Raw genomic sequence first — 57671 nt, forward strand, 5'->3', positions numbered from 1 at the left:
CTGGAGCTCCTGTACCACAGTCGGGTGGCATTGATCTCTCCTCCGATCAGGACAATGAGACTGCTGATATTGAGCCAGATCAGTAAAGCGATCACGGCACCGATGCTTCCGTAGAGACGGGAAAAGGCACCGTAGTTGTTTACATAGAAGGAAAAAATCAGGGAAATAATAATCCATCCCAGGGTTGTAAAGATGGCTCCCGGGTAGACATCTTTGAAACCGAGGGGGTAATTAGGTCCAATACGGAACAAGAGGGTGAAAATAAAAAATAGTACCAACAGGGGAATGCCATAGCGTAAGTACTCCCAAAGGGATAAAAAAGCCCGGGTAAAGCCCAAGTATTCCGAGATCGCCAAACCTACTAAGCGACCAAAAACCAGAAAAAACAGGGAGAAAATAATGATGAAGGCCAGGCCAAAGGTAAAAACGACCCCCATGGCCCGCAGACGAAAAAACGACCGGTTTTCCGAAACCTGATAGGCCTTGTTCAGGCCCTTAATTAAGGCGGAAGTGCCCTTGGAAGCGGCCCAAATAGTGGCTAGGGAACTGACGGAAAGCAAAGGGGCATTCAATCCGTTTCGTATTTCATCGAGAATTTCCAAGGTCAGCTGAAAGACTTCATCGGGGAGTATATAAGCCAGTTGACTGATGGTTTGTCCCTCGGTTAAGGGGGTGAAATTCAGCAAAACGATCAGTACGATTAGAAAGGGAAAAAAGGACAGGATTAAGTAATAGCTCAGTTGGGCTCCTAAAGCCTTCAGCTCATTTTTTTTAAACTGCTGTTTTAGATGCAGCACCAGTGACTTCCATTTGTTCAGCTTCTTGTTATCAATATTCATCGGTCTCATCCTTTAGATAGGTTCGGATGTATTTTTCCACATCAAATTTTCTTTTCGCCCCCCGGTAATTCATATAGCGGATTTTTCCAAATACCGGACGTTCGGTCCAGGCCCGGTCGTGAACCCCGCCGATACTCCAGGCAATGCCGGTATAACCGTTGGGATCCCGTCCATCGATACTATAGCCGTCATTAAGTTTGGTGGCGATTTCCATGGCCTCCTCCGGGCTTGGGGTCCACTGGTAAATCTTTTTGCACCAGTACATTCGAAGATAACTGTGGATTTTCCCGGTTGTTAACAGTTCCCATTGGGCGGCATTCCAAAGGGGATCGTGGGTTTTGCCGTAAAGAAAATCCGAATAGTTGTATAAAAATTCCCTGGGATCATCCCGATGGGCATCCAAGGTTTTTTTCGCCCAATCGGGAAAGCCTCGTACATTGTCATAATTCCGGTTATAATAGCAAAAATTATCCGACAGTTCCTTTCGCACGAAAATTTGTTCTACAAAGTCGGAGGTAAGAGAAGAAGAAAATTGACTTTCCTCTAAGGCCAAAAGCACCCGTTGGGAGGAGAGCTGCCCGAAATGCAGGTAGGGTGAAAGACCGGATAGTGCTTCTTTGGTGGGATCGTTGCTATTAGCGCCGTAGTTTTTCAGGCGATGGTTGATAAAGTCCCTTAACTGGTCCTTAGCCGCCGTCGGCCCGGAAGGGTAAGTGATTTTAAGATAAGGATTTTTCTTTATTGTTAAATGATCCAACAGGCTATCCCAGGGAATAGGGGGAAGGACCTTTTTATAGGAGTAGGGATGTTTTTTTATTTCCGGAACTTCCCGTAAAAACTCCTCTAACCGTTTATGAAGTTTGGGGCGCAGGGTGTAGGCAGCGTATTCTTTCTTCGGGGAAGCGGTGGTTACGGGTACAATGTTATGCCCATCCACGATATCCAGGGGAAGGGTGATTTTTTCCGCTATGGATTCCTGTAGATTACTTTTGCTTTTCAAGGGGTCGAAATCCGTGACCAGGTGAGAAATATCCTGGGATTTGATAAAGGATAAAAGTTCTTCCAAAGGGTCCCCTTGTAAAAGCAGGAAGGGAATATTTAACTTCGTAAGGTTTAGGGCCACCTCCCGAAGGCCCCGAAGCATAAAATCGTAATGGGAAGCGTTGGCTCCCAAATAATCATCCATTAAAGTAAAAACCACAATCAAGGGTCGTTTTTTCTCCAGGGCCACCTCCTGGGCATGGGTAAGGGGCCAATGATCTTCGCTTCGCTGTTCCCGGCTCATCCAGTAAAGAACCGGTCCCCGGGCACCCTCAGCGCTTTTTCCCTGATAATGTTTGATAATTCTTCTTCGGTCCATGATTGTCCTCCTTCTTTAGCGATATAATTGCTGTTCATATATACCCTCAGAGGGGGGAAGGATAAACAGTGAAATAACAGGGAAGTTCCATTATTTCTATGGAGGATAAAAACAGAGTTTAAAAGTCGTTTAAGGATGTAAGGGAAAGTAGAAGAAGTGGGAGAACTTGTGTAAAGCTCTTGGTATCGGGTATAATTAAGAAAGAAAATTTAAAGGAGGGAAAGCAATGGAAATATCTCAAGACTTTCAAGAAATGCTGGTTCAATACGGTATCCGGGTTTTAATCGGTCTGGTAATTTTACTGATCGGTTTGGCACTGATCAAAACGTTACAAAAGATTCTGGATAAAAGCCTGAAAGCCAGTAAATTAAATGAATCCCTACACGGATTTATCAAGTCCCTAACGACCTTTGGTCTAAACATTGTACTGTTCATTACGGTCCTGAGCTTTTTAGGGATCCCCATGACCACCTTTGTAGCCATTCTAGGAGCCGCCGGTCTCGCCATCGGTTTCGCCCTTAGGGACAGCCTGGGAAATATTGCCGGGGGCATTATTATTCTTACCGCACGCCCCTTTAATGTAGGGGACTTTATCAGCGCCCAGGGTGAAATGGGTACGGTTAAAGAAATTTTAATCCTACACACCCGATTGTCCACCCCGGATAATAAAAAGGTGGTAATTCCCAATGGACCCTTGGCTAACGGAAATATTACAAACTTCAGCGCCGAAGACCTGAGAAGAGTGGACTTAACCTACGGTGTGGGTTATGATGATGATATTCGTCAAGTCAAAGCCATTTTAACGGAACTTGTAGAGGGACACGAGCTTACCCTAAAGGAACCGGAGCCCATGATTCGGGTGATCGAACACGGAGACAGTTCCGTAAACTTTACGGTCCGAGCCTGGTGTAACAAAGATGATTATTGGTCTATCTACTATGATCTTCAGGAAGCGGTGAAAATCCGGTTCGATGAAGAAAATATCAGCATTCCCTATCCTCAAATGGATGTCCACATGAATGCTTTGGAAAAATAATAAAAAAAAAAGAGCATAAGGTACACTTAACACAGAAAGTTTTTAATAAGGAAGCAGAATCGATGATGGAAATCCGGGGAGAAGGGAAGGGTTACGGTGGAAGAGCGACAGATTTATGTTTATGAAAAAGCCCTTGGGGAAATATTATCCCGGGATCTGTACATTCATGAAAACATGCTGTTTATGAAAAAGGGAACGATCATTAACCGGTATCACTTACAAAAGCTTCAAAAGCAAGGGATACAAAAACTTTGGACCTATAGCGATGAACAGGAAGTAAATATCCATCGCAAAGAATTAAAAGAACAGGTTCAAAGGGAATATCGAAGCAACAGCGCCTCTATTAAAAAAATTATGCAAAATATTGCCGGGGGAAAAGCCTTGGATTTTAAGAAAGTGGAAGAAATCTCCCTGGGGTTACTGGAGGGGATAGACCGGTACTCCTATTTGGTGGACTGTATGAATGAGCTTCGCAGAGCCGATGAATACACCTATAACCATAGTATTAACGTATCGATTTATTCTATGCTTCTGGGAAAATGGTCTGGGCTTACCAATGAGGATCTGGAAAATGTGGTCCAGGCGGGACTGCTACATGATATCGGAAAAGCAAGAGTTCCTGATCAGATTCTTAATAAGAAGGGAAAGCTCACGGATAAGGAGTTTGCGGTAATGAAGGAGCATGCTCAATTAGGGTATGAGATCATAGAGTTTAACAAAAACATTCCCGAAGAGGTAAAAAAACCGGTACTCTCCCATCATGAACGAATGGACGGTTCCGGGTATCCTAAAAAAGTCAAAGATTTGGATTTATATACCCGGATAATTGCCATCGCCGATGTGTATGATGCATTAACCTCTCAGCGGGTTTACAAAAAGAAAAAAAACCCCTTTGAAACCATTAAGGAGTTGAAAGAGTTTGGTTACAGCCACTTTGATACAAAACTTTTAATGGTTTTTACGGAAAATATTACGGATTATTACATCGGTTCCAAGGTAAGAATGGATAGTGGCAAGATCGGAAAAATTGTTTCTGTGATGAAGGGAAATCGGCCGATTATAGAAATGGAAGATTGCTATGTTCAATTAAATTCCACGGATTACCAACAAATTCGAGAGATGATTTCCTGATTAGTTTAAGGCAATGAGGGTATATCAATAATGAGGAAAGAAAAAAAAAATAGGATGAAGGAGGTTTTTTTTTGAAAAACGCACTGAATATTTTACAATTTGCAATGGATATGGAATTGCAGGGGCAAAACTTTTACGCAAGCTTCAGTGACAAAGTGGATAATCCTGTGGCAAGGAAAATGTTCCAGTCCTTAGCCAAGGAAGAAAAAAGACATTACGATATTCTGAAAAAAGAGTACGACAGTATTGAAGTCAATCAGGAATGGTCCGGTATGGAAGACCTGGAAGCATATAAAGGGGAAAACATTTTTGAAGTTCGTAAGGAAGCGGAGGATATTTCCCCCGAGGAGTTGAAAACCTCTACTTCGGATATCTCCATTCTCAGAATGGCGTATCTGATTGAAAATGATTTTGCGGAGTTTTATAAAAAAGCCATAGAGAACACCGAGGATCCTAAAGGAAAGAAAATGTTGGAAACTTTATACGAATGGGAAAATGAGCACCGAAAAGTGTTTTACGAGGAATACCAAAAGGCTATGAAGGATAACTGGTTTGATCAAGGATTTTCTCCCTTCTAAATAGTACTGTCCCCAAAAAACCGAGGCGGGGTGAACCCGCCTCGGTTTTTTATGAGGAAACTTCTTTATTAGGATTATTCTTTTAGCATTTTTAAAGATGCGTCAATGAAAGCGTGAAGGTCCTTCGGGGTGCGGCTGGTAATCAGGTTCCTGTCCACCACAACTTCCCGGTCCACATAGTTGGCTCCCGCATTTTTCACATCCACGATGATGGATTTATAGCAAGTAAGGGTTCTGCCCTTTAAAACCTCTGCGGTTACCAGTAACTGGGGACCGTGACAAATGGTAAACAACGGTTTTCCCAGGGTAAAGTAATTCCGAAGGAAGTCCACAATTTTGTCGTCGGACCGCAGGACATCGGGGGAAAATCCGCCGGGAATCAGGAGGGCGTCAAAGTCTTCGGGGGATACATTCTCCGGTACTTCATCGATGGTTACCGGATTTTCCCGATTCTTATCCACCACTTTCTCCCCTTTTTCCTTTCCGATGTGAACCAGTTCATAACCCGCATCCCGGTAAGCTTGTGCCGGTTGGCTGTATTCCGATTCCTCATAAAGTTTTCCGATCAACACGCCAATTTTTTTCATAGTACTGCCTCCTTTAATAGTATTTTAAAATGTCTTTTCGGTTATTCGAAACCCGAAGCATATGTATTAATGGATACCCGAAATCTAAAAAACTAATCAAACAGCGGGAAGTCTGTCGGGGGTTTCCCATGAAAAAGCTTTTAAAAATCCTCCTGTTGTTATATGATTTTATACTATAAGGTAGTATACAGGAAATCTTGTCAGGAAAGAGACAACGGGAAAATGACAGGACAAGATTAACCGAAAAATAAAAAAACAAAAGGAAAGGAGCAGGATGAAATGATCAAAGGCTACAGCTATCAAACCTTGATGGGGTCCTTAACCCTCTTAGAAGAAGAGGGGTACCTGGTGGAGATTCGCTTTGGAAAAGATGGAGAAACTAAGGAGGAGTATAAAATTGAAGAGACACCGGTGATAGAAAAAACATTTTGGCAGTTAGAAGAATATTTTCAAGGGAGGCGGCAGGCTTTTGATGTACCACTGCGCCCCCGGGGCACCGAGTTTCAACGGCAAGTATGGGCGGCGCTACTGGATATTCCCTATGGGGAAACCTGGAGTTATAAGGATTTGGCAATGAAAATCCAACGGCGGAAAGCCTTTCGGGCCGTAGGAATGGCCAATAACAAGAATCCTCTTCCGATTATTATTCCCTGCCATCGGGTCATCGGCAGTGACGGAAAGCTGGTAGGTTATGGCGGGGGACTGAAGGTAAAGGAAAAACTGCTGGACTTGGAAAAGTCCGTGATTCATTGAAAAAGTTAATGGGCTTTAATCACTCTATGAAAAATCTCCATAAATGGCGAAACCCGAGGGTAAAGATGATATACTGAAGTAAACAAATTTGACTAAAGGAGCAATAGCCTATGAGTACTGAAATTCCCTATGTAATCACCTTTGATTCCACCCACGCCGCCATGGAAGCGGAAAAGCGCCTGCTCAATAAAGGGGTGAAGATTCATGTGATTCCCACACCGAGACAAATCACGGCAAACTGTGGTTTATCTGTGAAAATCATGGAGATCACCCGGGAGGAACTGGAGGATCTATTAAGGGAGCTGCAAATCGAGAAGAAAAATCTTTACCGCATGGAAAGTTTTCATAAAATTGAACAGGTCGGCTAAACCGGCGAGAAATAATAAAGGGAGGAAAACTATGGCCCATAAATTCGATCCGAAAAACAAAGGAAAGCTTCAATCCGAGGAAAGAAAAGAGAATCTGCCCCCGGAAAAAATCTTAGAAAAAGCAGGATTAGGGCAAGGGGAAACCTTGATCGATGTCGGCTGCGGCGTCGGATACTTCAGCATCCCCGGAGCAAAGAAAGTAGGGGCCAAGGGCAAGGTTTATGCCCTTGATACTTCGTCAGAAATGACAGCATTTTTAACATCGGAGATAAAGAAGGCTTGCATTGAGAATATTGAGGTCCTAAAATCCCAAGAGTACGGTTTTCCCGTGGAAGACTCCCAAGGGGATATGCTGCTAATGTCTATGGTTCTTCATGAAGTGGAGGATAAGAAGCGGTTTTTACAGGAGGCCCGGCGAACCTTGAAAAACCGGGGACGAATTCTTATTATTGAATGGGAAAAAAAAGAGACGGAACAAGGTCCGCCTCTCAAACATCGCCTGGACTTCCAGGAGACGAAGCATTATTTAACTGAAGCGGGATTCAAGGATCCCGAAGTCGTGAGGATGCAAGAGGTGGCCGAGACCTTCTATATTGTTACCGCCAGGGCTTAATCTTCGGCATTCTTTTCTTCCAGTTCCCGGTGAAGAAAGCTTAGAAAATCCGCCCACTCTTCGATGATCTTATAGGTGGGTTTGCCATGTCCGTGGCCCGCTTTTTTTTCCAGTCGGAAAATCACCGGATGGGAAGCCTCGGGATTTTTCTCTTTCGCCTGTTGCAATGTGGCGGCGAATTTCATGGCGTGGGCGGGCACCACCCGGTTATCCCCCTCCGCCGAGGAAATTAAAATCGGAGGATATTCCCGGTTTTCTTCAACATTGTGCAGGGGAGAATACTGATATAAGAATTTAAAGTGCTCTGGATTATCCGCCGTACCATATTCCGGAACCCAGTAGCGGCCGATGGTAAACTTGTGATATCGAAGCATATCAATAACCGGAACGGAGGAAATTACGGCGCCAAAGAGATCCGGCCGTTGGATCATCGAGGCGGCCACCAGTAATCCACCGTTGCTGCGACCGTAGATCCCCAGCTTTTCCGGAGCGGTGTAGCCTTGATTGACCAGCCACTCTCCAGCGGCGATAAAGTCCTCGTATACCCGTTGTTTATTGGAAAGCATACCGGATTGATGCCAATCGTCTCCGTATTCTCCGCCCCCCCGTAGATTGGCTACTACGTAAAGGCCCCCCTCTTGGAGCCAGGGAAGGATTCCAGGGTTGTACTGGGGGGTTAAGGAGATATTAAAGCCACCGTAGCCGTAGAGCAAGGTTTTATGAGGCTCATCCAGGGAAAGATCTTTTCTGCCGGTAATAAATAGAGGAATTTCCGTGCCGTCCTTAGAAGGAATAAAAACCTGGCGGGTTTCATATTCCTCAGGGTCAAAGAGGACTTTTGAGCGGCAGATTTCCGAAAGATCCTCCACTTCAAAACTGTACTTATAAATCACCGTGGGGGATAAAAAATCCGTGGTGCCGATATACATTTCCCGATGATTTCTTTTTCCGCTGAGACCGATGACACTGGAAAGTTTGGGAATATCGATGGTTCCTTTGTATTCGCCCTGGATGTTATAGGTCACCATCTCATGGCAACAGTCCGTAAGGAGAGTCAGGACAAAATGCTGATGCACCATGCGGGCATCTTGAATAACCCCGGTGCCTTCGGGAATAATCTCTTGAATTCCTCCGTTGGTACCGTTAATGGAAACTTGAATGACCCGTTTCTTCCCCGCATCCAAATCCGTTAAAAAGAAAAAGTCCGTACCGTTATTGGAGAGGTAGCGTACTTCCGCCTCTCCCTCTTCAAAAACCCGGCGGAAACCTTTGGCAGGATCCTCCAGATCCATTACATAGAAGCCGTTTTTCGGCGAGGTTCCCCGTCGAAGGGTAAGACATAAGAAGCGATAATCATCGGTAATCAAGGGCTGAAAGCCCAGTTCTTTATCTTTCGGGTTTTCATAGATTAAGGGATCTTCCTCTTGGGAGGTTCCCAGTAAGTGATAATACACCTTTGGATGATTCCCTTCGTCTTCCGGTGCCTGGGTGGAAGGGTCGGGGAAACGGGTATAATAAAAGCCTTTGGAATCTCCGTCCCAGGCAATGGTGGTAAATTTCACCCAGGAAATCCTGTCGGAAAATTCCTGAAGGGTATCGCTGTCGATGATTCGAAATTCCTGCCAGTCACTTCCCTGTTTGGAACGGCCGTAGGCTACATAGCGTCCGTCTTTACTGATGAAGTAGTTGCTGAGTGCAACGGTTTGGTCTTCGCTGAAGCGGTTGGGATCGATTAAGACTTTGGTCTCAGGATCCCGATCCTTTTTTACATAGAGCTTCGGCTGATTTTCGTTTTCCGAGGTTTTAAGGAAATACAAGGAGCTTTGCACCCGTTCCGGCACATAGTATTTGGTGTATTGGAAGTGGTTTCGCAGCTGGAATTTGTAGTCTTCCCTTTTTTGAATTTTAGAGAAATACTCCGCCGATTGATACTCCTGGTCCTTCAGCCACTCCCGGGTCTCTTTCCGGTTGGGATCCTCTAGATAGCGGTAGGGGTCCGGTACTTTCTTTCCGTGGATCATCTCTTCGGTTTCGTAGTCATTGGACGTTGTCATAAGCGCTCACTCCAGTTTAAAGTTTTAAAATTCTTAGAATCAATCTTTGGTAAAATTCTTTCCATCAAGCCAGGCAAAAAGGTCCTTGGACAAATCTTCATAGGTGAACTCTGACATTTTTCCCCGGTAGTTTTTCAAAGACTTGCGGTACAGAGGATCATAATAATCCAAGATTAAGGTCTCAATTATTTGTTTATAATCCCTGTTTTCCAGAGTCCGGATGAGGATTTCCACCTTTTCCTTTCCGAGGATTCTTTTCAAACGCTGAAATTTACCTGCAAGGTCCTCCCGGGAGAGTTCATGGTCCCCAACGTAGTCCTGATAGATGGTGTCAATACGGTTTTTTAAGGAAGTATTTACCAGCACATGATGGCTGGAGGTGACCAAGCCATGATAGAGCTCCTCGGGAACCGTAACCTTGCCGATTCGTCGGCTTTCCATTTCCACAAAGCAGTGGCTTTCGGTAATGGATGAAAGTTCGGAATAGATCCTGGACTCAAAGTATTTTTGGGAGGGGGTTTTGCCGGAATACATAATTTCTCCGAAAACAGAACCGCTGTTTTGAGCCAAACCTTCAAGATCCAGAACCGGAAGGTTTTTTTCCTGTAGCAGGTTTAAAATTCGGGTTTTACCAACGCCGGTGTAACCGTGAAGCACAACAAAGTTTAGGCGTTTCCCAAAGGCCGAAAGCTCCCGGCGAACAAAATTCCGATAGCTCTTGTAGCCTCCTTCCAGCTTTACCGCGGGATAACCCAGGGAATCAAGATGCTTGACCAGCAAACCGCTTCGCATACCTCCCCGGTAACAATAAAAGATCACTTCCCGGCCACTGTTGGAAAAAACACGGATTTTTTGCTGCAAAGCCTCCAATTTTTCCTGACCGTAGACCAGGGCCAGGTTTTTTGCCCGGTCCGGATCCTTTTTGTAAAGCGTCCCCACTACATGGCGTTCCTCGTTGGTAAGAATGGGAAAATTCTGGGCCCCGGGAATATGGTCCTCCTCAAATTCTTTGGGAGTGCGTAGGTCAATCATCAGTTCCCGCTTTTCTGGTAATACTTTTTCTATGGTTACGGTTTTCATTTTACACCTGCTTTACCTTGGTTTCTTAAGAACTTACTTTCTTAAGATATAGTATTATTGTACCGCAGTTGTAACAAAAGTCAAAATTGAAAGAGGAAATTCGAAGACAAATTTTTAATTTTTCCGTATATATTCATATAACCGAAAAAAATCGGGAGGGAGGAATACACGTGAAAAAAGTTTATGCAGGGAAATGGACCTTAGCCATTACCTTTATTTTGCTTGGAAGCAGTATCCTATGGAATATGTACGGCGCACCGAAAATTGCCATTGGGGATTTTTATCCCCTGGTGTTTATCTTCCTCGGATTGGAACTGATTCTTAAGGCCTTGATCCGAAAGGAAAGGAAGGTATCCCTGGAAGGAGGAACGGTGATTCTTCTGGTGGTGATTATGATAGTTGTCAATGTTTTACCCTTTTCCTTTCTCGGTCCCCGGTCCCGGGATCTTTTTTCCGAAGAACATCCTGTGGGCGAGTTTTTGCGGGAGCTCTCCCAGGGCAATATGGTGATCAACTTTGAGGGCATCGGAAGATTTAATACCACCTACGAAATACGGGAGACTTTTCCGGTAGCGGGGATTGACGGGATAAAACTGGAAAATGCTTTCGGTGATGTGTCGATGGAGTCCCGGGAGGGAGAAGAAATAGAAGTAATCATTGAAGTGCAGTCCAATAATGAGGATCAGGACTATGTAAAAGGATTGGAGGAGGACCTCTTTTTCGCAGAGATGGAGCCTGAAGGGTGGATGGTGTGGACCTCGAATAACCGTCGGTACCTGGAGGAGGACAAAGTAAACAGTCTTCGAATGAATTACCGGATTTACCTTCCGGAAGATAATTTCCTGTCTTTTCTGGAAATCAACAATGAATTCGGAGATGTAACGGTTCAGGGAGTGGAAGGGGGCGTCACCATAAACAACCGTCACGGAGATGTGAAGGTCGCTAACAACAGTGAGACCCTGGAAGTGAAAAACAGTTTTGGAGACGTAACTCTGGGCTCTTTAAGGGGCAGAGGGGAAATAGAAAACCGCCATGGGGACGTGACACTGGAAAATGAAGAGGCGGTTGTAAGGGAGCTGCTTATCGAAAACGAATTCGGAGACGTGGATTTACGATTTTCCCCAGAACAGAAGGGAAGCTTCGATTTACAGACGACTTTCGGAGAAATCACCCATAACCTTGAAGGGGTAGAGGGAGGCTTCGAAGACTCCGGTTTAAACGAAAGAATTTTCTATGGAGAAGTTGAAGGGGAAGAGGGTGCAATCGTTGTCTCGAACCGTCATGGGGATATTCAAATCGAAAGAAGCACTGACTAGAGGCCTCTCATAATAATCAACCGTCGGTTCAGCAAAAGATTTAAGGGGCGAGGAAAATTCCAAGGAAAAGGGGAAAGGATGTATCCCCTTTTTTTCTTATGTTATAATGGAGATTACTACTAAATAGATGGTGATAAAATGGATATGAATGACTACTTGAATAAAAAATTCTCCATTGTCTGTAACCCCCAGCAAAAACAGGCGATGGAACATGTGAAAGGACCGGCCATAGTGCTGGCCGTGGCCGGTTCAGGGAAGACCACCACCTTGGTGTCAAGGACGGCAAATCTGATTCTAAATCACGGCATAAACCCTGAGGAGATCTATACCATGACTTTCTCCAAGGCCTCCGCCCGGGATATGGAGCAGCGGTTTCGGGAACTGTTTGGAAAAGAGATTCAAGGCCGTCCGAATTTCTCCACGATTCACAGCTTCGCCTTTCGAATCGTGAAATTTGTGTTTCAGCAAAAAAAACGACGGCTTTCCATCCTGGAAGAGGAGAGTAAAAATCCAAAGGAAAAAACAAAAACCGCGGTGCTGGGAGCTCTTTTTCAGAAATACAACGGGGAATATCCCACGGAGGAAAAAATTGAGAATCTGGTGACCAAATTGAGTTTTGTTAAGAATCGAATGATCCCCTATGATCAACTAAAAGATCATGAAACTGTGGGGGATATCCCAAACTTCGAAAAAATCTATAAGGACTATGAAACCTATAAAAAACAGCGGGAGGTAATCGATTACGACGATATGTTGGTTCTGGCCCTGAAAATCCTACAAAACAGTATGGATCTTCTTCAGCGTTGCCGAAGAATTTACCCCTTTATTCAGGTGGATGAATTTCAGGATACCAGCCCCCTGCAGTTTGAAATTATTAAAACCCTGGCTTTCCCTAAAAACAACCTGTTTGTGGTGGGGGATGACGATCAGGGGATATATTCCTGGCGGGGAACGGATCCGAAAATCATGCTGGACTTCCCTGAAATCTATAGGGAAGCCAAGGTTTATTTTATGGAAGAAAACTTTCGAAGCACTCCGGAATTGGTGGCCCTGGCCAACGGTCTGATTGAAAAAAATAAGGAACGGTACCATAAAAAAAGCTTTACGAAAAACCCTTCGGATCCGGGAATCATCCAAAAGGTGTACCGGGATGAAAAGGGTCAGCTCGAAGGCATTCTACAGGAACTTCGGGGGGAGAAAAATCCTGAAAGTGCAGCCATTCTTTTTCGAAACAACGTGTCGGCGATTCCTCTGATCAAGGCATTACATAAAGAGGGGATGCCCTTTTATATTCGGGACTACCGGAATAAATTTTTTAACCACTGGGTAATCCAGGATTTAAAAGCTTTTATGGCGGTGGCCGTGGATCCCGGGGATCTGACAGCCTTTAACCGGATCTATTATAAAAACGATGCCTATTTATCGAAAAAAATGATGCTTTATACGGAAGAAGTCCTGAGAAAACGGAAAAACATGACCAACATCTTCGATGCCATGCTGACCTATCCGGGAATTAAGCGTTATCAGAGTCAGCGGATCGAAAAAATCCAGAGGGGGTTAAAGGCCCTTGGAAGGAAAAAGGGGGAAGAGATTGTCACCTTTATCGAAGAGGACCTGGGGTACGGACAATTCCTGGAACGAAAATCCGACCACAGCGGAGCCTCCATGGAAAACGGCAAGGGGATTTTGGATACCGTGCGTGCACTTTGCGAAGATTTGGAAAGCATCACGGATTTCGAAGAAATTATAGAAGGGTTCAAAGAGGTTTTGGAACAGGGAAAAAGAAACTTCGGAAAAGGGGTGACCCTGACCACGGTTCACTCGGCGAAAGGTCTGGAATTTCCCAAGGTATATGTAATGGATTTAATGGACGAGGTATTCCCCAGTGCAGGCAGTCTGAAAAAGTCCGATGAACAGGGGGAAAATGCTTTGTTGGAAGAGGAGCGGCGGCTTTTTTATGTGGCCCTTACCCGGGCAAAATCAAGGCTGAATTTACTGACTATGGAAAAACGGTACGGTGCTCCGGTAAAACCCTCCCGTTTTCTACAGGAAATCAAAGGGGATATTCGGAATCGAAGCTGGAAAAATCAATGGAAGGACCGTCTATTTCAAAGAGATGAAAAAGAGTCCGATAAAAGCAATGGAAACCCTTTAAAGACCGTAAACCGGGAGATCTTTCATGAAAAATTCGGAAAGGGAAGGATCATAAAAATCCACGATGAAGACCGGATTACCGTGCGATTTCAACAGGGTGGAGAGAAGATCCTGCATCTTCAGTATTTAATGGATAAGGACTTGGTTCGCTTTTAACCGACGGCGGAGCAAAGGGATGAAAAGCAGTCCTTCAACGGATAAGTAATTTATATGAAAGGAAGAGTATTATGGAGAACGCGTTTCCGAAATCAAATACCATGAGGTTGCAAAAAAATAACGGTGTAATGTTTTATGTATTCCCCCAACTGGAAAGGCTGGGTTTTGTAGACCACGGTTTCAGCACCCGCTTCGGCGGGGTAAGCGAGGGATATCATCGATCCATGAATCTCAACTTTTCCAATGGAGATGATGAAATAAAAGTTATGGAAAACTTTCGGAATTTTGCCGGAGCCCTGGGAGTGGATGTGAAATCCATGGTGCTTTCGGACCAGGACCACGGGACATGCCTCCGGGAAATTGAAGAGAAGGATCAGGGAAAGGGGTTAATAAAGGAAAAGGATTATCAGGGGATTGACGGACTTCTAACGAAGGTGCCGAGGACTGCCCTGGTAACCCAACACGCTGATTGTATCCCCTTGTTTTTTGCAGATTCCAAGCATCAGGCCGTGGCCATGGTCCATTCAGGCTGGCGGGGAACCTGGGGAGAAATGGCGAAAAAAACCGTGGAAGGGATGAAAACCGCCTTCGGTACCAAGGCAGAGGATTTATACGTTGGCATCGGCCCTTCCATAGGACCTTGCTGTTTTGAAGTGGAACAGGATGTGCTGGTAAAACTCCAAGAGGTACCAAGCTGGAAAGATCAGGACGTGGTGTTTCAGGGAAATGAAAAATACCGGGTGGATCTATGGCAGCTGAATAAACGGATGCTTCAGGACGCCGGAGTACAGGAAAGCCGTATTTTTGTAACGGATTTGTGCACAAAGTGCCATCCCCAGGTGTTTTTCAGTCACCGGATCCATGGAAATCAGCGGGGGAGCCTGGGGGGAATGATTGCGGTTAAACAGGAAAAAATATAAATTTATTAACATTGCTTCGGTGAATCCCATGAAAAACAGGGTAATAATGGTGGTAGGAGGGGATCAATGTGAAAAAGAATCGAGAAGCCGTAGAAGAGTTGAAAAAAATTCTGGAGGAAACGGAAAATCTTGTGTTTTTCGGAGGAGCGGGAACTTCTACGGAAAGCAGCATTCCTGATTTCCGAAGTAAAGACGAGGGACTTTATTCCCGAGGGGGAAAACAGGATTATCCTCCGGAAATCATCTTGAGCCATTCGTTCTTTCTGAAGCATCCGAAAATCTTTTATCAGTATTACTGGGACAACCTGGTTCATGAAAAGGCGAAACCCAACAGGGGACACTATGCTCTAGCGGCCCTGGAAGAGCAGGGAAAGCTGAAGGCGGTGATCACTCAAAATGTGGACGGGCTTCATCAGAAAGCGGGGAGTCGTAAGGTCTATGAGCTTCATGGAAGCATTCACCGGAATTACTGTATGGAATGCCACGAAGAGTATTCCTTTGAAGAGTTATTAAAAAACCGGGGAAAGGTGCCGGCCTGTAATAAATGTCAGGGAATTATTCGGCCCGCCGTGACCCTGTATGAAGAACCCTTGAATTTATCGGTGATTGAAGGAGCCATCGCCGCCATTGAGCAGGCAGAGGTTTTGATCGTAGGAGGAACCTCCCTGGTGGTATATCCTGCAGCGGGATTTCTGGAATATTTTCAAGGAAAAAAACTGATCATCATCAATCGGGAAAAAACCCCCCGGGATCATCGGGCGGATTTAGTAATTCAGGGCTCTATCGGAGAAATATTAGCCGAAGCCGTAGGAATAGAGGAATGAATATGATCCTCCTTTAACTTCAAATTAACGTCAATGAAATTCCGGTTTTGAAAGTATTACTGACTATCAAGGAATGCGTCTCTATGAGAAATCCATCGATTGAATCTTTTTTACCTGGGTATATACCCAGTAGTGTTAAATAAGATAATATTTAAGGAAAGGGGCGTTTACTATTGGATTATAATCTATTAATTGGAGGCTCTGCGGGACAGGGAATTGATACCCTGGGAGCACTCTTTGAAAAAGTGCTGCAACGAAGTTCTTACTATCTGTTTTCGAATAAAGACTACATGTCTCGAATTCGAGGGGGGCATAATTTCAATCAAATCCGCTTCGGAACGAAACCGCTTTACAGTCATAAAAATGCACTGGACGTTATTGTGGCCTTTGATGAAACCACGGTAACAGAGCATCTTCCCAGACTGAAAAAGGGAGGAAAAGTGTTGTTGGATCAGTCTCTTAAGGAAAAAGTAGAGATTCCGGAGGACCAGGGGATTTACCTACCTTTAAAAGAAAGGGCAAAGGATGTGGGAAATCCAAAGGTTTTCAGTGTGGTATTTCTGGGAGGTTTGATTAAAGCTCTGGATCTGGACTTGAAAATCGGGAAAAAAGTTTTGGAAAAAGCCTTTCAGGAAAAACTGCTGAAGGTCAATCATGAAGCTTTGATCAAAGGTTATGAAATGGATTTGGAATCCTGGAATTTAGAAAAACCGGAAAATACGGAGCAGCGAATTATGGTAAATAGCAATCAAGGAATTGCGCTGGGAGCCCTTGCGGCCGGGGTAACCTTTTACAGTGCTTATCCCATGACGCCCTCCACCAGTATTATGAGTTTTTTAGCCGCTAATCAGAAGAAGGCGAAAATCGTCGTGGAACAGGCGGAGGATGAAATCGCTGCCATTAATATGGCGATCGGTGCTTCCTACGGGGGTATTCGGGCAATGACGGGAACTTCCGGAGGAGGATTCTCACTAATGACGGAAGCCCTGGGTCTAGCGGCGATTACGGAAACCCCATTGGTAGTGGCCAACGTTCAACGGCCGGGTCCTGCCACGGGCTTTCCCACCCGTACAGAACAAAGTGACTTAAGCTTTATATTAACCGCGTCCCATGGTGAAATACCGAGGATGGTTACTTCCATGAGAACCGCGGAGGAAGCCTTTTACAAAACCGCCAATGCCTTTAATATTTCAGAGAAATATCAAACCCTGGTGGTTCTTATGAATGATCAGTACCTGGCGGATGCCAATCAAACGATCCAACCCTATGATTTTAGCAAGGTGAGTATCGAGCGCCACATCGCTGATGAAAAAGACCTCCCCGAAGGAGATTATCAGCGTTATCGCTTAACGAAGGATGGCATTTCTCCCAGGATCATTCCCGGTAAGATCCCCGGTAAAACCGTATTGGCCGATAGCGATGAACATAATGAAAATGGGAACATCACGGAATCTGGTGAAATGCGTATCAAGATGATGGATAAGCGGATGAGTAAAATGCAAGCCTTGGAAAAAGAAGTGGAAGAGCCCTGGTTTATAGGTGAGGGTCAACCGGAAACTCTATTAGTAGGATGGGGATCCACCTACGGAACCCTTCGGGAGACCGTGGAGACCCTGAAAGAGGGAGGGCACTCCATCGGCGCCTTAAGTTTCGGGGACGTGTATCCCCTGCCGAAAAAGATGCTGGAAGAAAAGGCTCAAGGGGCAAAAAAAGTGATTAACGTGGAGCAAAATTACACAGGACAACTGGCAAAACTCATTCGCCAGGAAACCGGTATTACCTGTGAACACTCGGTCTTAAAGTTTGATGGACGACAAATCGCCTTGGAAGAAATGATCGAATCCGTAAAGGAGGTATTATAATGGATCAGCAAAATATTTTTGACTGCAGTGAAGAAAAAGCCTGGTGCCCCGGTTGCGGAAACCACGGACTGCTGGAAGGGATTAAGCAGGCCCTGCAGGACTTGGGAAAAGAACCCCACGAGGTGGTGGTAGCCTCGGGGATCGGACAGGCGGCAAAGCTCCCCCATTACATTAATGCCAACGGATTTAACGGACTACACGGTCGATCGATTCCTCCGGCTCTGGGCATAAAAATTGCCAATCCGGAACTTACGGTGATCATCCATTCCGGGGACGGGGATTCCTACGGAGAGGGCGGGAACCACTTTTTGCATAATGTGAGAAGAAATGTGGATATCAGTCACTTCGTTCATGATAATCAAATCTATGGATTGACGAAGGGACAAGCCTCCCCGACGACTCGTCCGGGACAGGTTACGGGAATCCAAACCGAAGGGGTTCATCTGCAACCCTTTAATCCTATTGCCGCGGCTATCAGCCTTGGTTGTGGATTTGTGGCAAGGACTTTTATGGGGGATAAGGAGCATATGGTGGAAACCATGAAAGCCGCCATTAACCATCGGGGTTATGCCTTAGTGGATATCTTCCAACCCTGCGTGGTATTCAACAAAGTCAATACCTTTAAATGGTACAAAGACCATGTTTATAAGTTGGAGGAGGATTACGATCCCACGGATAAAATAGCGGCCTTCCAAAAGTCTCAAGAGTTTGATGAGGGTATTCCTATCGGTATCATTTACAAGGAAGAAAAGCCTGCATTTTTAGATGGGGTAGACTACCTTAAGAATGAAAAACCCTTAGTGGACCGGGATCTGGATCCCCAAAATGCCGAGAAGTTTATGGACGGATTCTATTAACCTTTGAAGAACCTTAATAGCCGGACAAACCAAATTAAAATCATAAAAAAGATGAAGAACGTAAATACCGCAAGTAAAATAAGCAATAAAAAGGTCGAAAACCGGTTAAGGTTTTCGACCTTTTTATTGCTCTTCTTACTTGCTTAAGTTGTGAGCCAATAAATCCCAAGGGCTATTTTCTGTTATGGGGTCTTTTTCCCTTAGGTTCCTTGTGGGATTTCTTCGAAGAAGCATCTCCGGGGACTAAGGCCTTGGGATGAGAGCCGATTAAATCCGAACGATTTCCACGAATCAGAGCTTTTTTAACCAGGCTGCGATTTTTCGGGTTTTGGAACTGAATCAGCGCCCGCTGCATGGCTTTTTCCTCGGAGGACCGGGGAACGTAGACCCTTTCCATGGTTCTTGGATCCAGTCCGGTGTAGTACATGCAAGTGGAAAGGGTTCCCGGGGTGGGATAAAAATCCTGAACCTGTTCCGGCATATAGCCCATATCCCGAATGTATTCCGCCAACTGGATGGCATCCCGAAGCTCTGAACCGGGGTGACTGGAGATGAAATAGGGAACCAGGAACTGATTTTTATCGAAGGCCTGATTATAACGGAAATACTCCCGGGCAAACCCATCGTAGACCTTTTTTGAAGGTTTACCCATCTTATTCAGTACCCGGGAGGAAACATGCTCCGGGGCGACCTTTAACTGTCCGCTGACATGGTGCTGAACCAGTTCTTTAAAGAAGGTCTTATTTTGATCCGCCATTAAATAGTCGTACCGGATTCCTGATCGGATAAAGACTTTTTTCACCCCCGGCAGGGATCGAAGCTCTCGTAGGGTATGGACGTAGTCCTGATGGTCCACCTTCAGTTGTGAGCAGGGCCCGGGAAACAAGCACTGCTTATCCTTGCAAACTCCATGTTTTTCCTGTTTATCACAGGCGGGATTCTGAAAATTTGCCGTGGGACCGCCCACGTCATGAATGTAGCCTTTAAAATCGGGGTCCTTCAAAAAGGCTGCGGCCTCCTCCATGACGCTTTCGTGACTTCTAGAGCGGACTTTCCGTCCCTGATGAAAGGTCAAAGCGCAAAAGCTGCACCCGCCGAAACAACCGCGGTTGCTGGTGATACTGTACTGTACCTCTTCAATGGCAGGGACCCCTCCTAAGGCATCATAATTCTTATGGGCCTTTCGGGTAAAGGGCAGTCGGTAAATTCGATCCAGGGCCTCTTTATCCATGGGCTCCGCCGGAAGATTCTGCACAACATACTGATTGCCATAGGGCTCTACCAATATCTCGCCGTTGAGGTTATCTGTATTTCGGTACTGAAGCATAAAGCTTTTGGCATAAGCCTTTTTATTCTCCGTGATCTCCTCAAAGCTGGGAAGCAACTTATAGTCCGGTAGATCCTCCAAGGTTCCGGTTTTAAATACGGTCCCCGGAATGTACTGAAGATATTCCACGGGAATACCTGCTTCTAGACCTTCGGCAATTTCCACTATGGGCTTTTCCCCCATGCCGTACACGATCAGATCTGCTTTGGAATCCAATAGAATCGAACGTCGGACCTTATTCTCCCAATAGTCGTAATGGGCCAGGCGACGAAGACTGGCTTCAATGCCGCCGAGAATAATGGGGGTGTCTTTAAAAAGGGATTTCAGACGGTTGGTATAGACGGTGGACGCTCGGTCGGGACGCAAGAATGGCTTCCCTCCAGGGCTGTAAACATCCTTGCGACGCCGTTTTTTTCCCACGGAGTAATGATTCACCATGGAGTCCACATTGCCCCCGGTGACTAAAAATCCGTACTTCGGCTTACCGAGATGTAAAAAATCCCCGTCCTTTTTCCAGTCGGGCTGAGCAATGATTCCCACCCGGTATCCCTTTGCCTCCAACAATCGGCTGATAATAGCAGAACCGAAGGAGGGATGGTCGATATAAGCATCTCCGGTAACCAAAATAAAATCCGGGCTGTCCCAGCCTCGTTGGGAAAGGTCTTCCCTTGTTAGGGGTAAAAATTCTTCATTCATGTTCATGCCTCCAGTGTATTAGGTACAATATAATTCCGACAGTACTCAAGAAATATCAAGGCTGTTATAACTTCGTACTAATAATTTAGCACTGCTAATTAGTAGTTATATAGTAGGAGGGATATTATTAGGGATATCCCTGATTTTTGATAAATGTTTACAGGTTTTTCGATACTATTGATAATCTTTTGCAATACATCATTGTATCACAAATGGGAGGAAAAAGAAATTCCCGGATTTTACTGATTCTATGGGATAATTATTGTATAATGGAGGGAAGATGAAAACAGAGGTGACAAAATGATTCGAATTAGCAACATCAAAATCAATATTGAAAAAAAACAGGATTTGGAGAAAGAAATTCTTCGCTATTTAAAAATATCAAAAGAGGATTTACTCAGCTATACCATTGAGAAAAAATCCATTGATGCCAGAAAAAATACCATCAGTTTTATCTACCGGGTTTCGGTAGCGGTGAAAAATGAAAAAAAGGTACTCCAGGGAAAAAATCTTAAAAACCTGGAGTGGATAAAGAATCCGGAAAAAAAGAGGGTGGTTCCTAAAAAATCCCCCAAGACTTTTCGAAAGGCCCCGATTGTGGTGGGTTCCGGCCCGGCTGGACTGTTAGCCGCCCTTACCTTAGCAAAAAGCGGGGCTCGGCCAATTCTGCTGGAACGGGGAAGGCCTGTGGAGGAACGAAGCAGGGAGGTATATGACTTCTGGGAAAAAGGCATATTAAAAGTAAACTCCAATGTACAGTTTGGAGAAGGGGGGGCCGGTACGTTTTCCGACGGGAAATTGACCACTCAAATTAAAGACCCCCGCTGTCAAACCGTATTAAAGACTCTGATCGATGCCGGGGCACCTCTAGAGATCGCTTATTTAAATAAGCCCCACGTGGGTACCGATATCCTGGAGGTGGTGGTGAAAAATCTACGGGAACGGATAAATGCCCTGGGAGGAAAAGTCCTCTTTAGTCATCAGGTAACGGATTTAATTATTGAAAAGGAACGGATCCGGGGAGTTGTGGTAAATGAACAGGAGGAAATATTATCGGATCATGTAATCTTAGCCTTAGGCCACAGCGCCCGGGATACCTTTTTAATGCTTCATGAAAAGGGCGTGGACTTAGAGCAGAAGCCCTTTTCCCTAGGTCTTCGAATTGAGCATCTTCAGGAAAAAATCGATAAAGTGCAGTACGGAAAATATTATAATCACCCGAGGCTCAAGGCCGGGGATTACAAACTGTCCTATCGGGGGAAAAACGGCCGGGGGCTTTATACCTTTTGTATGTGCCCTGGAGGAGAGGTAATCGGAGCCTCCTCGGAGAAAAACCGCCTGGTGACCAACGGGATGAGCCGCTACAAAAGAGACGAACGGAATGCCAATAGCGCCCTATTGGTAAGTGTATACCCGAAGGATTTTGAAAGCGACCACCCCTTAGCCGGGGTGGCGTATCAGCGAAAATGGGAAGAAAAAGCCTTCTGCCTTGGAGGGGGCAACTACCATGCACCGGTGCAACGGGTGGAAGACTTTTTAAAGGGACGAAAAACCAAGGAATTAGGAGAGGTCATTCCCTCCTATAAACCCGGTTATACTTTTGAAGATCTGGAAGCAACCCTACCTTCCTATGTAACGGAAACCATGAAGGAGGGGCTGCCTCAGCTGGACCGTAAACTCAAAGGTTTCGGCTATGGAGACGCGATTTTAACCGGCGTGGAAACCAGAAGCTCTTCGCCGATACGAATTCTTCGAAAGGAGAATTACGAAAGTCGGATAGAGGGTCTTTATCCCGCGGGGGAAGGGGCCGGCTACGCCGGAGGTATAATCTCCGCTGCGGTGGACGGACTGAAAATTGCGGAGGACCTCATTCTGAAATTACAGGAGTCATAAAGGGATTTGAAAATTCCCGGGAGGATTTCGACTGTAAAAATGGACATCCAAAGACAAATTGAAATATAAACAGAAATAGGTTGGTGAGGATATGGCGAAGAAAAAAGTATATGGTGTAAAAAACGGAAAAGTCCCCGGGATCTACAAAACCTGGCAAGAATGTGAAAAACAGATAAAAGGGTATTCCGGAGCCGAGTACAAGGGTTTTTCCACGGAGGAGGAAGCAAAAATTTATGTGTACGGTACCGGGGTAAAAGCCCTGAGGGAGGAGGAAAATAAAAATGCAAAAAAATCCACGGAAGAACAGGAAAAATCCTCTTCGATGTCGAATAATACTATAAAGGACCCAAATATTCTAAAGGCCTATGTGGATGGAAGTTATAATCAAGGAACAAAGGAATACAGCTGTGGAGTGGTATTGCTTTTAAACGGAAAAGAGCTGTTGTTCTCTAAAAAAGGGAATGCCCCCCATTTGGCCTCTATGCGAAACGTGGCGGGGGAACTATTAGGGGCCCAATATGCCATGGCCTTCGCTTTGAAAAATCAAGGGAAGTTTAAAGAGTTATGGATTTATCATGATTACACCGGCATCGAAAAATGGTGTACGGGAGAGTGGAAAACGAAACAGGCGGGAACCGAAGCCTATAAAAAGTATTATCAGGAAAAAATCCGGGGAAAGGTCGACGTTCGTTTTAAGAAAGTTAGAGCCCATTCTGGAGACCATTACAACGATAAAGCCGATGAATTGGCAAAGAAAGCGCTGGATTTATAAACCGTCGAGACTACAGAAAGAAGAGGGTGATGAATTTGAAGGAACATATTAAAATTGATGCATCCGTTGCCAGTCATAAAGGGAATATCCATAGCAAAAATGAAGAGAAGTTTTATTTAAACGGACAGTATATGGATCTGAATCAACAAAAAGATTCTACGGTTAAAGCCTCCAACCATAGTTACAAACAAAGCGTATACGGGATTGCCGCCGGCACAATCCGGGGAGCCTTAGGAGAACAGGCGGCTTTTATCGCTGTAGAAGCCCTAAGTCGTTATCATCTGTATCTGGAAGAAAACGTACCCTCCTCCTTTGCTGTCAAAAAACAACGGCTAATCGAGTATTTAAAAACTGCGGAGGAAAAAATCAGGGAACTATGGGAAGAAAAGGATGGGGAGGCTTTTGGGGCTACCATGGTGGGACTGATTATCGACGGAAATCAAGCCTTCGGTTTTTCCCTGGGGGAAGAGGGCTTTTATATGGTGGAAAAAGAAGCCGTTAGAAAAGTTTCCTTGGAATATGTAAAAGAACAGCACTTCATCGGTTCTAAGGTACCGGTGGAAAAAACCCTCAGGGTAACCGATGAATTTGTATTGGAACAGGGAGACCGATTGTTGCTGACTTCTAGGGACACTTATCTCCGGGATATGGAAGAGCAGTTTATTAACCTCGTAACCTCTCTTTCTACAAAGGACAGCGTTAAGGCTTTTATTAAGGAATTACTAAACCGAAAGGAACGGGAGAACCTGACTGCCCTGCTGGTTTATGTTGAAACCCTGGAGGGTTTTGTATCTCAAGAAACTGAAGAAACCCTTGTCGGAGGCAGGTTTGTAATGGAAAAAGAAGAAAACATTGAAAACAGGGATCGAAAGGATTTTTCTGATAAGGAAGATTCATCGGAAACCCGGGAGGCATTTAAAGAAGAAGAGGATAATAAGGATCTCCAAGAGGATTCGGAGCGTAAACGGATCTTTGAGCAGCGCTATCGGGAAAGTCAGATGCTCTTTAATAAAAAAGTGCAGCATAGAGATTTGGACTTCACACCGGAGGAAAAAGAAGGGATAGAGAAGGATTTAAGGGAAGAAGACTTTGAGCAGGGGTCTTTTACTCCCGGGGCTTTGTCGGAAGACTTTTCAGAAATCTCCCGGGAAGAGCATGAGGAAGAAGAGGATGAAGCACCCTGGAGAACCCGCTCTAAATTTCTTTTGGTGGCCCTTCTCGGGGTGGGGGTAATCCTAATGGCCTTTGCCTTCGGAACCATTCGAAACCTGGAACAGCGAATCCTGAATCCTGCGGCTGAAAATCAAAGGGAAGAGGAAATCGAAGAGAACGTCGGTGAAGTCACCGAAGGGGAAGAAGTCGATGAAGTAGAAGAAGCTGATGAAGTGGCTGAAGAGTCCGGTGAAGAAACCGAAAACGGAGAGGAGGTCTCGGAAGAAGAGGCTCAGGAAGAGGAAGACCTTCAGGAAACGGAAGCACCGGTAAACGATGGGGAAGAAGGGGAGGGTGAGCCCCCGGAACCATCGCCCGCGGAAGAGCCCGAAGAACAAGTATCCAATGATACCTATGAAGTGCAAAGCGGGGATACCCTGTTTTCCATCAGTCGGTCCTTTTACGGGGATGCAAGTAAAGTGGAGGAAATTATCAGCCTGAATAATATCGAGGATATTAATAATATCCAAGTGGGGGATGTACTGGAACTTCCCCCCGGCGAGTAGGAAAGTCACGGGAAGTAAAAAAGGAACCCCCCTCTTATTACCGAAGAATCGGTATAAGAGGGGGGTTTTAAGGTTATATAATGAACAGAAATTATAGGTGAAAGGCTTAGCCCCCACCTACGGGAGGGAAAACCGACAGCATGTCCCCGTCTTGAAGCTCCTGGTCCAGAGTGCCGTCAAGGCCGTTGACTAAAAGTATGGCCACATCCTCCTCATTGATGTTTAGGGCCTCTAAGACCTCCTTGGGAGTTACCGCGGAGGAGAACTCTTTGGTTACCAGTTTTCCCCGGCCTTCCCGAAGGGTGGCGAAGAGTTTGATTTGTATTTCCATTTGTCTACCTCCTTCAAGACCGGATTAGATGTTTAAACTCTTCATTTTGTCTTCCGTGGGCACACCATTTTCGTCCCAGCCCCGGAGTTCATAGTACTCAGGAAGCATTTGGTCCAGTAAGCTTCTTTTATCCTTCGCCGGTCCGTCGGGGATGGCTTCCTTAAGAAGTCGCTTCGGTAAAGTGTCGTCTTCCTTTTTCAAGCCGGATTTCATGTTAAACATTCGCTCGATGTTCCAAATCCGGTCTCCGGATTCCAAAATGGATTCGTCGCTGTGGTTTGTTCCCACGGCAGCATTATACATAGCTGCATATTCCCCGGCACCTAAGGCAAAGGAAGTGAACAGGCAAAGACCTAAGGAATCAATGGAGGCGGTTAAATCCTGGTAGGTTTTTACCCATAGGGGTTTGCCTTCAATAGAGAATTTGTCCAGTTTTTCGGGAAGTCCCAGGATTTCGGGAGAAATCAGATAGGCCCGTACATGACAGCCTCCCCGGTTGGATGTGGCATAGGCCAGTCCCTGACCTTGGATTCCTCGAGGATCGTAGGCGGGAAGTTCCTGCTTTTTCACACTCATGGAGACTTCCGGGGCTCCGAAATGTTCGCCTAATCGGTAAGAACCTTCCGCTAATTTATCCCCTAAACCTTCCCGAAGACCCATGCGTTTCGTCCATTCGATAATGGCGTCATCGTTGCCGAATTCTAAAGGCACCCCGTTAAGGTCCTGGTCGGTAATCAGTCCTTTTTGATACAGCTCCATGGCGGCGGCAATGGTGGTAGAGGCGGAAATGGTATCCATACCCATTTCATTACACCAGTAATTGGCTTTGATGATATTTCCCATGTTGGAAAGACCGCAGTCCGCTCCGTACCCCCAGATGGTTTCATATTCCGGTCCGCCGGCTTCTAAATCGTCCACTTTACAGTGACGACCGCAGGCAATGGGACATCCGTAACAGCCGGTACGTTTAACTAAATATTTCTCTGCCAGGGTTTCTCCACTGATTTCCTCTGCTTTATCAAAGGTGGCCAGTTGGAAATTGTTTGTAGGAAAAACTCCGTTTTCATTAATGATGTTTACCAGCACCGCGGTTCCGTAAGTGGGGAGTCCTTCGCCGGTAACGCCGTTTTCTTTGATTTTTTTGTTTGCATCGGATACAACTTGCTTTAATTGCTCCCGGTCATGAACCTCCGGCTTACTAGAGCCTTTTACGGTGATGGCCTTCACGTTTTTCGAGCCCATGACTGCCCCTACACCGGAGCGACCCGCTGCCCGGTCCATATCATTCATTACCGAGGCGATTCGGGAAAGTTTTTCTCCCGCCGGTCCGATGTTCAGGACTTTTGCTTTATCTCCCACGTCCTTCGCCAACAGATCCATGGTCTTAGAGGTGGTCTGCCCCCAAAGATGCTCCGCATCCCGGATCTCCACGACATCGTCCTTAATATCGATGTATACCGGTTTATCCGCTTTCCCTTCAAGAATGATCATGTCATAGCCGCTGAATTTTAAGTCGGCTCCCCAGCGTCCCCCGGAGTTGGAGGAAGCGATGGTGTCTGTAAGGGGGGATTTTGTAATAACCATGTAACGTCCCCCGGTGGGAGTAGGGGTTCCGCTTAAGGGGCCTGTAGCAACGATCAGTTTGTTGTCCTTGCTAAAGGCATCCACCTTGGGATCCACTTCTTCGTAGAAGTATTTTGTTGCCAGACCCCGGCCTCCGATATAATCCTTGGCCCAGTCCATATTAAGATCTTCTTTCACAACTTTTCTTTCATCGAGATTAATACGTAAAATTTTACCGCAATAACCTTTCATTTAAATTCCTCCTTTTATCCTTTTATAAGTACAGAACAAAAAATCCGCATCTTAACTTTATAATATGCAAGGAGCGTGCCAAATAATAGCAAAATTCAAACAATTCCATTTTGGGGAAAAGCCCTGTTTTTAGGGAACTGGAGGCCGGTAAAGAGAGGGACTGTCAAAGAATAAGGAAAGAGGAAGAACAAAAGCAAAAACTGTTCTGAAATGGAGCGAAAATCTCCGGAGGAACCGTTCGCAAATAGAACACTGCTCGATTATGGAGCGAATATTTATATCTTAAGAAAAGTAAGAAGGGAGGAAAAAATTTTCGCTCCCATTTCAAATCAAATAACGAATGTAAGTCGGAGAGTTAACGGGAAATCCCGTATTTATCCATCTTTCGATACAGGGTATTTCTCCCCAGTCCTAGCGCCTTGGCAGCGGCGGTGATATTGTGATTGAAGTAATTTAAAGCCTGTAGAATATGATCCTTTTCAACAATCTCCAGGGGTTTCACCGGTGGGCTGGGGTTTGCGGCGGAAGAGGGCTCCTCTTTGGCAACCTCAAAACCTGGGGAAATACCACTGTTCTCCTGGGCGTAGGGCGCCGTGCTTTGAGCATTCACCAGTTGTTCCACCATGTTTTCCAGCTCCCGTATATTTCCCGGCCAATGGTAGTGAAGCATTTCCTCCAATTGATCCTTGGAAAGGGTAAAGGGTTCTTTTTGAAGTTTTAAGGATTTGGTCGTCATGAAATAATCGATGAATAAGGGAATATCGTCCTTTCTTTCCCGTAGAGGAGCCAGGGATAAGGGTAGGACGTTGATCCGATAATAAAGATCCTTTCGAAAATTTCCCTTTTCCACTTCCTCTCTTAAATCCTTATTGGTGGCGGCGATGATGCGGACGTCCACTGGAATTTTTTTTGAGCCGCCGATCCGGTAAAACTCCCGGTCTTCTAAAACCCGAAGAAGGTTGGTTTGCATAAACAGGGGCATTTCTCCGATTTCATCTAAAAACAGGGAGCCTCTGTGGGCCAGTTCAAACTTTCCTTTATTGCCGCCTTTTTTTGCACCGGTGAAGGCCCCCTCTTCGTAGCCGAAGAGTTCGGATTCGATCAGATCCTTGGGGATCGCCCCGCAGTTTAGAGGAATAAAGGGTTGATCCTGGCGATCACTGGCCCGGTGCAAGGACTGGGCAAAAACCTCTTTCCCGGTCCCGCTTTCGCCGGAAATTAAAACCGTGGAAGGACTGTTGGCAATCTGTTTAGCATACTCCAGGGTATTCAAAAACTTTTTATTACGACCGATGATCTTATCAAAGGTATACATCTTGTGATGGGGTTTTGATTGGTCCAATTGAGAAACCCTGGGGACTTCGGTAAAAATACAGATCATTCCGTTACGGTTTTCCCGGGCATCGAAGATGGGATGGAGTTCCAAATCGATTTCCAGACTTTTATGGTGGTGCTGGATATAGGTTCGGGACTTTAATGGATACCGTTGATGAGAAAAGGCGGATTTGACCTTTGGCCAGTCTACGAAAAATTCCTTGGCAGGCACACCGATCAAAGCATCCTGAGAGGCTCCAATGATTTTTTGACCCTTTCGGTTAATGCTTTTGATATAACCCCGGGGACTGAGGGTTAATATTCCTTTGGGAATGGAGTCGATGATGGTGCCTGCATACTGTCTTGACCAAAGAAGCTTATCCTTGGCCTGTTGATGTTTTAAAGCCAATTCGATGGATTGTACAGCCGCCACCACCATTCCCAGGGTGTGGGCGTGAACCAGGTTGCTGTAGCCCGTGAGGTTCAAGGTGCCGATAATGTTTCCCTTAGGGTCCTGAATCGGAGCCGCAGAGCAGGTCCATCGGTGATAAACCTTAACAAAATGTTCTTCCCCGGATATCTGCACCGGTTTTTTTTCCCACAGGGCAGTGCCCATGGCATTGGTGCCGATGTGTTCCTCGGACATGTATGCCCCGGGGACCATATCCAGTTCAAAGGCTACCTCTAACACGTTTTCATCCCCCATAATATTAAGAATACAGCCCTGGACATCGGTAAGAATACCAAAAAAACCGGAGCCTTTGACGAAGTTGTAAAGATTGTTGATGATCGGCTCTGACAAAGCAATCAATTCCCTGTTTTCCTGCAGGACCTTTTCTAAACCCTCCTCTTTTAGGATTTTCGAGCTGAAGGTCTGCTGGGTGTGGATTCCATAGGCCTTGCTCCGATCATGGGACTGTAAAATTACGTCTTTTTTCATATTCAAAACCTCCGTAGGTACATTCTCTTTTCTTCTATTTTATAGGATTGGGAGAATAAAATCCAAGGAAAACCATTAATTCTCTGAAATATTTTGAAATTCCCGAAAAAGGAGGGATTCTCCCGTGAAAGAGGAATTTGACAAAACCGATATAATAAGTGTATTATGAATCAAGGTTCAATTAAACTCCGTTTATGGTATCGATTTAAACCGGGACGTGAGAAAATCCTGTGACAGAGGGGAATAAGGATGATGACGCATAGTGAATTACTGGGAAAGGAAAATATAAAAACCTTATTAATAAAAATGTCCGCCCCCGCCATGGTGGGGATGGCGGTCCAGTCCATGTACAGTTTGGTGGACGCGATTTTTGTGGGAAGAGCTGTGGGCACTGTGGGGTTGGCTGGGCTGCAAATCGCTTTTCCTATACAGATTCTTGTAATGTCCATCGCCCAAACCGTGGGGGTGGGAGGCGCTTCGATTATTTCCCGAAGTCTGGGAAAAGGGGATAAGGATCATGGGGAAAAAACCGTGGGGAATATTTTTTTCCTGTTGATTTCTTTGAGTCTTTTGATCTCTGTATTCGGGCTGTTGTTTACCACCCCGATTTTAAAGCTCTTCGGAGCCACGGAGGCTTCTCTTCCTTATGCTCTGGAATACATTCAGGTGATTTTACTGGGGTCTGTGATTTTTGTCTTTGCCATGGGAAGCAACAACATTGTACGGGCAGAGGGAAATGCTAAGGTTGCCATGATTACAATGATCATTTCTGCGGGGCTCAATATTATTTTAGATCCGATATTTATTTTCGGATTTAATATGGGAATTCGTGGTGCGGCTCTGGCTACGGTATTGGCCCAATCTTTTGCAGCGATTTACCTGTTATATTATTTCATTCGGGGAAAGAGCAGCCTGAAGGTAAGAAAAGCTTATTTTAGACCGGACATGAAAATTATACGGGAGATCTTTTTAATCGGGGCTTCCACATTTGCCCGAATGGCAGCGGGGACCTTGATGAGTATAATTCTAAACCATTCCCTGGCTCATTATGGAGATGACACCTCCTTGGCGGTGTTTGTGGCCATCAATAAATTATTAACCTTTACTTTAATGCCGTTATTAGGTATAGTACAAGGTATGCAACCGATAGTAGGATACAACTACGGGGCGAAGGAATATCCCCGGGTACATGAGACCCTAAAGCTTGCAATTATAGGAACAACAGGGATTGCTACCTTGGCCTATATTATTTTAATGACCATACCCGGTTATATGATTGGCTTGTTTAATGACGATCCGGAATTAATTGCTCAAGGGGTTCGGGCGATTCGTATAAACATTTTTGTACTTCCGGTGATTGGATATCAAATTGTGGGGGCGGGAATGTTTCAGTCCATCGGGAAAGCACGACCGGCAATTATTCTGTCTCTTGCGAGACAAGTGCTTATTTTGATTCCCCTAGCCTTGATACTCCCTTTATTTATGGGAACCGACGGGATTTGGTTGGCCTTTCCCATATCGGATTTACTATCCACTCTGATTACCCATTATTTAATGCGAACCCAAATGCGAAGCTTCCGGCTGATCCGGTAAAGAAGTTTTCTATTGAAATTCGTAAAAAACTGAATTTTACCATTTTAATTTCTATTGAAATGGTTTAAAATTATATAGTAGAAAAGAAAAGGAGGAATATCATGGAACAATATTCTGGAATACTGTTGATGTTGGGTTTTCTTGCGATTTTTTATTTTTTAATTATCAGACCCCAACAAAAGAAAGAAAAGAAAGTTAAGGAAATGCGGAGCAGTTTAAAGGTTGGAGACGAAGTTTCCACCATCGGTGGGATTCATGGAAAAATTCTAACCGTTAAAGAAGATATTGTTGTGATCGAAGTAGGATCCGACAAAGTGAAACTGACCATGGCTAAATGGGCCATCGGTAATGTATTAAACGAAAGATAAAGAACTCAAAAAAACCCCCTAATCCAAGAGATTGGGGGGTTTTTTTACGATATTCAATACATAAACAATATTCAATTCAATAGATAAAACTTTTTTATTTGGGTTCTAAGAGTCTAAAGACTTGATGATTTCTAAGGCTTTATCGTAATCGGGATGATTGGAGTTTTCCTCCACATGCTCCACATATTGTACTACATTGTCCTTATCAATGATCACAGTCCCCCGGTTTAACAGACGCAGTTCTTTGATCAGAAAACCGTAGTTTACTCCGAAGGAAGCGTCTTTATGATCCGATAGGGTTATGGCGGTGTCAATATCTTTGTTGGCGCAGTAGCGACCCAGAGCAAAGGGAAGATCCATGGTGATTGTAACGGTTACGGTGTTTTTTAATTTTTTAGCCTCGTCATTAAAACGAATTCCCTGTAGCTCACAAACTCCGGTATCGACGGAGGTCATAATGCTGATCAGTTTATGTTTTCCCTCCATGTCCTTAAGTCCGAAAGGCTTAAGGTCTTTTGTAAGAGCGGTGAAATCCGGGGCCTTGCTTCCGACTGTTAACTCTTCGCCTACAAGAGACATAGGATTCCCGTTCACCGTGATTTTTCGATTTGACATAATTCATTCCTCCTTAGAATTTGATAATCATTTTCATTAATACCCGAAGAAAACTTTTTTAATCAGCTTCGAATCCATGAATTATCACTTATAAGCCGATAGAAATGTATTTCGTTTCCAGGAAGGGTTCAATACCGTAGTGGCCGCCCTCTCGATCAATCCCGCTTTCTTTAAAACCTCCGAAGGGAGCCTGGGCCGTCGAGGGGGCTCCGTCATTAAGGCCGATGATACCGTATTCCAGGGCTTCGGATACTCTTAGGGCTCGGGATAAATCCTGAGTGTAAACGTAGGCCGCCAGACCGTAGTCACTGTCATTGGCCATGGTCAGAAGCTCCTCTTCCTCTCGGAAGGGGATGATGGGAATTACCGGTCCGAAGGTTTCTTCCCGGTAAATTTTCATATCGGGTCCAATGCCGGAAAGTATGGTAGGAGGATAGAAATAGCCGCCTTCACCATTGGGTTTTTTAGCGGGAATATCTCCCCTGTATTCCAGAGCGGCCCCTTTGGAAAGGGCATCGGTCACATGGTCCGAAACCTTTTCATAGGCTCTTTGATCGATCAAAGGACCCAGGTCCGTATCCGAGGTTAATCCGTTTCCCTGACGGAAACTCTTCAACTGAATTTTCAGCCCTTCAATAAACTCGGCCTGAATCCCCTGTTGGACATAAAACCGATTGGAAGAAATGCAGGCCTGGCCGCAGTTTCTAAATTTGGATGCCAAGGCTCCTTGAATACTATCAAAAAGCTTTCCGTCGTCGAAAAGGATGAAAGGGGCATGGCCTCCCAACTCCAAGGAAATTCGTTTAACGGTATCCGCTGCTCCCCGATATAGTTCTTTTCCCACTTCAGTGGAACCGGTAAAGGTAATCTTTTTAATCTTTTTGTGGTCTAAAAAGACGTTGCCGATGGAGGCGGCATCACCGGTTACAAGGTTTACCACTCCTTTGGGAAACCCCGCCTTCTCCACAAGTTCCATGATTTTAATGGCACTGATGGGGGTTTGACTAGCGGGTTTAATGATTACGGTACAGCCGGCGGCTAGAGCCGGGGCGATTTTTCGTGTAATCATAGCAAAGGGGAAATTCCATGGAGTAATGGCGGCCACCACCCCCACCGGTTGTTTTAGTACCATAATACGTTTGTTTTTATGGGAGGCGGGGATCATCTCACCGGTTACCCTTTTGGCTTCTTCGCTGTACCACTGAACAAAACTTGCTCCGTATCGGACTTCGCCGATCCCTTCTTTTAAAGGCTTTCCCTGTTCTAAGGTAATGGTTCGGCCCAGTTCTTCCACGTTTTCCAAGATAAGATCATACAACCGTCGAAGATGGTTGGAACGGGTTTCGGCAGTTTCCTTGGACCAGAACCGAAAAGCAGTTTCCGCATCATCTACTGCGCCTCTTACCTGCTCCGGGGAAGCCTTCGGGACCATGGCTAGGACCTCCCCCGTTGCAGGATTGTTGACCGAAAAGGATCCTGCGTCTCCCTCGGTCCAATTTCCGTTGATATAGTTTTTCAGATGTTTCATTATCCATGCACCTCACTTTAAAATTGGTAAAAAAGAATCTACTTTAGTACTTGTTTTGACTATATACCCAAAGTGATGGATGACAAAAAGGATTTTCTTTAATATAATGAAAGCAGAATTAGAAAAAAGGAGGAAATGGGTAATGGAACAGGTAAAAAAAGCTTTTGGAATCCTGAGAGGAAATTGGGTGCTGGCACTTCCCGTTTATTTAACCCGGTTAATTCCCGCGTTGTTAAGCATCTACATATTTACTGAAATTTCTACGGAATTAATCAGTATACTCTCCGTTGAAGAAATCGGCGAAACACAACATGTACTGGAGAACTATGAACAGGTGACCCGGGAGTTCTTTCAGGCAAATAGAGAGTATATATTGGCCAGTATAATTGTGGCGGCTCTGGGACTTCTGATGAATTTTATTGCGGTGCCCGCCACCTTTGGAATGATTAAAGAAAGTTTGGAAGAGGGAGAAAAACCGGATTTTTCAAGGGTATTTCCCAATGTGGGGAGATACTTTGGTAAATACTTAATGTATCGTATCGGAAAGCTGGCCCTTTGGATTTTCATATTTTTACTCGGTTTTATAGTCTTTGCTTTGGTAGCCTTTATAGGTTCGAGGGTGGATGAAGGTATGGCCGTGCTTTTGGTTATGCTTTTAGGGCTGGCCTTTATCCTTATGGCAGCGGTACTGCACCTGATTTTAAAACTGTGGTTTCCTGCCATGGTATTAGGAGAGTTAGGGGTGTTTGACGGTTTAAGAGAAGCTTTTCGAAAAAGCAAAGTGTGTTTTTGGCCGCTTTTTGCAGGTTTTTTGGGAATTCGAATGGCAGCGTGGATTGTCAATATGTTTGTGAATATGGTCATCGGAGACCTGGGTTACTTAAGTCCTTTCCTGGACAATATCATTCCTACATTGGCCACGGTGACCTTGCTCATCTTTTATATGTTAATTTACCGAGAGACTGAAAAGGAACTGGTTAATATAGAGGAAAGCGGGTAAGTAATGTTATATAAGTTTTTACTAAGGAGGAGAGGTCGATGTTAGCCAAGGATATTATGACAAAGGAAGTAATTTCGGTTAAAAGCCAGGACTTAGTGGAAGATGTAATCAAAATTTTGATGGATAAAAATATCAGCGGGGTTCCCGTTGTGGATGATGAGGAGCATGTAATCGGCATTGTTACGGAAGGAGATTTGATATACCGCAGTAAGAAACTTAGAATACCCACGTTTTTCAGCATATTGGACGGCTACGTTTTTTTAGAGAGCACCAAAACCATCGAGAAGCAGCTTAAAAAGATGGTAGCTTACCGAGTGGAGGATGTAATGACCACAGAGGTCATTACCGTTGAGGAAGATCAAACCGTAGAAGAAGTGGCGACCATCATGACAAAAGAAAAAATCAACCGGGTACCTGTAATCAAGGATAATCGATTGGTGGGGATCATCAGTCGAAGAGATATTATCCGATCCTATTCCGCTTAAATATAGAACTTATAAAACTTTTCCCCTTAAGGGTTTATCCTTAAGGGGGTTTTTATGGAGTAAAATGGATGAAAATCCTTGTTATTTAATTATCCAAATCGATTGACAAACATTTGACGAAGCTTTAGAATAGAAGGAGTACTTATAAATAATCTATTATGGATGTAGGAGGGCTATAAATGACAAGAAAGATGATAGGTTTTGTTTTGTTCATTTTAACCGGTACAGCCTTGATTGTTCTTTCGATTATGGAAACATCGGATCCGATTAATATTGGATTGTTGCTGATCATTGGGGCGTTTTTCGGTGTAGGACTAACGGATCATTACAAAGACTTAAAAAAATAAAGGAGGGCTGGATATGTTTGATAAAAAGAAAGCAACTACATTTATCTGTGCCTTTCTTGGCACGGTAATTACTTGGTACATTCAACATGAAATGGGCTATTCGGCAATCATCGCCAATGGAATAGTCGGAGTGTTGGCAGGGATTTTATTGACTGCACCCTTAGCTGGAGCAACTTATACCGCATCCTTCGTAGGGATGTCAGGAATTGCTGTACTCCCAAGCATTGGTGCCGCTGCTCTGGCCGGTGCGGTGGTGGGAATCGTAATTATCTTAACGGCGGAGATTTATGCGGGAATCGGTGGAAAAGGTGGGACCACCGCAGCATTTTCGGTACAGGTAAGTCGCTTTATTATGAGCATTTTCGGATAGGAGGAACAATAATGGATAATCTGGCAATTATAATTACAGCAATTTTAGCAGGAATAGCAACTTATACAATCAGTGTGAAATTAGAGAAAGGTGCGGTTTTCGGTTCCGCTATAGTGGTACTGTTATCGGGACTGTTTTTGCCTCATTTTTTCGAGATGGGGACTACCCTGGCAGTGATGGCCACAACATCTTCCTACGCCGGAATGGTGGCAGCGAAAAACGTACCAAACCTTAAAGAAATGGCCGCGGTGGGATTTATCGCCGGAGTGCTATTTATCTTGGTGGAGGTTCCCTTTGCAGGAGTGGGTGGAAAGCTTGGAACCATCGCTGCTATATCCTGTTTAGGCTGGATCGGGTTAAAAAAAACATTGGTGATGGTATTAGCGAAAAAAGAAAAACAACAGGAGTCCACCGTCAGTTATATGAAATAAGTCTCTTGTGGTAAATAATTAATTGACACAATGATAAATGGTGAAAATCGAAGTTAACAACAGAGCATAAAGTCTAAGCTATCTGACATAAAAGCACCCCTTTGTAACCACTTTCTTATAGAACAGAAGGTTTGTTATAAAGGGGTTTGTTGTATTAAAATACTTCGAAGAAAATGAAGTCTGAAGAATTTTTCTTGATTTCACGGATTTCATGTTGAAATCTAAAAGTAATAGGAGTACAATAGAATATGACATGAATCGAAACCCTTGAATTTCTTAAAAGAGAAGGGTTTTATAATAATCTCATAGAACAGACTAAGAGGTGTGTACATTGAAAAATCGTATAAAAACTTACAGCTATTATTTTGTTTTGCTTTTTTTATTTTGGATTATTTTATCGCAGCAGTTTACTTTGGAAATTGCACTGATCGGTGCAGGGGCCGTAGGGCTGATTATGCTGTATTCCAAAAGTTTATTGTTTTCACCCAAGGAGACGACCCTTTTTAGCCCGGGGAAAATAGTGCTTTTTGTAAAATTTATTTTCGTTATGCTGATCGAAATATTAAAGTCCAACTGGCAGGTGGCCAAAATTGTCCTTTCTCCTTCCTTACCGATTTCTCCCTCCTTTGTAAAGGTGAAAAAAACCTTTGAAAAGGATTTTGATAAAGTGATCTTTGGGAATTCCGTAACCTTAACCCCGGGGACCTTGACCGTAGATATCGACGAGGAAGGATTTCTTGTGCACGCATTAACCAAGGAAGCGGCGGAGGGGCTGGAAGGCAGTATTATCGAAGAATTTGTACGAAAACTGGAGGCGGAGTAAAGATGATGGAGACTGTTTTTTTAGGTTTTATTATATTTTTAGGGGTCACCATGTTTGTCTGTCTGTACCGAGCCTATGCAGGCCCCACAGCGGCGGATCGTGTGGTGGCAATTGACGTGATTTCTACTAAAATTGCGGTGCTCATTGCGTTTTTAGCGATACAAACCGGACAGGAAAGCTTTATTGATGTGGCTCTGGTCTATGCCATGATGGGATTTATTGCAACCATTGCGGTGTCCAAATACTTAGAAAAAGGAAAGCTTTATTAAGGAGAGGTAGAAATGATCATAAACGCCATTATATTAATATTGATAGGAAGCAGCGCCTTCTTTTTTGGCGTAGGAACCTTAGGACTTATACGAATGCCCGATACCTATACAAGAATGCATGCCAGCACCAAATGTGATACTTTGGGAGCGGGTCTTGCCCTATTAGCCCTTGCGGTGTACAGTGGGTTTAGTATAATCAGTGTGAAAAGCATCATTGTAATTGCTTTTATCTGGATTACCAATCCTACCGCCGCCCATATTATTGCTAAGGCAAAATACCACAGTGAAAAAAAAGAGGAACTTCAAAAGTAAAATTCAAGAAGAATAATCTAAATGTATCTGTAAGAAAATCCTGATGTAAGGATTCTGAAGAGAATCATAAGGAGAGGATCAAATGGAAATCTTAAATGTTATTTTAATACTTTTCCTGATTGTTTGCGCTTTAGCTGTTGAGCGGACAAAGGACTTGCTTAGTGCCATTATCATTTTCGCATCATACAGTTTGGTAATGGCTATTTTGTGGCTGATACTCATGGCGCCGGATATTGCCTTGACGGAAGCCGCCATTGGAGCCGGTGTTACTACTATTCTTCTGATTGCCACGGTTTCCAGAATAAGGAGGGTGGAAAAATGAAAAAATTTTTTATACCTCTAGTGTTTTTGGGTCTGCTGGGAATTATGTTTATCAGTGTTATGGAGCTTCCCGCTATCGGAGATCCGGAAAATCCCAGTCAAAATGAAGTGGCGGATTATTACATCGAGAATGCCATTGATGATACGAAAACCCCCAACACCGTAACAGCAGTTTTAAAATACTACCGAGGGATAGATACCTTGCTTGAAGCCGGAGTTCTATTTACTTCAATTGTTGCGGTAATATCCGTACTTAGGGGAAATGAAAAAAAAAGAAGTATTAAAGAAGAGTAAAAGGAGCACGCATCTATGGACGATTTAATAGTAAAAACCATTATACGCATCGTTACCCCCTTTATTTACTTATACGGCACTTATATTATTTTAAACGCCAGCGCATCACCGGGGGGAAGTTTTGCCGGTGGAGCCATTATGGGTTCCGCAATTGTTCTGTATACCATTGTGTTTGGCCTTGCTAAAGCGGAAAAAAAAGTACCGGATCGCATTGGGAAATTAAAGCGGGAGGTACTGCTTTGTTTTATTTTAATGGCCTTTGTGGTCGTTTTTATGGGTTATGATGTGCTGCAGCTTAGAGAAGCGGGAGCCTATCAGATCGCTTATGGAGAAAAAGTACAAGTTGAGATGCTTTCTTTGGTAAATATGGGGATTGCTTTCAAAGTTGCGGTAACCCTGATCAGTCTTTTTCATGTGTTCATTAAGGAGGATCATTAAAATGGAGTTTTTGGAAATTATCATGGACCGAATTAATTATTTTGGAGCCGCCACCCTTTTGGTGATAGGGCTTTATACCGTATTAACCCATCCGAATTTACTCAAAAAAGTTATTGGGCTCAACATTATGGAAACCGCCGTATTTTTGTTTATGGTATCCGTGGGATACGTTGCGGAAGGTAATGCTCCCATACTTGGTACCGTAAAAGAACCGATCACTGCTTCCTATGTGAATCCTTTACCTACGGCGATGATTCTTACGGGAATTGTGGTTGCTGTTAGTATTACGGCCTACGCCCTCAGTTTGATTATTAAAATTTATGAAGTATACGGCACCGTTGAGCTGGATGAAATCTTAGAAATGAGGGGGGAGTAGAGGATGGCTTATTTGCAGTTTCCGTTATTGATTCTATTTATACTCCTTTTAGGAGCGGTTATGACCCCTTTGCTGATGAAAAGGTTTAACTTGAAGGGAAAATATTTTATTCTGACAGTGCTGATAGCAAGTCTATCGCTAAGCGCTTATCTGCTTTTTCAGGTGATGACTCAGGGATCCTACATGTATAATATCGGCAACTGGAGTCCCACCATTGGGATACAGTTCAGTGTTGATGAGTTTTCCACCATGATGGTCTTTTTCATCCTTATGATGACCACTTTAGTGGTGATTTATTCCTTAAGGGACATTGAACATGAAATTTTGCCAAAGCAAATTCCGGTATATTACAGTTTAATATTTTTACTGCTCGTGGGAATGGTGGGGATTACCTTTACCAATGACCTGTTTAATACATATGTATTTATGGAGATCCTGGCGATGACTTCCTGTGCAATAATTTCCATTAAACGAAAAAAGGAAAACTTTATGGCGGCCTTTAAGTACTTAATGTTAAACACCTTGGCATCCATCTCTTTTCTTTTCGGTGTGGCTCTTTTATATATGGCCACGGGATACTTAAACATCACGGAGATGTCCAATCAGATGGCTATTGCCTGGGAAATGTATCCCACCAATATTTTATTGGCCTTGGGTTTTATGGCGGCGGGACTTGGAATTAAAGCTGCGGTTTTCCCCTTGCATACCTGGCTTCCCGATGCCCACTCCAGCGCACCGACTCCATCCAGCGCATTGCTTTCCGGCCTTGTGGTAAAGGTCTATATTTTTGTGGCGATGAAAGTTCTTTTCCGTTTAGTAGGTACGGAAATTATCATCGTTAATTTAGGAGTTCACAATTACATTGCTTATTTTGCTGCTGTGGGAATGATCATGGGGTCCATATTTGCCATCGGACAAAAAGATATTAAAAGAATGCTCGCCTACTCCAGTGTGGCCCAACTAGGATACATCTTTCTGGGGATCGGTATGGCCACGACCCAAGGGCTTAGCGTGTCCCTTTTTCATGTAGTCTCCCACGGATTAATGAAATCCGCATTATTCCTAAGTGCGGGAGCCATCATATATAAAACGGAAAAACGAAAAATCAACGACTTGTCGGGGATTGGGTATGAAATGCCCTTGACCATGATTGTTTTCAGTATTGCGGCCCTAGGGATGATCGGTATTCCCGGAATGAGCGGGTTTATGAGTAAGTGGTATTTAGCCCTGGCGGTTCTCGAGTCCAATCAGCCTTTCTATCTCGTCGTAATTCTATTAAGTAGCTTTCTTAACGCGGTATATTATCTCCCCATTATTGTAGCGGCTTTCTTAAAGCCCAGGGAAGATGGCAGTGAAGAAATGACTCGGGACGGTATTCCGAGAACCATGACCATGCCTATGGTTATCATTGCAGGATTGATTATTTTAGTAGGAATATTCCCTCAAATTCTTATGAATATTATTGAGCGAGCGGTTCCAACTTTCTTGTAGTTTAGAGGAGGAGAAACATGAAAGATTTAAATAGTAAACAAAAAGAAAATATTCTGCAACGAATCATAGGTAATCTGGATTCTTTTTGTGTGAACTGTATACTAGTATTTGTATTGACAATATTTCTCGTTGGGATTTTTATTATTATTACCATGGGAGCGGGTACGGGAACCCAGGGAGAATTTATCTTTGATACGAAGTTTTCCATCGCCGAGACCTTTGTGAATCTGATCAACAATATTCCTTATCTGCCCTTTATTGCCATATTAATCCCCTTAGTGGGAGGCCCTATTGAGGCCTATTTTGGAAGAAAGTCGGAAACCCTTAGGGATTCCACTGTTGTAAACTCTACGTTTGTTACTTTTTTAATGATTTTAGCAATGTATCCCCAGGTGGTAGAAGGCAGTATTGACTATTTTATCCCTGGAGTATTTGGTGTGGGACTGCATTTTACTGTGGATATGCTTGGATTTATTATGGCCATGACCGCAGGGGTTTTGTGGTTGATGGTAACCATTTATACCCGGGACTATATGAGGATTGAACGGCACCGAAATAGATTCTCCCTATGGATGGCAGTAACCTTTGGAGGAATTCTCGGAACCATATTTGCGGGAGATATCTTAACGATGTTTCTTTTCTTTGAGATGATGACCTTAACCTCCTATATGTTGGTGGCCCACAACCAGTCAAAGGAATCCATGCTGGCGGGGAACAACTACATCTATATGGGAGTAGCCGGGGGCCTGAGTATTCTTCTTGGAATAATTCTTTTATATGTTTATACCGGGACCTTGGAGTTTGTACCCCTGGCAGCGGAACTGAACGAGCTGGGCTGGATAAAATACCTGATCACTCTGTTTTTTGTACTGGGATTTGGCGTAAAGGCCGGGATGCTTCCTCTGCATATTTGGCTGCCTAAGGCTCATCCTGTAGCCCCTACGCCGGCCAGCGCTTTGCTTTCGGGGATTTTAATTAAGGTAGGGGCCTTTGGACTGCTTCGAATCATTACCAGCTTTTTTATTCCTGATATCACCGCCTTAGGAGAACTGGATCCCACCTTGTGGTCGGTTTCCGAAAACCTGGGAGCAGTAATTATCTGGGTGGGGATTGCCACCATGACCGTAGGAGTGTTTATGGCGCTTCAGCAGTCCCATATGAAAAAGATGCTGGCGTATCACTCCATCTCTCAAATGGGGTACATCGTAATGGGGATCGGGGTGGCAGCCTATCTTGGGGATTACGGCGCCATGGGCTTTACCGGAGCAGTATACCATATTGTAAACCATGCTCTTTTTAAGGGACTATTGTTTATGGTAGCGGGATTGGTATATCTACGAACCAGAGAGCAGGACATGTATAAGCTTGGAGGGCTTTGGAAAAAAATGCCCTTTACCGCTTTGGTTTGTTTGATAGCCGCTTTAGGGATTACAGGAATGCCGGGTTTTAACGGCTTTGCCAGTAAATCCATGCTGCACCATGCCATTATCGAAGCCTATGAATACGGTCATCATTCCTTCCGGTATGCGGAAGTGATGTTTACCATCGTCAGTGCCGGTACTGTATGCTCCTTTATTAAACTTTTCGGTTACGTTTTCCTAGGAAAAACTCCGGAAAAATACCAAAATATCGAAGGAGATAACGGTATGATGGATATGGCCATGGCAGGACTGGCGATTTTAATCGTGGCCATCGGGCAGGCTCCCAATTACTTCTTAAATGCCTTTTTAATTCCGTCGGCCCGACAGTTTGTATACGACCCTTATTTTATTGAAAGTTATTTGGTGGATATGAATTTTTTTAATTACGCAGATATCTCCATCATGTTTTGGATTTATTTATTCGGTTTCGGAATCTTTTTTATCGGAAGCCGGTATCACTTATTCCACCTGACCATGCCGGACTGGATGGATGTAGAGACCACCCTGTACCGACCGATGTATAATCTGGTTTATAAGAATGCAATAAAAATCACCGATCGTTATGAAATGACAATTATTAAGGAAGATGTTATAATATATACGGTAATTTTGACGGTTGCTCTGATTATTTTGACCCGAATCATATAAAATGAGAGCTCTTGCTGATCCTTCTGCTTAAGGAAGCAGGAGCTTTTATCATAGGAAAGGATGAATAGCATTGGATATTATTTCAAGAGGAATCATTCAAGTATGGATGCCTGCATCGATTGTCCTTTTTATTGTTCTGGAATTACTGATAATTCCGTCAATAGGAGATAAGGAACGAAAAATTCGACGAAATGTGGTAAAAGTTTTTGTACTCCTCACCACGATTTTTATGATTCTGATCTTCAATGAAGTCCAACGGGCCCCTGTGGTCTATGAAATCGGAAATGTATTCGGTATGGGAGCCATATTTCGTATTGATATGCTCAACTACGTATTTATTATTTTAACGGGAATTGTATGGTTGGCCCTGGGGATTTACAGTTTGGAAGACATCAACTATGTTTTCTACACCTTAACCTACTTTGCTATTATCGGAACCCTGATGGCTGGCGACCTTTTGAGCTTTTTCCTATTCTTTGAGGCCATGACCTTTATTTCCTATGCCTTGATGGTTTATCACAGGGGGGAAGACCAGTTAGAGGCGGGAAAAGTTTATATTTACATGGGAATTATCGGAGGGCTATCCATACTAAGCGGAATTTTAATGCTCTCCGCCTATACGGGAAGCTTTGAATGGAGCCCCCTCGCCGTACAGTTTAGCGAAATGGGACCGATCAAATATATTATTGCAGCTTTCTTAATTGGAGGTTTCGGTATCAAAGCGGGGATGGTACCCTTTCATTTCTGGATGCCTAAGGTGTACGAAGGTGGACCGATTTCTGTGGTGGCACTATCTTCCGGGATTCTGATCAAGATCGGTGCCTACGGAATTCTTCGGGTGGTCTCCGTGGTATTTTCCGTTACGGACAGTGCCCGACTCAGCTCAGTGGAACTTTTATGGCAGGTCTCAAGAAACATTGGCGCTGTGGTTATTTGGATCGGAATCATAACTATGGTGGTAGGCGTTTTTATGGCCCTGCAGCAGGGTAATATGAAACGGATGCTGGCTTATCACAGTGTGAGTCAAATGGGTTATATGATCATGGGAATAGGAGTTGCAGGATATTTAGGTTATGAAGGAGCTATGGGCTTTGCCGGTGCCGTCTTCCATATGATCAATCACGCCTTCTTTAAGGTGATTCTCTTTATGGTGGCAGGATTGGTATTCCTTCGTACTCGGGAATGGAACATGTACAAGCTCGGGGGTCTTTGGAAAAAGATGCCTCTTACTGCCCTACTGTGTTTAATAGCGGTCTTTGGTATTACTGGGATGCCAGGCTTTAATGGTTTTGCCAGCAAGTCCGTGCTTCACCATGCCATTGATGAGGCCTATCTCTACGGTCATGAGGTTTTTCGTTATGCAGAGCTCCTTTTTGTCATTGTCAGTGCGGGAACCGTATGCTCTTTCCTCAAGTTCTTCGGATACATCTTCCTGGGAGACCTTGCCCCTGAATATGAAAAAATTGAGGGAGACCATTATCGTATGAATGGGGCCATGGGAATTCTTGCCTTCTTTGTGATCGCCATCGGTCTAAATCCTTCCTTTTTCTTCGAGGGTTACTTGATTCCTGCGGCAAGCAGCTTTACCTACAGCCCGGAGTTTATTCAAAGTTATTTAGTGGGGCTGGAGTTTTTCGGGGCTGATGAAATTGTAGACTTCCTGGGAGTTTATATTATCGGATTCGGTATGTTTGTAGTGGGTGTGAAATTTCATTTATTCAGTCTGCCGTTGCCGAAATGGATTAATGCGGAACGTTTCATATATAAACCGGTTACTGTGGTGTGTGAAAAGTTCCCTAATTTTTGCGTGCAACAATTTGAAAAACGGATTATTTTTGGAGATGTGGTCATTTACGCCGTTTTATTAACGGTGATTTTAGGAATGTTAATTGTTTTTGGAATTTAAGCAGGATATTTTAAGGAATTGGCGAATAATAAATTAAGACCTTCTAAAAGAAAAATACAAGGGAGTAGTTATAAGGGGATAAGCCATGATAAATTTTATAAAAAATAAAGCTTTCGAAAAAACCCATAAAATTGAGATTGATGAAAAAATTCTGGACCCGAAAAACATCAAACAATTTTTTAATGAATCTAAATGCCATCAAACCATTAAAACCTATGGAAATCAAAGGACGAAAAAACTCCAGGGGGAATTGTACAACAAAGAAAAAGAGATTCGGGATATGGAAGGCAAACTGCAAAAGAAATATGAGGATAAAGATCAACTGATTAACCGAATTATTGCCCTTTCTCATGAAATCAATTCCGAAGACAGGGGATCCTTGACCAAGGAATTGGAAAAAGCAAAAATAGACATTGAGAATGTGAAAGAAGAAATCGAAAAATTTAAAAGTGATTTGGAAGAAAAACAGATTTTACTAAAAGACATCCAAAAAAAACTCTATAAAGTGATGGCGGAAATTTCTTACACCCGATTTTTACACGAGCGACAAAAACTTTCCAAGGTTCAAAAAAATATCAGGGGCCTACGAAAAAAACTGGACGGTATGCGGACAGAAAAAGAGGGGATTGAAGAAAAGCTGAATGATTTATACCACATGCTTCATGGAGTTATGGGCCATCAACAGATGGAGCAAATGGACCTGACTTTTTTAAAGGACTTCAGTGAAGAAGAAGAAGAGGTGAAGGATAATGGTTAGAGGTATTGGAATTGATATCATTGAAATTCATCGAATTGAAAGAGCCATAAAGAAAAATCCGAAGTTTATACATCGTATCCTGACCGAACAAGAAGTGGACTACATAACAGAAAACCAAAAGTCTACAATTACGGTAGCCGGCTATTTTGCCGCTAAAGAAGCCGTAAGCAAAGCTTTGGGCACCGGACTACGGGGTTTTAGCTGGAAGGATGTCGAAATACATAAAGACAGCAATCACCGGCCCTTTGCAGTTCTTCATAACGGAGCAAAGGAACAATTGGAAATCATGGGGGCCACGGAGATTTGGCTCAGTATTTCCCACAGTAAAAAAGACGCTGTTGCTCAGGCAATAATCAGCAAAGGAGGATCTTATGATTAATAAAGAGAATCTACGGCCCCTATGGGCGGAAATTAATTTGGACCATTTATCTCACAATATGAAAGAGGTTAAACGAAACATTAATAAAGATACCTTAGCCTGTGCGGTAATCAAAGCGGATGGTTATGGACATGGGGCAGTAGAGATCGCCGAAACACTGGTAAAATCTGGTGCTGACCGGTTCGCCGTGGCCACCCTGACGGAAGCTGTGGAACTGCGAAAATCGGGAATAACGCTTCCTATTATGGTGCTGGGATATACTCCGGAAACTCAGTTTGAGACAATTACCAAGTATAACATCACCCAAACCATATATACCTATGAACAAGGAAAGTGCTTCAATGAAAAAGCTTTGGAGCGGGGAGAAAAAATAACAGTGCACATCAAAGTGGATACCGGTATGTCCCGACTGGGTTTTCAAACCCATGAGCAGGATCAGAAGAAAATGATAAGAATCCTAGGTATGAAAGGGTTGATAGTGGAGGGGATTTATACTCATTTTGCCATAGCCGATGATGCTAAAAAAGATTTTACCTATTTACAGTTTGAAAAATTTCAGCTTTTAGTGAAAAAACTGGAAGCCGAAGGGTTCAATATACCGATTAAGCATGTATCGAATTCCGCTGCAATTATTGATCTTCCCGAGATGAATCTGGACATGGTCCGCGCGGGACTGATGCTCTACGGTCTTTATCCTTCGAAGGATGTGGACCATCGGAGAATCAAGCTAAAAAAGGTACTGGAGTTAAAAGCGGAAATTGCGTTGGTAAAGGACTTGGAAAAGGGTCGCGGAGTCAGTTACGGCCTCATATATGAAACCCGGGAAACCCGACGGATTGCCACCCTTCCCGTGGGCTATGCAGACGGTTTTACAAGGCTGCTGACGGAAAAAGCCAAGGTGATGCTAAAAGGGAAGGCCTATCCCATTGTTGGAAGAATCTGTATGGATCAGTCCATGGTGGATATCACCGGTGAAGAGGCCAATATAGGAGACGTGGTTACTGTCATTAGTAGCAACGATGAAGATCCCAATACCGCGGATGATTTTGCGGATTTACTGGGCACCATAAATTATGAAATTGTTTGTATGATCAGTCGAAGGGTTCCTAGGGTTTATTTAATGAAAGGAGAAGTATGGGCAATTACCGATCACTTGTTGACACGACAATCTTAAGTGATATATAATATAAGTTAGCCTAATACTTACGGACTGGAGGTGCAGTATGCCCAATTCTAAGAAGATCATCGTGCATTTACCCCCATCAATCGTTGAAGATGCTGATCGCCTGGCAAAAATCGAGAATTTGGATCGAAGTGAATTTTTAACCAGAGCTGTTCGATCTTATATTCAAGAAAAGTGCTTTGGAGAAAAACTCTGCAACATCAAGGCGGGTTACGAGGAAATGGCAAGCATTAATACTGCCCTGGCAGAGCTGGGTATGAGCTTAGATTTGCCTTTTTTGGAAGAATATGAAGGCAAGATATCGGAGAGTGATTAAACCGTGGCAATTAAAAGAGGAGATATGTTTTATGCAGATCTTAGCCCTGTAAGGGGGTCGGAACAAGGTGGGGTTCGGCCGGTGCTGATTATTCAAAACAACATCGGAAATAAATACAGCCCCACGGTCATTGTTGCGGCCATAACGTCGAAAATCAACAAGGGGAAGCTACCCACCCATGTGGAGCTGGACACTGGCCATTATAAAATTCCCAAAAATTCCGTGATTTTACTGGAACAGATTCGAACCATCGATAAAACACGATTGGAAGAAAAAATCGGAACCCTGGACGATCGAACCATGGCCAAGGTCAACCGGGCCCTATCCATCAGCTTAGGGATTTTATCAGAGTATTAAGAATAGCTGTAACAAACAACCAAGCATTACATAATGACGATTTTAAACTGACCTATGTCAGCAACACATAACCAATATAACCATGAAGTGAAAATAAGACCTTTCATTCCCTTAAGCATCCTATGGAGAATGAGGTCTTAATTTTTGGAAAGGAGAATGACTATGATTCAAAACAATAAGTATCGCCTACTTGTGGAGTATCTCGCCATAGCCCTTGGCTCAGGTCTACTGGCTTTTTCTTTGGTGTTTTTTTTAGAGCCCAATACCATTGCCCCGGGAGGGGTGACGGGTTTTGCCATTCTGATACAGAAACTTTTCGGCATTCCCATTGACTTTACCAACCTGGCGGTAAATGTCCCCCTATTTATTGCGGGGATTATGATTTTAGGGAAAGCCTTCGGTGCTAAAACTGCCTATGCCACCATTATGTTGTCGGTATTTATCAGGTTCTTCTATGTGTTCTTCGGAGAAATCGCTGTAACCGACGACTTGCTACTAGCGGCGATTTACGGCGGGGTAATCTCCGGAGTAGGGCTCGGTATTGTTTTTCGCTTTGGAGGAACCACGGGGGGGACGGACCTTGGAGGAGCCATTCTGAATAAATTTTTTCCGAATTTTAGTACGGCAAAAATGATGATGGTTTTGGACCTTCTGGTCGTGGTAGCCGCAGGATTGGTGGAAAGAAGAATTGAGACGTCCCTGTACTCCATTATCGCCCTGTATATTTTGGTAAAACTCATTGATTTTATTGTAGAGGGCCTAAGCTATGCCAAAGCCTTTTATATTATCTCCAAGGATCCTGAGGTCATGGGAAAAAAGATAACCCAGGAATTACATCGGGGGGTTACGGCTCTGTCGGGGAAAGGGGTATACACCGGATCCAACCGGGATGTACTTCTGTGCGTGGTCAACCGGGCCCAAGTGGCAAAGTTAAAGCGCATTGTCCATGAAGTGGATCCTAAGGCCTTTATGATGGTCAGCACCATCCATGAGGTGCTGGGAGAAGGATTCAAAGAGGTGAAGTAGACATTATACCAAGGAAACATCACCCTTAGCAATAATAAACATCCGGATTAAAAGACTGTTCACTGTATTGGTTGATCATGAAAGGAAAGATAAATAGCTAGAACATACAACTAGGAGGTTATGAAAATCATGAATCAGGAAATGCTTCAACAAAAGGCCACAACCCTTCGTAGGGACATTGTGGAAATGCTATATAAAGCGGGATCCGGTCACCCCGGGGGCTCCCTGTCCGCCGTGGAGATTGTCAGTGCTTTGTATTTTCAGGAAATGAATGTGGATGTGAAGAATCCCGAATGGAGGGATCGAGATCGGTTTGTGCTCTCTAAGGGCCATGCTGCGCCGGTACTGTATGCGGCCTTGGCGGAAAAAGGTTTTTTTCCGAAAAGTCAGCTCTGGGAGCTTCGAAAAATCGGAAGCATACTCCAGGGACATCCGGAGATGAAAAACATTTCCGGAGTGGATATGTCCACAGGTTCTTTAGGACAGGGATTTTCCACGGCTGTAGGAATGGCTTTAGGGCTGAGAACCGACAACTCCGGCAGCCGGGTTTTTGCCCTTCTGGGAGACGGCGAACTGCAGGAAGGAATTGTCTGGGAGGCGGCTATGGCGGCCCCTCACTATAAACTGGATAACCTTACGGCCTTTGTGGATTATAACGGACTGCAAATTGACGGACCCAATGAAGAAGTTATGGGAGTACACCCGGTTACGGATAAGTTTAAAGCCTTCGGGTGGAACGTATTGACTGTTGACGGTCACGATTTCAAGGGAATTTTAGAAGCTTTGGCTATTGCTAAAACAACGAAGGATAAACCCACAATGATCGTTGCCAGAACCGTAAAAGGAAAAGGCGTCTCCTTTATGGAAGATCAGGCGGGATGGCACGGCAAAGCTCCGAACAAAGAAGAACGGGATCAGGCAATGACAGAGTTGGGAGGGTTGGATCATGAGTAAAATGATGGCCACAAGAGAAGGATACGGAAAAGCCTTAGTAGAACTGGGAAAAGAAAATGAGAAAGTGGTGGTCCTTGACGCAGACCTTTCAAAGTCCACAAAAACTGCAGGTTTTGGAGAAACTTATCCGGATCGGTTTTTTAACGTGGGGGTGGCGGAGCAGAATCTGATCGGATTGGCTGCGGGACTGTCCACCACGGGGAAAATCCCCTTTGCCAGTTCCTTTGCCATGTTTGCCTCGGGAAGAGCCTTTGAGATCATTCGAAACTCCATCGGTTATCCGAGACTGAATGTTAAAATCTGCGCCACCCATTCAGGGATCACCGTAGGGGAAGACGGCGCTTCTCATCAGGCCTTGGAGGACATCGCCTGCATGCGGACCATCCCCAATATGACGGTCATCGTTCCCTCGGACGGAGTGGAAGCCATGACCGCGGTTAAAAAAATTGCGGAGTTTGACGGTCCGGTTTACTTACGACTGGGACGTTCCGGGGTACCGGTGATCAACGATCATGAAAACTATGACTTTGAAATCGGAAAGGGCATTACCCTAAAAGAGGGGGGCGATCTTACCATTATCGCTGCGGGCCTAATGGTCCATGAAGCCTTAAAAGCCGCGGAAAAGTTGGAGGAAAAAGGGGTAGAGGCAAGAGTTCTAAACCTTCATACCATCAAGCCCATTGACCGGGACATAATCATTAAGGCTGCTGAGGAAACCGGAGCCGTAATCACCGCTGAGGAACATAATATCATCGGAGGTCTGGGATCCGCCGTGGCGGAAGTTTTATCGGAAAACATGCCCGTACCCTTAAAACGCATCGGCGTGGAGGATACCTTCGGAGAGTCGGGGAAACCGGCGGAATTATTGGAGAAATACGGTCTGACCGATGAGAAAATTTTCAAGACCGCTATAGAGATCCTGGCCCGTTAAAAATACTGGATGTAATAAACTATTGGAGATGTTATGATGGATAAAAATTTTATAAAAGAAATCAATAAACGAAGAACCTTTGCAATCATTTCCCACCCCGATGCGGGAAAAACCACACTGACGGAAAAGTTTCTCCTTTACGGAGGAGCCATCCGGTTAGCCGGGTCTGTAAAGTCGAGAAAAACCCAAAAACATGCGGTTTCTGACTGGATGGAAATTGAAAAGCAGCGGGGGATCTCGGTGACCTCCAGTGTGATGCAGTTCAATTATGATGGTGCCTGTATCAATATTTTGGATACTCCCGGCCACCAGGATTTCTCGGAGGATACTTACCGAACCCTAACCGCGGCAGACAGTGCGGTAATGGTCATTGACTGCGCCAAAGGGGTGGAACCTCAAACAAAGAAGCTATTTCGGGTTTGTAAGGACCGAAACATTCCGATTTTTACCTTTATCAACAAACTGGACCGGGCGGGGAAGGACCCCTTCGAACTGATGGAAGAGATCGAAAAGGTCCTTGGAATTCAGTCCTACCCCATGAACTGGCCCATCGGTACCGACGGAGATTTCAAAGGGGTGTACAATCGACAGAAAAAACGGATTGAGCTGTACCAGGACGGGGATCATGGACAGAACATCGCAAAGATTGTCAGCAAGGACCTTGACGACGAGGGACTGGCGGATATCCTCGGCGCCGATTACTATCAACGCCTGAAGGATGAAGTGGAGCTCTTGGACATGGCAGGGGATGATTTTGATCATGATAAGGTGCAAAACGGGGAGTTGACCCCTCTGTTTTTCGGAAGTGCCATGACCAATTTCGGTGTGGAGCCTTTTTTGGAATCCTTTTTAAAACTGACCTATAAACCGGAGGCAAGGAACAGTAATCAGGGGTTGATTCCTCCGGAGGATCCGAATTTTTCCGGGTTCATTTTCAAAATCCAGGCGAACATGAATCCCGCCCATCGGGACCGCCTGGCCTTTATTCGAATCTGTTCCGGAAAGTTTGAAAAGGGCATGTCCGTATACAATTCAAGAACCGGGAAGAAAATTCGTCTGGCTCAGCCCCAACAGTTTCTTGCCCAGGACCGGGAGATCGTGGACACCGCCTATCCCGGAGATATTATCGGTCTCCATGATCCCGGACTGTTTAAGATCAGCGATACTTTGTCGGAGGCGGACCCTTCTTTGAAATATGAAAAAATACCGGTGTTCCCGCCGGAGCATTTTTCGAAAATCATTCCGAAGAATTCCATGAAACGTAAACAGTTCTTAAAAGGAATTCAGCAGTTAGCCGAGGAAGGGGCGATCCAGGTCTTTAAGAGACCGAATATCGGTATTGAGGAGTACATCGTTGGTGTAGTAGGGGTACTGCAATTTCAGGTACTGGAATACCGACTGAAAAATGAGTACAGTGTGGATATCATTATGGAAAGTATGCCTCACCGCTACATTCGATGGATCGAAATGGAGGGCTATGATCCCGACCGCTTTAATGCCACCATGGATAGTATGTTAGTGGAAGATCATGAGGGAAATCCCGCCATCATCCTGCAAAATGAATGGTCCATTGGAAAAATCGAAGACCGGAATACCGGTGTGGTGTTAAAGGATATTTATAAAAAGGATTTAGACTAGAGACAGGATCAAAGAGTAAGACCAAACGGTTATAAAACAGTCTTAAAAGACAAGAATTAAGGGGAGCCTGCTCCCCTTAATTTTTTTCGTCGATTTTTTGCAACAGCTCCAGGGTTTTCAATAGATCTCCAAGGGAGTTTTCGTTAAATCCTTCTCCAAGTTTTGGGTAGGCCTTGAGGGGAATCGGATTTGTTGAAAAGTCCCGATGATGATGCCGGGTCAGAAAGACCACGGAAGCCTCAGTTCCTACATTGTTAAGGAGCTCAGCTCCCAGAGCCGGGTGCTGCTGCTTATAATACAAAGCTTTCTGTAAGAACTTCGGTAACATTCTTTTGGGGATTGGAAGTTTCGTAATCACCACCACCAAGGCTTTGTGGACCAATGTCAGATTGCTGTTGATTTTCCCCACATCATGGAGCAGGGCGGCTTTGATTAAAATCCGGTTCTTAGGGGCTTCCTTCAAACAATCATAGGCGATATTAAGACTGTGGCGCTGTTCCCCTACCCGGAGACGGCGAAAGAGAAGGGCTTCTCCCTTGGTTAAATAGGCTTTTAGAAAGACTTGCTCCTCCGGGGTGACCTTGGCAAACACCCCCCGGAAAAACTGCTTGATTCGATAGAGCATGGTTTTCCTCCCAGGTTAAAGACTTTCTTTGATTTTAGCACAGATTCTCGTCGGAAAGAATAACAAAAAAAGAAGAATCATGGAACTCCATTGTAGTTTTCTTTTTAGAAGAGGGCTTTTAGGGTATAAACTGAAGAGAATTGACGGGAGGGATATTATGAAAGCACTGTTTACTTACGACTATGGAGAAAAGAAGATGCAGAGTATTAAAAATCTCGGTTACGAGATTATATTCCGGAAGGAGCGGGACCTGGTATATGATGAAGAATTAGAGGACGTGGAAGCGCTGATCTGCTACAGTCCCTTTTCCACCTTGGATATTGGAAAGATGAAAAATCTTAAATGGATTCAACTATCCAGTATTGGAATCGATCAGGTGCCTTTGGAAAAGGTGAAGGATCAGGGGATTCTACTGACCAACAACAAAGGGGGATACAGTATTCCCATGGGAGAGTTCATCGTGATGAAAATTCTGGAGCTCTTTAAGAACAGTAAGACTTTTTATCATCAACAGCAACAGAAGCAGTGGAAAATGGATACGTCCCTGATAGAGCTTTATAATAAGCGGGTAAGCTTCATCGGAACCGGAAGTATTGCCGTGGAAGGGGCTAAACGACTTCAAGGATTCGGCGTGGAAATTACCGGGGTCAATACCCGGGGACGGGACGTGGAGTACTTTCATAAATGCTATCCCATAAAAGATCTCTACGAGGTGTTAAAGCACAGCGACGTGGTTGTGCTGACCATTCCCTATACCGATGAGACCCATCATTTAATCGATGATGGGGCCTTAGCGGCTATGAATCCCAAGGCCTATCTAATCAATGTTTCCAGAGGAAGTGTTGTGGAAGAGCCGGCGTTGATTGAGCATCTGAAGCAGGAGTCCATCCAAGGGGCGGCCTTGGATGTGGTGGAGGAAGAACCCTTGAGGGAAGACAGTCCCCTGTGGGATTTTGCAAACGTAATCATTACCCCCCATAATTCCTGGGTTTCGGAAATGCGGAATCAGCGGAGATTTGATACGATTTATGAGAATGCGGAGAAATTCAGCAGAGGGGAAACCTTAAAAAACCTGGTGAACTTGGATAAGGGTTATTAGAAAGGAAAAAAACCTCCCGGTCTTCATGTTTTAATGCTCATGGCCGGGAGGTTCGGATTTGCGAGGGGCTTTAGAATAGGGGTTAGGATATTTGATGTTCTTTTAAATTTTCTTTCAGGGTATTGAGTACCGTCACTGTGTTGTCGGAAGTCTTCTCCTGTCCCTTTTCCTGAGGGGGCAGAGGTTTAGAGATCACAATCTTAACCTTCGCGGGTCGAACACGGCTCTTGTTGCCTTCGTAAAGTTTGTATGAGTCGATGATGGTCACCGGCACTACGTAGGACTTAGCTTTTTCTGCAATTTTCAAGCTTCCCGGTTTGAAGGGATTCATCTCGGAAGACTTACTTCTGGTGCCTTCAGGGAAAATTACCATGGAATGACCGTCTTTGATTTTTTTTGACGCATCATTAATGGCCCGTAGGGATTGACGGATATCCTTACGATCGATGAAAACACTTTCCGTAAAGTAAATCCATTTACCGATGATCGGCACTTTTCGAAGTTCTTTTTTCGCCACAAAGCCCAAGGGCTGATCCAGCACGTGAACCAGGAGCGGTATATCCATATAGCTTTGATGATTACTCACGTAAAGCGCCGCCTGATCGGGAATGTTCTCTTTTCCGATGATTTCCAAATCACAACCGCTGAAACGGACAATGTTTTTGGATAAGCTTCTGTTGATTTTATAAACCAGATTCCGCTTTTTATCCTTCGGTCCTTTCTTTCCATAGTAATAGTGGAGCGGAAAAGTTAAGGCGATGAACAGCATATAGGATACAAAGAAAATGACAAAGAAAATATGGGTCATGGATGATTCCTCCTAAGGATTTAATAAGATGGTACATAAAAGGCAATAAATTCATGTATAATCATACCATAAAGACCTTGGAATTTCTACAAAAAAACTCAACACCCGAGAGCAAAGACCCACAGAAGAACCGGTAAAAAATCCTTAAAAAGAGAAAGGCAGGAAAAAAAATGAAAACCGTAAAAGTACTGGGATGTCAGATGATGGTCGAAGAGGATAAAAAAATGAACTTGGAAAAAGCTGAGGAAATGATTGCCCGGGGAATAAGGAAATATCAGCCGGATATCATTATTCTTCCAGAAATGTTCAACACCCCCTACGATAACAGCTACTTTCCGGAATTTAGCGAAGCCTATGGGGGAGACACCACGTTAAAAATTCAAAAATTGGCGAAAGAACAGGGTGTGATGATTATCGCAGGATCCATACCGGAGCAGGGGGAAGGAGAAAAAGAAATTTATAACACCACCTATGTTTTCGGGTCGAAGGGGGAGCTCCTGGGAAAACACCGGAAAATTCATTTGTTCGATATTGATATCCCTGGAAAAATCACTTTCAAAGAGTCCGATGTGCTTTCTCCGGGAGAGGAAATTACAGTGCTGGATACAAAATTTGGTAAAATCGGTATCGCCATTTGTTACGACGTTCGCTTTCCGGAACTATTCCAGATAATGGAGAAGGAAGGGGCAAGGCTGGTGGTCATTCCCGGAGCTTTTAATACCACCACGGGCCCCGCCCACTGGGAGTTGTTGATGCGATCCAGAGCTCTGGATAATCAGGTCTATGTCGCCGCGGTCTCTCCCGCAAGAAACTCCAAGGCTTCCTATCAGGCCTATGGTCACAGTATGATTGTGGATCCCTGGGGAAGGATTTTGGATGAGTTGGAGGAAAAAGAAGGATTTTTATATCGGGAACTGGACATTGATTACCTTCATCAGGTACGGGGGGAACTTCCAACCCGAAAAAATCGCCGTGTGAGCTTGTACGATACGATTAAGAAATAAGTCCGACTAATTTTCAAAAAAAATTTTGACTTTGGAGCTAAATATGATATACTACTAAACATTATAATTGAATAACAAATAGAGGTGCACTTAAATCAGTATTCGAAAATAAGGGGTTAAGCGACTCAAGTTTCGAAGAAAGGAAACGGTGCCGAAGTTTTTAAGGGAGGCTGAACCTTAAAGACTGGGGATAAGGTGAATAATCTTATCACTGTCATGGGATTCCATGGGGGGCTATTATTGCTTTGATAATATTCGCGAAGTTTTTTAAAAAAAGAGCTTAGCGGAGGATTTGTCAGCGTATACCAAACTCCCGGTTTCCGGGAGTTTTTTCGTTTTTGGAAAAAAAGCCGGGTATACAGAATAGGAATAACAAATTTAATAAAAGATATTAAAGAGAGGGAGGCAATAACATGAGTTTAAAAATCGGTATTGTTGGAGGGACAGGGAATGTAGGGCGAAAAATCCTACAGGTTTTAACGGAACAAAGGGTGGATATCCAATCTTTACGCCTGTTTGCATCGAAAAAGTCCCAGGGAGAGAAAATTTCCTTTCAGGATCGGGATATTACTGTGGAACAATTAACGGAAGAGGCCATGCAAGAGGAGTTTGATTATTTATTATTTTCCGCCGGCGGGGAGGTATCCGAACACTATGCTCCCATTGCAGCAAAGTCGGGGAATACGGTGATTGACAACTCCTCCCAGTGGCGAATGACCGAGGGAATCCCCCTGGTGGTTCCGGAAATCAATGGGGATATTTTAAAGGGTTATCAAGGAATTGTAGCAAACCCCAACTGCTCCACGATACAGATGGTGGCAGCCCTCAGTCCCCTAAATGAGGTTTATGGTTTAACCAAAATCAACGTTGCTACTTATCAGGCGGTTTCCGGAAGCGGATCGGCCGGGATGCAGGAGTTGCAGGAACAGTTAGCGGATCCCCAGCGGGAGCCGAGAACTTATCCAAAGACTATTGCGGGAAACTGCATTCCCCATATTGATGTGTTTTACGATAACGGCTATACCAAAGAGGAACTGAAAATGGTCTATGAAACTCAAAAAATTCTAAATAAACCTACGCTTCCAGTGCAGGTAACTACGGTACGAGTACCGGTGATCAACGGACACAGCGAGGCAATTTATGCAGAATTTGAAAAAGCTCCGGATCTCCAGGAAGTACGGGAAATTTTTGAGAAAACCCAGGGACTGGTACTGATGGATAAGCCCGGAGATTTGGTATATCCTACGGTGTTTGATGCCCATGATCGGGATGAAGTTTTTGTCGGAAGGATCCGTAAGGATCTGTTTAACCCCAAGGGGCTGGCTCTTTGGGTGGTAGCGGATAATCTTCGAAAGGGAGCTGCAACCAATGGAGTAGGGATTTTGACACATATGGAGAAACTAAAGAAGGTACGGTAATTTCCCGTAGGAACGGATATTATCCGATTGGAAGACAAGGAAGATAGGCAGTTCATGGTGAATTTTAAAGAGTAGGTAAAAATTCAAAAGGAGTAAAATCATACTCATACAAAAATAAGGAGGCTATAATTATGTTTACAGGATCAGCAGTGGCCATTGCCACCCCGTTTAAAGGTGGAAAGGTGGATATGGAAAGTTTCGAAAAATTATTGGATTTTCAGCTACAATCCAAAACCCAAGGAATTGTGGTACTGGGAACTACGGGAGAAGCCAGCACTCTGTCGTTTGAGGAACGGGAAGCCTTAATTCTAAAAACTGTGGAAAAAGCCAGGGGAAAAGTCCCGGTGATTGTAGGGGCCGGCTCCAACGACTATGAAAAAGCCGTAAGTTTTAGCAAGCAAGGACAAGAACTGGGAGCCGACGGACTGCTACTGGTAACCCCCTATTACAACAAAGCCACCCAGGAAGGATTAAAGGCTTATTTCAAAGGAATTGCAGAACAGGTGGATTTACCGATTATTCTCTACAATGTGCCTTCCCGAACCAATGTGAACATTGAACCGGAAACCGTGGAAGAACTAAGTAAAATTCCTAAGGTTGTTGGGATCAAAGAAGCGGGGGGAGACTTGGGTCAGGTCTTGGAAATTAAAAGGCGAGTTCCCGAGAATTTTAAAATTTATTCGGGAAACGATGACCAAATCCTGCCGATTTTTGCTTCGGGGGGCCATGGCGTGATTTCCGTCGTGGCAAACATCATTCCCGATCAAGTCCAGGAACTATGCGAAGCTGTGGTACAGGAAGACTTAAAATCCGCTGTGAAAAAACAGACGGAAATGCTTCCGTTGA

General features: G+C 44.3%; 58 protein-coding genes and 1 riboswitch (2 of these 59 running past the window's edge). Of the genes, 45 read left to right on the forward strand and 13 right to left on the reverse strand.

Translation table 11 applies throughout. The annotated features are described in order from the left end of the window. Positions 1-839, reverse strand: the 5' portion of a protein-coding gene (locus ISALK_RS00545) for a YihY/virulence factor BrkB family protein (protein ID WP_160718284.1). 40 nt of this gene lie to the left of the window's left edge; 839 of the gene's 879 nt are visible here — the first part of the coding sequence; the start codon lies at positions 837-839; the stop codon falls past the left edge of the window. After that, positions 829-2199 (reverse strand): deoxyribodipyrimidine photo-lyase, encoded by a 1371-nt coding sequence (gene phrB / locus ISALK_RS00550; protein WP_160718285.1) that lies wholly within the window; start codon positions 2197-2199, stop codon positions 829-831. The genes ISALK_RS00545 and phrB overlap by 11 nt, the downstream gene beginning before the upstream one ends. A gap of 226 nt (positions 2200-2425) precedes the next feature. Here phrB and ISALK_RS00555 point away from each other — a divergent pair, with 226 nt between their 5' ends. From ISALK_RS00555 to ISALK_RS00565, 3 genes are all read left to right on the forward strand, one after another. Then, positions 2426-3235, forward strand: a complete 810-nt coding sequence (locus ISALK_RS00555) for a mechanosensitive ion channel family protein (RefSeq protein WP_160718286.1) — start codon at positions 2426-2428, stop codon at positions 3233-3235. A gap of 96 nt (positions 3236-3331) precedes the next feature. After that, a complete protein-coding gene (locus ISALK_RS15470) occupies positions 3332-4366 on the forward strand; it encodes an HD-GYP domain-containing protein (protein ID WP_160718287.1) in 1035 nt (344 codons plus the stop codon). 71 nt (positions 4367-4437) lie between these two features. After that, on the forward strand, positions 4438-4944 hold the full coding sequence (locus ISALK_RS00565; protein ID WP_160718288.1) for a ferritin family protein: 507 nt from the start codon (positions 4438-4440) through the stop codon (positions 4942-4944). Positions 4945-5018: 74 nt separating this feature from the next. Here the strand turns inward: ISALK_RS00565 and ISALK_RS00570 are convergent, their stop codons facing one another. After that, positions 5019-5531, reverse strand: coding sequence for a type 1 glutamine amidotransferase domain-containing protein (locus ISALK_RS00570; RefSeq protein ID WP_160718289.1), 513 nt, complete (start codon positions 5529-5531; stop codon positions 5019-5021). A gap of 279 nt (positions 5532-5810) precedes the next feature. Between ISALK_RS00570 and ISALK_RS00575 the strand changes: the two genes are divergently transcribed. From ISALK_RS00575 to ISALK_RS00585, 3 genes are all read left to right on the forward strand, one after another. Beyond that, on the forward strand, positions 5811-6284 hold the full coding sequence (locus ISALK_RS00575) for a methylated-DNA--[protein]-cysteine S-methyltransferase (protein ID WP_160718290.1): 474 nt from the start codon (positions 5811-5813) through the stop codon (positions 6282-6284). Positions 6285-6394: 110 nt separating this feature from the next. Beyond that, entirely contained in the window at positions 6395-6652 is a 258-nt protein-coding gene (locus ISALK_RS00580) for a putative Se/S carrier protein (RefSeq protein ID WP_160718291.1), read from the forward strand. Between the two features lie 31 nt (positions 6653-6683). Next, entirely contained in the window at positions 6684-7265 is a 582-nt protein-coding gene (locus tag ISALK_RS00585) for a class I SAM-dependent methyltransferase (protein WP_160718292.1), read from the forward strand. On the opposite strand, the gene ISALK_RS00590 is transcribed toward ISALK_RS00585, so the two are convergent. Continuing rightward, the gene (locus ISALK_RS00590; RefSeq protein WP_160718293.1) at positions 7262-9319 is read right to left on the reverse strand and encodes a prolyl oligopeptidase family serine peptidase; all 2058 of its coding nucleotides are present in this window, start codon (positions 9317-9319) and stop codon (positions 7262-7264) included. The genes ISALK_RS00585 and ISALK_RS00590 overlap by 4 nt on opposite strands. 39 nt (positions 9320-9358) lie before the next feature. After that, positions 9359-10399, reverse strand: a complete 1041-nt coding sequence (gene mnmH, locus ISALK_RS00595) for a tRNA 2-selenouridine(34) synthase MnmH (protein WP_160718294.1) — start codon at positions 10397-10399, stop codon at positions 9359-9361. Between the two features lie 170 nt (positions 10400-10569). Here mnmH and ISALK_RS15475 point away from each other — a divergent pair, with 170 nt between their 5' ends. From ISALK_RS15475 to ISALK_RS00625, 6 genes are all read left to right on the forward strand, one after another. Continuing rightward, on the forward strand, positions 10570-11715 hold the full coding sequence (locus tag ISALK_RS15475; RefSeq protein WP_160718295.1) for a DUF4097 family beta strand repeat-containing protein: 1146 nt from the start codon (positions 10570-10572) through the stop codon (positions 11713-11715). Between the two features lie 138 nt (positions 11716-11853). Further along, positions 11854-14025, forward strand: a complete 2172-nt coding sequence (locus ISALK_RS00605; RefSeq protein ID WP_160718296.1) for an ATP-dependent helicase — start codon at positions 11854-11856, stop codon at positions 14023-14025. 71 nt (positions 14026-14096) lie between these two features. Next, positions 14097-14945 carry a peptidoglycan editing factor PgeF gene (gene pgeF / locus ISALK_RS00610; protein ID WP_160718297.1) on the forward strand — a complete coding sequence of 283 codons (849 nt, stop codon included), beginning with the start codon at positions 14097-14099 and terminating at the stop codon, positions 14943-14945. A gap of 68 nt (positions 14946-15013) precedes the next feature. After that, positions 15014-15769 (forward strand): NAD-dependent protein deacylase, encoded by a 756-nt coding sequence (locus ISALK_RS00615; RefSeq protein ID WP_160718298.1) that lies wholly within the window; start codon positions 15014-15016, stop codon positions 15767-15769. 173 nt (positions 15770-15942) lie between these two features. Next, on the forward strand, positions 15943-17631 hold the full coding sequence (locus tag ISALK_RS00620; protein ID WP_160718299.1) for a 2-oxoacid:acceptor oxidoreductase subunit alpha: 1689 nt from the start codon (positions 15943-15945) through the stop codon (positions 17629-17631). Next, positions 17631-18488, forward strand: a complete 858-nt coding sequence (locus ISALK_RS00625) for a 2-oxoacid:ferredoxin oxidoreductase subunit beta (protein ID WP_160718300.1) — start codon at positions 17631-17633, stop codon at positions 18486-18488. Before ISALK_RS00620 ends, ISALK_RS00625 begins: the two co-directional genes overlap by 1 nt. Positions 18489-18660: 172 nt before the next feature. On the opposite strand, the gene ISALK_RS00630 is transcribed toward ISALK_RS00625, so the two are convergent. Beyond that, entirely contained in the window at positions 18661-20511 is a 1851-nt protein-coding gene (locus ISALK_RS00630) for a YgiQ family radical SAM protein (protein WP_160718301.1), read from the reverse strand. Positions 20512-20811: 300 nt separating this feature from the next. Between ISALK_RS00630 and ISALK_RS00635 the strand changes: the two genes are divergently transcribed. The 3 genes from ISALK_RS00635 (at position 20812) to ISALK_RS00645 (ending at position 24894) form a co-directional block, all read left to right on the forward strand. Continuing rightward, entirely contained in the window at positions 20812-22404 is a 1593-nt protein-coding gene (locus tag ISALK_RS00635; protein ID WP_160718302.1) for an NAD(P)/FAD-dependent oxidoreductase, read from the forward strand. 91 nt (positions 22405-22495) lie between these two features. Further along, positions 22496-23176 (forward strand): ribonuclease H1 domain-containing protein, encoded by a 681-nt coding sequence (locus ISALK_RS00640; RefSeq protein WP_160718303.1) that lies wholly within the window; start codon positions 22496-22498, stop codon positions 23174-23176. A gap of 35 nt (positions 23177-23211) precedes the next feature. Further along, complete coding sequence (locus ISALK_RS00645; RefSeq protein ID WP_160718304.1) at positions 23212-24894, forward strand: LysM peptidoglycan-binding domain-containing protein; 1683 nt, start codon at positions 23212-23214, stop codon at positions 24892-24894. 106 nt (positions 24895-25000) lie between these two features. On the opposite strand, the gene ISALK_RS00650 is transcribed toward ISALK_RS00645, so the two are convergent. The 3 genes from ISALK_RS00650 to ISALK_RS00660 form a co-directional block, all read right to left on the reverse strand. Beyond that, the gene (locus tag ISALK_RS00650; RefSeq protein ID WP_160718305.1) at positions 25001-25225 is read right to left on the reverse strand and encodes a MoaD/ThiS family protein; all 225 of its coding nucleotides are present in this window, start codon (positions 25223-25225) and stop codon (positions 25001-25003) included. Positions 25226-25249: 24 nt separating this feature from the next. After that, the gene (locus tag ISALK_RS00655) at positions 25250-27040 is read right to left on the reverse strand and encodes an aldehyde ferredoxin oxidoreductase family protein (RefSeq protein WP_160718306.1); all 1791 of its coding nucleotides are present in this window, start codon (positions 27038-27040) and stop codon (positions 25250-25252) included. 355 nt (positions 27041-27395) lie between these two features. Next, entirely contained in the window at positions 27396-29294 is a 1899-nt protein-coding gene (locus ISALK_RS00660; RefSeq protein ID WP_160718307.1) for a sigma-54-dependent Fis family transcriptional regulator, read from the reverse strand. A gap of 249 nt (positions 29295-29543) precedes the next feature. On the opposite strand from ISALK_RS00660, the gene ISALK_RS00665 reads away from it, so the two are divergent. Both ISALK_RS00665 and yajC read left to right on the forward strand, forming a co-directional pair. Continuing rightward, positions 29544-30887, forward strand: coding sequence for an MATE family efflux transporter (locus ISALK_RS00665; protein WP_160718308.1), 1344 nt, complete (start codon positions 29544-29546; stop codon positions 30885-30887). 101 nt (positions 30888-30988) lie between these two features. Beyond that, positions 30989-31255 carry a preprotein translocase subunit YajC gene (gene yajC, locus ISALK_RS00670; protein ID WP_160718309.1) on the forward strand — a complete coding sequence of 89 codons (267 nt, stop codon included), beginning with the start codon at positions 30989-30991 and terminating at the stop codon, positions 31253-31255. A 105-nt stretch (positions 31256-31360) separates the two neighbouring features. Here yajC and tpx read toward each other — a convergent pair whose 3' ends face one another. Continuing rightward, positions 31361-31870, reverse strand: coding sequence for a thiol peroxidase (gene tpx, locus ISALK_RS00675; RefSeq protein WP_160718310.1), 510 nt, complete (start codon positions 31868-31870; stop codon positions 31361-31363). Between the two features lie 88 nt (positions 31871-31958). Further along, positions 31959-33398 (reverse strand): NAD-dependent succinate-semialdehyde dehydrogenase, encoded by a 1440-nt coding sequence (locus ISALK_RS00680; RefSeq protein WP_160718311.1) that lies wholly within the window; start codon positions 33396-33398, stop codon positions 31959-31961. Positions 33399-33540: 142 nt separating this feature from the next. On the opposite strand from ISALK_RS00680, the gene ISALK_RS00685 reads away from it, so the two are divergent. The 24 genes from ISALK_RS00685 to ISALK_RS00800 all read left to right on the forward strand — a co-directional run bounded on the left by ISALK_RS00685 (position 33541) and on the right by ISALK_RS00800 (position 51871). After that, a complete protein-coding gene (locus ISALK_RS00685; RefSeq protein WP_160718312.1) occupies positions 33541-34398 on the forward strand; it encodes a hypothetical protein in 858 nt (285 codons plus the stop codon). Between the two features lie 38 nt (positions 34399-34436). Beyond that, positions 34437-34883, forward strand: coding sequence for a CBS domain-containing protein (locus tag ISALK_RS00690; protein ID WP_160718313.1), 447 nt, complete (start codon positions 34437-34439; stop codon positions 34881-34883). Positions 34884-35062: 179 nt separating this feature from the next. Next, the gene (locus tag ISALK_RS00695) at positions 35063-35230 is read left to right on the forward strand and encodes a hypothetical protein (RefSeq protein ID WP_160718314.1); all 168 of its coding nucleotides are present in this window, start codon (positions 35063-35065) and stop codon (positions 35228-35230) included. Positions 35231-35243: 13 nt separating this feature from the next. Beyond that, complete coding sequence (locus tag ISALK_RS00700) at positions 35244-35600, forward strand: hypothetical protein (protein WP_160718315.1); 357 nt, start codon at positions 35244-35246, stop codon at positions 35598-35600. Positions 35601-35611: 11 nt separating this feature from the next. After that, positions 35612-36031 carry a hypothetical protein gene (locus ISALK_RS00705; RefSeq protein WP_160718316.1) on the forward strand — a complete coding sequence of 140 codons (420 nt, stop codon included), beginning with the start codon at positions 35612-35614 and terminating at the stop codon, positions 36029-36031. Between the two features lie 331 nt (positions 36032-36362). Further along, positions 36363-36854: a Na+/H+ antiporter subunit E gene (locus ISALK_RS00710; protein ID WP_160718317.1), complete on the forward strand. Its 492-nt coding sequence runs from the start codon at positions 36363-36365 to the stop codon at positions 36852-36854. Between the two features lie 2 nt (positions 36855-36856). Then, entirely contained in the window at positions 36857-37123 is a 267-nt protein-coding gene (locus tag ISALK_RS00715) for an MrpF/PhaF family protein (RefSeq protein ID WP_160718318.1), read from the forward strand. 12 nt (positions 37124-37135) lie between these two features. Next, positions 37136-37435: a monovalent cation/H(+) antiporter subunit G gene (gene mnhG, locus ISALK_RS00720; protein WP_160718319.1), complete on the forward strand. Its 300-nt coding sequence runs from the start codon at positions 37136-37138 to the stop codon at positions 37433-37435. An 82-nt stretch (positions 37436-37517) separates the two neighbouring features. Beyond that, entirely contained in the window at positions 37518-37757 is a 240-nt protein-coding gene (locus tag ISALK_RS00725) for a hydrogenase subunit MbhD domain-containing protein (RefSeq protein ID WP_160718320.1), read from the forward strand. Then, positions 37754-38050 (forward strand): hydrogen gas-evolving membrane-bound hydrogenase subunit E, encoded by a 297-nt coding sequence (mbhE, locus tag ISALK_RS00730; protein WP_160718321.1) that lies wholly within the window; start codon positions 37754-37756, stop codon positions 38048-38050. Before ISALK_RS00725 ends, mbhE begins: the two co-directional genes overlap by 4 nt. 15 nt (positions 38051-38065) lie before the next feature. Further along, on the forward strand, positions 38066-38488 hold the full coding sequence (locus ISALK_RS00735; RefSeq protein ID WP_160718322.1) for an MnhB domain-containing protein: 423 nt from the start codon (positions 38066-38068) through the stop codon (positions 38486-38488). Between the two features lies 1 nt (position 38489). Continuing rightward, positions 38490-38864 (forward strand): sodium:proton antiporter, encoded by a 375-nt coding sequence (locus ISALK_RS00740; RefSeq protein ID WP_160718323.1) that lies wholly within the window; start codon positions 38490-38492, stop codon positions 38862-38864. A 3-nt stretch (positions 38865-38867) separates the two neighbouring features. After that, complete coding sequence (locus ISALK_RS00745) at positions 38868-40355, forward strand: complex I subunit 5 family protein (protein ID WP_160718324.1); 1488 nt, start codon at positions 38868-38870, stop codon at positions 40353-40355. 17 nt (positions 40356-40372) lie between these two features. Further along, a complete protein-coding gene (locus ISALK_RS00750; RefSeq protein WP_160718325.1) occupies positions 40373-42424 on the forward strand; it encodes a complex I subunit 5 family protein in 2052 nt (683 codons plus the stop codon). 70 nt (positions 42425-42494) lie between these two features. Beyond that, the gene (locus tag ISALK_RS00755; RefSeq protein WP_236660213.1) at positions 42495-44330 is read left to right on the forward strand and encodes a complex I subunit 5 family protein; all 1836 of its coding nucleotides are present in this window, start codon (positions 42495-42497) and stop codon (positions 44328-44330) included. Positions 44331-44415: 85 nt separating this feature from the next. Next, entirely contained in the window at positions 44416-45087 is a 672-nt protein-coding gene (locus tag ISALK_RS00760; protein ID WP_160718326.1) for a coiled-coil domain-containing protein, read from the forward strand. After that, a complete protein-coding gene (gene acpS / locus ISALK_RS00765; RefSeq protein WP_160718327.1) occupies positions 45080-45466 on the forward strand; it encodes a holo-ACP synthase in 387 nt (128 codons plus the stop codon). The genes ISALK_RS00760 and acpS overlap by 8 nt, the downstream gene beginning before the upstream one ends. Next, positions 45459-46640 carry an alanine racemase gene (gene alr / locus ISALK_RS00770; protein WP_201756807.1) on the forward strand — a complete coding sequence of 394 codons (1182 nt, stop codon included), beginning with the start codon at positions 45459-45461 and terminating at the stop codon, positions 46638-46640. Before acpS ends, alr begins: the two co-directional genes overlap by 8 nt. Positions 46641-46689: 49 nt before the next feature. Continuing rightward, positions 46690-46965: a CopG family transcriptional regulator gene (locus ISALK_RS00775; protein WP_160718328.1), complete on the forward strand. Its 276-nt coding sequence runs from the start codon at positions 46690-46692 to the stop codon at positions 46963-46965. Between the two features lie 24 nt (positions 46966-46989). Beyond that, positions 46990-47322 carry a type II toxin-antitoxin system PemK/MazF family toxin gene (locus ISALK_RS00780; protein ID WP_201756819.1) on the forward strand — a complete coding sequence of 111 codons (333 nt, stop codon included), beginning with the start codon at positions 46990-46992 and terminating at the stop codon, positions 47320-47322. 162 nt (positions 47323-47484) lie between these two features. Then, positions 47485-48348, forward strand: a complete 864-nt coding sequence (locus ISALK_RS00785; protein WP_160718330.1) for a YitT family protein — start codon at positions 47485-47487, stop codon at positions 48346-48348. A gap of 120 nt (positions 48349-48468) precedes the next feature. After that, positions 48469-49302 (forward strand): transketolase, encoded by an 834-nt coding sequence (locus ISALK_RS00790; protein ID WP_160718331.1) that lies wholly within the window; start codon positions 48469-48471, stop codon positions 49300-49302. Continuing rightward, positions 49295-50233, forward strand: coding sequence for a transketolase family protein (locus ISALK_RS00795; RefSeq protein ID WP_160718332.1), 939 nt, complete (start codon positions 49295-49297; stop codon positions 50231-50233). The genes ISALK_RS00790 and ISALK_RS00795 overlap by 8 nt, the downstream gene beginning before the upstream one ends. Before the next feature lie 36 nt (positions 50234-50269). Then, on the forward strand, positions 50270-51871 hold the full coding sequence (locus ISALK_RS00800; protein ID WP_371723314.1) for a peptide chain release factor 3: 1602 nt from the start codon (positions 50270-50272) through the stop codon (positions 51869-51871). Between the two features lie 76 nt (positions 51872-51947). On the opposite strand, the gene ISALK_RS00805 is transcribed toward ISALK_RS00800, so the two are convergent. After that, a complete protein-coding gene (locus ISALK_RS00805; protein WP_160718334.1) occupies positions 51948-52496 on the reverse strand; it encodes an HD domain-containing protein in 549 nt (182 codons plus the stop codon). Between the two features lie 157 nt (positions 52497-52653). Here ISALK_RS00805 and ISALK_RS00810 point away from each other — a divergent pair, with 157 nt between their 5' ends. Further along, positions 52654-53595, forward strand: a complete 942-nt coding sequence (locus tag ISALK_RS00810; RefSeq protein WP_160718335.1) for a phosphoglycerate dehydrogenase — start codon at positions 52654-52656, stop codon at positions 53593-53595. 82 nt (positions 53596-53677) lie between these two features. Here ISALK_RS00810 and ISALK_RS00815 read toward each other — a convergent pair whose 3' ends face one another. Continuing rightward, positions 53678-54403 carry a lysophospholipid acyltransferase family protein gene (locus tag ISALK_RS00815; RefSeq protein WP_160718336.1) on the reverse strand — a complete coding sequence of 242 codons (726 nt, stop codon included), beginning with the start codon at positions 54401-54403 and terminating at the stop codon, positions 53678-53680. Between the two features lie 170 nt (positions 54404-54573). Between ISALK_RS00815 and ISALK_RS00820 the strand changes: the two genes are divergently transcribed. From ISALK_RS00820 to dapA, 3 genes are all read left to right on the forward strand, one after another. Beyond that, positions 54574-55407, forward strand: a complete 834-nt coding sequence (locus ISALK_RS00820; protein WP_160718337.1) for a carbon-nitrogen hydrolase family protein — start codon at positions 54574-54576, stop codon at positions 55405-55407. A 71-nt stretch (positions 55408-55478) separates the two neighbouring features. Beyond that, a riboswitch (Lysine riboswitch) is annotated at positions 55479-55652 on the forward strand. Between the two features lie 168 nt (positions 55653-55820). Beyond that, complete coding sequence (locus ISALK_RS00825; protein ID WP_160718338.1) at positions 55821-56825, forward strand: aspartate-semialdehyde dehydrogenase; 1005 nt, start codon at positions 55821-55823, stop codon at positions 56823-56825. Positions 56826-56956: 131 nt separating this feature from the next. Further along, a protein-coding gene (dapA, locus tag ISALK_RS00830; protein WP_160718339.1) for a 4-hydroxy-tetrahydrodipicolinate synthase crosses the window boundary here: on the forward strand, positions 56957-57671 show its 5' portion. It continues 197 nt past the right edge of the window; 715 of the gene's 912 nt are visible here — the first part of the coding sequence; it begins with the start codon at positions 56957-56959; the stop codon falls past the right edge of the window.

The organism is Isachenkonia alkalipeptolytica, from assembly GCF_009910325.1.
Classification (GTDB): Bacteria; Bacillota; Clostridia; order Peptostreptococcales; family T1SED10-28; genus Isachenkonia; species Isachenkonia alkalipeptolytica.

Excerpts from the sequence above, each read along its gene's own strand:
- ISALK_RS00825 (WP_160718338.1), top strand. The coding sequence starts at position 55,821 with ATGAGTTTAAAAATCGGTATTGTTGGAGGGACAGGGAATGTAGGGCGA.
- ISALK_RS00795 (WP_160718332.1), top strand. The coding sequence starts at position 49,295 with ATGAGTAAAATGATGGCCACAAGAGAAGGATACGGAAAAGCCTTAGTA.
- ISALK_RS00575 (WP_160718290.1), top strand. The coding sequence starts at position 5,811 with ATGATCAAAGGCTACAGCTATCAAACCTTGATGGGGTCCTTAACCCTC.
- ISALK_RS00815 (WP_160718336.1), bottom strand. The coding sequence starts at position 54,403 with ATGACCCATATTTTCTTTGTCATTTTCTTTGTATCCTATATGCTGTTC.
- ISALK_RS00725 (WP_160718320.1), top strand. The coding sequence starts at position 37,518 with ATGGAAATCTTAAATGTTATTTTAATACTTTTCCTGATTGTTTGCGCT.
- ISALK_RS00780 (WP_201756819.1), top strand. The coding sequence starts at position 46,990 with ATGTTTTATGCAGATCTTAGCCCTGTAAGGGGGTCGGAACAAGGTGGG.
- ISALK_RS00570 (WP_160718289.1), bottom strand. The coding sequence starts at position 5,531 with ATGAAAAAAATTGGCGTGTTGATCGGAAAACTTTATGAGGAATCGGAA.
- ISALK_RS00680 (WP_160718311.1), bottom strand. The coding sequence starts at position 33,398 with ATGAAACATCTGAAAAACTATATCAACGGAAATTGGACCGAGGGAGAC.
- ISALK_RS00665 (WP_160718308.1), top strand. The coding sequence starts at position 29,544 with ATGATGACGCATAGTGAATTACTGGGAAAGGAAAATATAAAAACCTTA.
- acpS (WP_160718327.1), top strand. The coding sequence starts at position 45,080 with ATGGTTAGAGGTATTGGAATTGATATCATTGAAATTCATCGAATTGAA.
- ISALK_RS00585 (WP_160718292.1), top strand. The coding sequence starts at position 6,684 with ATGGCCCATAAATTCGATCCGAAAAACAAAGGAAAGCTTCAATCCGAG.
- alr (WP_201756807.1), top strand. The coding sequence starts at position 45,459 with ATGATTAATAAAGAGAATCTACGGCCCCTATGGGCGGAAATTAATTTG.
- ISALK_RS00810 (WP_160718335.1), top strand. The coding sequence starts at position 52,654 with ATGAAAGCACTGTTTACTTACGACTATGGAGAAAAGAAGATGCAGAGT.
- pgeF (WP_160718297.1), top strand. The coding sequence starts at position 14,097 with ATGGAGAACGCGTTTCCGAAATCAAATACCATGAGGTTGCAAAAAAAT.
- tpx (WP_160718310.1), bottom strand. The coding sequence starts at position 31,870 with ATGTCAAATCGAAAAATCACGGTGAACGGGAATCCTATGTCTCTTGTA.
- ISALK_RS00555 (WP_160718286.1), top strand. The coding sequence starts at position 2,426 with ATGGAAATATCTCAAGACTTTCAAGAAATGCTGGTTCAATACGGTATC.
- yajC (WP_160718309.1), top strand. The coding sequence starts at position 30,989 with ATGGAACAATATTCTGGAATACTGTTGATGTTGGGTTTTCTTGCGATT.
- ISALK_RS00715 (WP_160718318.1), top strand. The coding sequence starts at position 36,857 with ATGATGGAGACTGTTTTTTTAGGTTTTATTATATTTTTAGGGGTCACC.
- ISALK_RS00700 (WP_160718315.1), top strand. The coding sequence starts at position 35,244 with ATGTTTGATAAAAAGAAAGCAACTACATTTATCTGTGCCTTTCTTGGC.
- ISALK_RS00685 (WP_160718312.1), top strand. The coding sequence starts at position 33,541 with ATGGAACAGGTAAAAAAAGCTTTTGGAATCCTGAGAGGAAATTGGGTG.
- ISALK_RS00705 (WP_160718316.1), top strand. The coding sequence starts at position 35,612 with ATGGATAATCTGGCAATTATAATTACAGCAATTTTAGCAGGAATAGCA.
- ISALK_RS00805 (WP_160718334.1), bottom strand. The coding sequence starts at position 52,496 with ATGCTCTATCGAATCAAGCAGTTTTTCCGGGGGGTGTTTGCCAAGGTC.
- ISALK_RS00785 (WP_160718330.1), top strand. The coding sequence starts at position 47,485 with ATGATTCAAAACAATAAGTATCGCCTACTTGTGGAGTATCTCGCCATA.
- ISALK_RS00695 (WP_160718314.1), top strand. The coding sequence starts at position 35,063 with ATGACAAGAAAGATGATAGGTTTTGTTTTGTTCATTTTAACCGGTACA.
- ISALK_RS00650 (WP_160718305.1), bottom strand. The coding sequence starts at position 25,225 with ATGGAAATACAAATCAAACTCTTCGCCACCCTTCGGGAAGGCCGGGGA.
- ISALK_RS00590 (WP_160718293.1), bottom strand. The coding sequence starts at position 9,319 with ATGACAACGTCCAATGACTACGAAACCGAAGAGATGATCCACGGAAAG.
- ISALK_RS00750 (WP_160718325.1), top strand. The coding sequence starts at position 40,373 with ATGAAAGATTTAAATAGTAAACAAAAAGAAAATATTCTGCAACGAATC.
- ISALK_RS00735 (WP_160718322.1), top strand. The coding sequence starts at position 38,066 with ATGGACGATTTAATAGTAAAAACCATTATACGCATCGTTACCCCCTTT.
- ISALK_RS00760 (WP_160718326.1), top strand. The coding sequence starts at position 44,416 with ATGATAAATTTTATAAAAAATAAAGCTTTCGAAAAAACCCATAAAATT.
- ISALK_RS00655 (WP_160718306.1), bottom strand. The coding sequence starts at position 27,040 with ATGAAAGGTTATTGCGGTAAAATTTTACGTATTAATCTCGATGAAAGA.
- ISALK_RS00630 (WP_160718301.1), bottom strand. The coding sequence starts at position 20,511 with ATGAATGAAGAATTTTTACCCCTAACAAGGGAAGACCTTTCCCAACGA.
- ISALK_RS00640 (WP_160718303.1), top strand. The coding sequence starts at position 22,496 with ATGGCGAAGAAAAAAGTATATGGTGTAAAAAACGGAAAAGTCCCCGGG.
- ISALK_RS00820 (WP_160718337.1), top strand. The coding sequence starts at position 54,574 with ATGAAAACCGTAAAAGTACTGGGATGTCAGATGATGGTCGAAGAGGAT.
- ISALK_RS00800 (WP_371723314.1), top strand. The coding sequence starts at position 50,270 with ATGGATAAAAATTTTATAAAAGAAATCAATAAACGAAGAACCTTTGCA.
- ISALK_RS00625 (WP_160718300.1), top strand. The coding sequence starts at position 17,631 with ATGGATCAGCAAAATATTTTTGACTGCAGTGAAGAAAAAGCCTGGTGC.
- ISALK_RS00690 (WP_160718313.1), top strand. The coding sequence starts at position 34,437 with ATGTTAGCCAAGGATATTATGACAAAGGAAGTAATTTCGGTTAAAAGC.
- mbhE (WP_160718321.1), top strand. The coding sequence starts at position 37,754 with ATGAAAAAATTTTTTATACCTCTAGTGTTTTTGGGTCTGCTGGGAATT.
- ISALK_RS00740 (WP_160718323.1), top strand. The coding sequence starts at position 38,490 with ATGGAGTTTTTGGAAATTATCATGGACCGAATTAATTATTTTGGAGCC.
- mnmH (WP_160718294.1), bottom strand. The coding sequence starts at position 10,399 with ATGAAAACCGTAACCATAGAAAAAGTATTACCAGAAAAGCGGGAACTG.
- ISALK_RS00790 (WP_160718331.1), top strand. The coding sequence starts at position 48,469 with ATGAAAATCATGAATCAGGAAATGCTTCAACAAAAGGCCACAACCCTT.
- mnhG (WP_160718319.1), top strand. The coding sequence starts at position 37,136 with ATGATCATAAACGCCATTATATTAATATTGATAGGAAGCAGCGCCTTC.
- ISALK_RS00745 (WP_160718324.1), top strand. The coding sequence starts at position 38,868 with ATGGCTTATTTGCAGTTTCCGTTATTGATTCTATTTATACTCCTTTTA.
- ISALK_RS00580 (WP_160718291.1), top strand. The coding sequence starts at position 6,395 with ATGAGTACTGAAATTCCCTATGTAATCACCTTTGATTCCACCCACGCC.
- ISALK_RS00605 (WP_160718296.1), top strand. The coding sequence starts at position 11,854 with ATGGATATGAATGACTACTTGAATAAAAAATTCTCCATTGTCTGTAAC.
- ISALK_RS00635 (WP_160718302.1), top strand. The coding sequence starts at position 20,812 with ATGATTCGAATTAGCAACATCAAAATCAATATTGAAAAAAAACAGGAT.
- ISALK_RS00775 (WP_160718328.1), top strand. The coding sequence starts at position 46,690 with ATGCCCAATTCTAAGAAGATCATCGTGCATTTACCCCCATCAATCGTT.
- ISALK_RS00660 (WP_160718307.1), bottom strand. The coding sequence starts at position 29,294 with ATGAAAAAAGACGTAATTTTACAGTCCCATGATCGGAGCAAGGCCTAT.
- phrB (WP_160718285.1), bottom strand. The coding sequence starts at position 2,199 with ATGGACCGAAGAAGAATTATCAAACATTATCAGGGAAAAAGCGCTGAG.